This is a genomic window from Tenacibaculum amylolyticum (assembly GCF_964511145.1).
GTDB lineage: Bacteria > Bacteroidota > Bacteroidia > Flavobacteriales > Flavobacteriaceae > Polaribacter > Polaribacter amylolyticum.
This window is the reverse complement of the sequence record NZ_CAZEFZ010000077.1, coordinates 1-57,671: the sequence shown is the minus strand read 5'-3', so window position 1 is coordinate 57,671 and position 57,671 is coordinate 1. Positions and strand designations below refer to the sequence as shown.

Genomic DNA, 57,671 nt, shown 5'->3' with positions numbered 1-57,671 from the left:
ATTCTTCTTTTATGTTCAAAAAACATAAGTCCTACCACTCCTGCAAAAGCAGCAAGTATTAATGTTTGTGGTAACGGAATAATCATATCTAACAACATAATTTGCCACACACCGATACTTCCTATTAGGGAAATGACCATTAAATTTCCTGCATAATGAATAATAGAATTGATATCTTTTCGAATAATAAATAATGTTTGAAATACAATTTGCCCTACAGCTACTAACAATTCTTTTCCGAAGTTTGAAGGTTGTAATCCAATAATATTATTGGAAAAGCTGAATAATGTAATTCCTGTAATGCTAGCAGCTATAAGAATGAACAGAAAACGATACGTCAAATTAAAATCAGGAATGCAAGTAAGTGCTTCTTTTTCTTCTAATTTAGAAGCTATGATTACTTTCCTATTATACGATATAAAAGCATATAGTTTTCTTAAACCTGTATTTATAAAACGTTTATTTCCTATTTTTTCAATTAGTGGATATGAATAACCTATAATTTTTAATAGACTATCTATTCCATACAATACTTTTTCATTTGTTCTATCTACCAATGCTATTTCATTAGTAGCTCTATCCATATCTATAAATTCTCTTTCATGCTCTGTAATCTGTCCAAAAGGTTTTCTTCCTTCTTCATCTAGCATTTTAGTTTTAATAAAACCTTTTGTGTAGGCTTCACAAAGCGGACAATCTTTATCGTATAACAATGTATGATTACTTAATGTTTCCATAGCTTTTCTTTATAATTTCTAATACATACGTGAAATAAACAGCAATTGATATTGGTATTATAATCCAAAATAATATGCCCCAAAAACCATTCATTGAGAAGTTCCCTATGATAGAAAGTATTCCATAAACAAGTGTAATTCCCCAATAAATTATTAACATATTCTTTTCTTTCTTGCCATAATTTTTCCAAAGAAAAATCAATAAAAGAGCAGCTAATACCTGATATCCTCCTAATAATACTTGCGCATACAATCCAAAAATAATAGTAGCATAGAGACTAATCGTTGCTATTAGCAGTAACCTATTTGACAAACTTAAAATTCTTATCATTTTCATAGTTTCAGAAATTATTGAAAGTTTATATTTAAATTTTTTTATTTCTTAATCAATTTTGTAAAATTCGATAACAACCAGTGTTCATCTGCTTTCACTGCTTTTTCTAAAATCTTATTCACCGTAGTTGTTACTGAAGATAAATCATCCATTAATTTTTTAAACTGCTCTGCTTCTTCTGAATTGTCTTCTTTAACCTCTTCTTTTAATTCATCTAATACTTTTAGTACAGGTTCTATTTCTCTCTTTTTCCTTTCTCTAGTAATTTGTTTAAATAATTCCCAAATATCTTTATCTGCAACAAAAAACTCTTTTCGCTCTCCAACAATAATTTCTTTTCTAACGATTCCCCAGTCTATTAATGCACGTACATTCATATTTACATTACCTCTAGAGATTTTTAATGTTTTCATAATATCGTCTGCAGACAGTGGTTCATTAGACACTAATAATAAAGCATGTACTTGCGCCATAGTTTTGTTTACGCCCCAAGTTGTGGCTAAACTTCCCCATGTGTGTATATATTTTATTTTAGCGAATTCTAATTCCATGTGACAAATATATAAATATTTTTAAAACTTTCAATAATTTTTGAAAATTCTATATTTTATTTTTTTTCAAATGCTTGTAATATTTTAAATTCTCGATTTACTAATTAGATAAACTATCAATTTTGAGTAACGATTTTTACACGACATCAATTTTACCTCATGCTGGTATTATTATCAAAATCTGTAGAGCTTATACAGACACTCAGGAAGATTTTGAAGATTTCTATCAAGAGGCTTGTTTGCAAATTTGGAAAAGTAAAGATGCATTTCAAGAGCGCTCGAAATGGTCTACTTGGATTTACCGAATTACTTTAAACGTTTGTTTAACGCTAGCTAAAAAAAACAACCGTAAGGATGTTACAACATATCAAGTAATAGAAATTTCTGAAGACAATACAGCTTTTCAAAATGAAAATTTACAGATTTTATATAGTGCAATTAAACAATTATCTGATCTAGACAGAGCTATTATTTTAATGTATTTAGAAGAAAATCCAAATAAAGAAATTGCAGAAGTTATTGGTACTTCTCCAAACAACATTGCTGTTCGTGTAAATAGAATTAAAAAACAATTAAAAACAATATTAGATGGAAAAATCAATTGAAAAAATATGGAATGAGTCTTTTATTAATGAACAATCTTTGATCGCTCCAAAAATAAATGACTTGTATAATAAAAAATCGAAATCGATTATTAACAGAATTAAACGTACTTACGAAATTGACAACAAAGGATTACTTCCAATGGGAATTGTAGTTTTAGTAGGAATGGCTATTTTTTCTGAATTCATTATCGGTTTATACGGTGCTTTTCTAATTTTTAGCTTGTATTTTTTTAACCGAAACTTATTAAGCAGGTTTAAATCTATCGATATAAAATCTGATAATTTAACTTATTTAAAGAATTATCGCAGTATTATAAGCTCTATAATGATTTCTACTCGTAAGCTTTTTATGTTTGGTTTACCTATAGCTGTAATGTCTATTTTTGCACTTGCTTACACCATTAAAGAAAAGAGTTTTTTAGCTGGATTCATTCCTGATGAAGCTTCTTTTTTACAAGTTTTAGGTGTTGGTTTACTTATGGCAATTACCATTTCTATGATTTGCACAGTAGTCTACGTTATTTCAACTAAAATTTTATACGGCACATTAATTTCAAAACTAGATGATATTATAACTGAAATGGAAGCCTTGAAAAAATCATAAAACAACAAACCACAAAAATCTAATTTATAGATCTTTGTGGTTGCTTTTTTTGTTGTTATAGTAAAAAGCTATAATATCGTTTTTACTGTAACACTTCGCTTAACTTTTCTCTTAATGCGTCTCCTCTTAAATTTCGCCCAATAATCTTTCCATTTTCATCAATTAAAAAATTATCAGGAACACTATTTATTCCATAAATTAGAGAAGCTTCATTTTCTTGTCCTTTTAAATCACTTACATGTTCCCAAGCTAAACCATCAGCATCTATAGTTTCTAACCAAACTTCTTTATTCATATCTAGAGAAACTGCAAAAATTTCGAAACCTTTTGGATGAAACTCACTGTAAGTTTTTACAAGATTAGGATTTTCTTCTCGGCAAGGTTGGCACCAAGAAGCCCAAAATTCAAGAAGTGTTACTTTTCCTTTATTAGCTGAAAGTTTTATTAATTCTCCATTTTTATTCATCATTTCAAAATCGACAAACTGCTCTCCAACTTTAGGATTTTTATTTAATTCTAAGTACTTATTTATCTTTTGTCCATATTGAGTTTGCTTATTTTCTTCTGAAAAAGGGTCAAATAACTCTTTCGTTTTATCTCTACCAAAAGTAGTTGCATATACTGAAAGAATATTTGCACTAAGAATACTATTTGGATGTTCTTTAACGAATTTAGTTTCCTTTTTTAACATCTGCTCTCTTGTAAGCGAATCTGTTCCTTTATATAACTCTTGACTTAGTAATTCTACTTCAGATCCTGTGATAATTGCATTTCTAAAATCACTATTAGTAGCATCGAAAGTCATTTTATTATTTGCCGCCCAAAACGCTCTATAGTTTGAAAAATCTTTATCATGAAGCCAAAGATGCATTGGCGTTATTGGCAATTTTGTGTTAAACTTAAAAGTATTGTTTTCAACTTTTGTAGAGTCTAATGTTTTATTTTCATAATCTATGTATACGTAAGAACCATCTGGAATTCCTTTTGTTTTCCCTTCAAGGTAAAATCCTTTTTTTGGCTCTTTATTACACGAAATAATTGATAAAGTTATTAAGGCTAGTATTATCCTTTTCATATGTATTTGGTTTTGATTTATTATTTTAAACACTAAAGTTGCTAATATATTTTAAAGACAAAATACGCTCTGTTAAATGATTATTAATATTCTTTAAGTTTTCTATCGTTTCTTTTGTAAAATAGTTAATGCAACTCGAATTTGTTCATATGGAACTTTTTCTCCTAAAAATTCAAAATACGGTTTTAATGCAGTTTCATTATTCAATACTTTTTTAGCATTTGCTACCAATTTTATTGTTTCTGGTGTTGTAAATTCATCGAGATTAATGTCCTTACCTTCTAAATATAATTTAGATAAGTGTGAAAATATAGTTGGTGCTTTCAATCCTCTTGCTTCTGCTATTTCTTCTACTGTCAAACCTTGACTATACAACTTATAGGTTTCTACTACCGTATCTTTCTTTTTTCTTTTTTTCTCTTGTAAGAAGTTTTTTATCTCTTCCATAAACTCCCCTCCATACACTTCTAATTTACGCTGTCCTACTCCACTAATTGCTAAAAATTCTTCATCTGATTGTGGACGTTCTCTTTCTATTTCTTTTAAGGTTGCATCGTTAAACACTAAATAAGCTGCAATATCTTCTTCTGTAGCAATTCTATAACGCAAAGCTCTTAAACGCTCAAATAAACTGTCTTTAGCAGTACTTTTTGTCAACTTGGTAACAGTTCTCTTCTCTTCTTTTTTGACTGCTACTGGGGTTGTTAACTCTACTTTTTCTCCTTTAAATAATACTTTACTAGAAAAATCGGTTAACTGTAATGCATTATTTAAGTGAAAAGCTATTTGACAAAAACCTTGATTCACTAATTGTACCATATAATGTTGCCAATCTTTCCATGAAATTTCTTTTCCAACGCCATACGTTTTTAAAGTATTGTATTGTTTATCTAAAACTGTCGCATTTTGTGCTCCTCGCAAAACGTCAATTACCGTTCCCATAGCTTCTTTTCCTTGTAATCTATAAATAGCTGACAAGGCTTTTTGTGCTATAACAGTTCCGTCAAAAAATTGTGGAGGGTTTTTACATACATCGCAATTACCACAGTTTTCTTCTATCAATTCTCCAAAATAACTCAGTAAAATTTTTCTCCTACAAACCGTAGCTTCCGCAAATTGCTTCATCCGATCTAACTTTGCTTCTTGTACTTCTTTATTTGTAGTATTTTCTATAAACTGACGTAATTGAATGACATCTGCATAACTATGAAATAGCAATGCTTTTGCTGGCAATCCATCTCTACCTGAACGTCCTATTTCCTGATAATAACCTTCAATATTTTTAGGCATATTGTAATGAATTACCCAACGTACATTCGATTTATCGATTCCCATTCCAAAGGCAACCGTCGCACAAATAATCTGCACATCATCTCTGACAAAAGCTTCTTGTGTTTTCGATCGTTCTTCTACGGCTAAACCTGCATGATATGCTCGAGCATCGATTTGTTGCTGCTGTAACTTTCTAGTTAATTGCTCAGTAGCTTTTCTACTCAAACAATAAATAATTCCAGATTCGTTAGGGTGCTCTTTAATAAAAGATATAATTTGTTTTATACGTTCGTTTCCAGGACGAACTTCTAGGCTAATATTTTCTCTATTGAAAGAATTGATAAATCTTATAGCCGAAGGAATTGCTAATTGTTTTATTATATCTTCTTGAGTAGCTTTATCTGCCGTAGCTGTTAAGGCTACCACCGGAACTTCTGGCAATGTTTTCTTTAGAAATGCTAGCTGTTTGTAGGAAGGTCTAAAATCGTGTCCCCAAGATGAAATACAATGTGCTTCATCTATAGCTACACAACTTACATAGGTTTGATTTAAAATATTTTGTAAAAAGGGTAAGCTTTCTGGTGCTACATATAATAGTTTAATTGTTTTTTCTGCAATTGCATTAAATACTAAATCTTGTTCTTCTTTAGATTGAGTGCTATTATAAAACATTGCAGGTATTCCATTAGCTTTTAAACTATCTACTTGATCTTTCATCAAGGCGATTAACGGTGAAATGACCAATGTTATTCCTTCAAAAAATAATGCAGGTAATTGATAGCAAATAGACTTTCCTCCTCCAGTTGGCATAATTACCAACGTGTCTTTCTTTTCTAAAATATTAGTTATGATTTCTTGTTGATTTAATCGAAAACTATCATAACCAAAATTTACTTTTAATTTTTCTAACAATTCTAATTCCGTAACCTTCATCTCACAAAAATAAGCATAAAAAAAGCGAAGGTTTTTACAACTTCGCTTTTTTAAATAATATTTTCCTTTTGCTTTTATTTAAGTTCGTCTAGTAATACATCAACTGCTTTTTTAAGTTGTGCATCTTCTCCTCTATCTTTCCATCCTGGTGCATTTTTTACAAGATAATCTGGAACTGCTGGTGCTTCATTTTCCATGTTTTTTCCAGATTCTTTTACATACCATGCTCTAAAAGGCATGCGAATAAATCCATTTTGTAATCCTGCTCCTCCTGTGGAAATTACGGCTCCAAAAGTTGGCTGACCAACTAGCTTTCCTAATCCTAAGTTTTTAAATGCATGTGAAAAAATTTCTGCATTAGAATAACTATTTTCATTACATAAAGCTACTACTGGTTTTGTATTAACCGATAAAATAGCACGCTCATTGAATGGATAATTCTTTCCGAATTTTTTATGATCTTTTAATGACTTTGCTGCTCCTCTTGGAACTGTGTATGCATGTTGCTTTACATTTAATACTGCCATTAATCTATCTGTAGTCCATCCACCTCCATTATAACGTACATCTATTACAATACCTTTCTTTCCGTATCCGCTTGCTTTTAATTCTCTTTCGAAACGCTCAAAACTTGGCTGGTTCATTCCTTGAATATGGATATACCCTAATTCTCCATTAGAATATTTATCTACTAATTCTTTTCTAGAACGTACCCATTCTTCGTATTGTTTTCTTCTTAAATTAGTTTCTGGTCTTAATACAACTTCTTTACCTGATTTTAATGTTAATAATGTTTCAGTATTTGCTGTATTTCTTAGTAAACTGTAAAAGTTTTTGTCTTTACCAACTTCAATACCATTAACATGTGTAATAACATCTCCTTGGTTTAATTTGCTTTTTGATTTATCTGAAACTGAATTTGGTAATATATAGTCTACTTTCGCTCCATCTTTTGTGTCTGCTACTTCTAATCCAAGTAATCCAACTTTGTCTGACGGATTTGGAGGTAAGAAATTTCTATATCCCATATGACTCGCATTCAACTGTCCTAATAACAAATTGAACATGTACGAATAATCTTGATCTGTAGTTGCAGATAATACCCAAGGTCTATATGTTTTCACCAATCCTTTCCAATCATATCCGTGGAAATCTGGATCGTAAAAACCAGCAGTTAATACACGAATTCCTTCATCAAAAACTTGCTCGTATTCTTTTTTCTTATTTTTAGTATACGTTGCTGAGTGTGGTAATGCAGTAACTTTATCTGATTTTGTATTTAGTTCTTTTAAAGTTCCTCCAGCCACAAAATAAAGTTTTCCGTTTTGTAGTGAAAATCTTCCTGCTCTTCCTGTTCCTTTTACAGCTTTAGGCTTAGAACCATCCCATTTTATTTTATATAAGTTTCTACGTTTTGTTGATGGGTCTGTAGCAGAATAGTAAATAAAATCGCTATCGTTACTAAATGCTAAGCTAAATTCATCGTCTGATAATGAAGTTACCTGTACTAATCTATCAAAAATTCTGTCTTCATCTATCTTTACTACTACAGCTTTCTTCTTAGGCTTTTTTCCTTTTGCTTTGTCTTTCTTCTTATCGCCTTTATCGTCTTTCTTTTTTTCATCTTCTTTGTAGTAATCTCCCTCTTCGTGGTCTAGTTTCGATTTTTCCCAATCTTCTTTTTGTAACCAAACCATCCAAACATCATAATTAATATCATTTCTGTTTGATAAGAAAGCTAGTTTTTTACCATCTGGACTCCAAACAGGGTTCATATCACTTCTAGGGTGCATACTTACATTCATTTTCTTGCTTTTATCAGCTATTGGTTGAATGAATATTTCAGTATCGAAATTTAAATCAGACTGTGAGTATGCAATATATTTGCTATCTGGACTCCAAGTAACTCCTTGTGCTGGTGCCCAACTATCTACAAAAACTTCTTTGTTTTTTAGTTTTCCATCTTTAATATCGGCAATAATTAATTTACCTCTTCCTACTTGGTAAGCGATCTTTTTCTGATCTGGCGAAATCTTAAAATTCTGAATATCTTCTTTTTCGCTCGTTAACTTTTCAGATTTAATTTTTAACGATCTTTCAATTCCAACTCTATCATCTGCAGATGTAGCCTTGTATAATTGAAACATTCCATCTCTATCTGATAAGAATACTACAGTTTTGTCATCTAACCAACCTGTATTTTTATCGCTAAATGCATCTTTACTTACATTATTAGCTCTCTTTTTTTCTTTATTATTTGGCTTCACAAAAACCTCCCCATCAATAGCTAATGCTGCTAATTTTCCATTTGGTGAAATAGAAAAACTTCCTACGCTTCTTGTTGTTGTTTTTGTTTCTTCTACGCTTGTTCTATTATCTGAAATAATATTCAATACTATTTTTTCAGCTTTTCCATTTTCAAGTTTATAAATATCTACTCCAGAAGTATACACAATTGTACCATTGTTGCTAACAGAAAAAGTGCGAACACCATTTTTATTTAAGTTCGTTAATTTTTCACTGTTTCCTTCAGCTACTCCATTACTGTTAATTTTTTGTTTATAGATATTGTATCTACCACTGGCTGCACCTACATAATATAAATTTCCAGTTGCATCCCACACAGGTGAATGATCGTTTTTATTACTTGTAGTAACTTGGTGATATTGATCTGTTTCTTTGTTATAAATCCACACATCTCTTTGTGCAGACCCTGAATAGTCTTCACGTGCAGTTCTACAAGCTCCTTTTACAAATGCTACTAATTTTCCATTTGGAGAAACTGAGGCCATTGCTCCATAAGCATTTATCAAACGTTTTGGAGTTCCACCTTTTTCATTAACTGTATAAATTTGTGAATCCCATTCTGGTCCAGAATATACACGGCGCGTTGTAAAAACAACATCTCCGTTTCCTGTCCAAGAAGTTGGAGTATTTGTAGTTGGATAATAAGTTAATTGTTTAGGAACTCCTCCTTGAGCAGAAGTAATAAATACATTTGTATTCCCTTTTCTATCAGAAGAAAAAGCTAATTCTCTTCCGTCTTTATTCCAAACAGGATCGCTTTCGTACCCTTTATGAATAGTTAATCTTTTAGATTGTTTTGTATTGAAATTGTATACCCAGATATCTCCATAATAACTAAATGCCATTTCATTAGCATTTGGACTTATTGCAGGTTTACGAATTAGTTGTGCTTGTACTACCGTATTACCTAGAAAAACGAGTAATACTAGTGATAGTAATTTTTTCAGATTCATTGTTTTAGATTTCATAACAACGAATTTAAAGTTTTGATTAAAGAATCGTATTTTTTTAAGACTCTTTAACACTATCCTTTTAATTCTTAAACAAGAAGTTAACAACTCACCTCCTAGTTTACTATAATGAAACTCTAAAATTTATAATCTCAGCTATAAATCAATTTTAATGCTTTTCTACTTCCTTTTTCAAAAACTAATATTATTCTAATAATAGATCATCAATTTTTTTCCTGAACTTTTTGCTATTCCAGTCTGCAGATCCTGATTTATCTAATCGGATATATCCTTCTTTATCTAAGATAAATGTTCTAGGAATAGAAGTAACAGGCGGTAGTTCGTTTAAGTAATTTTGATTTGATTGATATACTGGTAATTCATAATTATGTTTTTTGAAGAATTCATTTACAGCAGGCCAATCTTCATTTGTTATAAAAACAAATTCAACTTTATCTTCATAATCATTATAAAATTCCTGTATGTACGGTAATTCTGCAATACAAGGAGGACACCAAGTTGCCCAAAAATTTAAAAAAATAACCTTTCCTTTAAATTCTGAGAAGTTAATATTATCTGTATTTAATCCTGTTAAATTCCAATTGTAATTAAAAACTCGTGGGCTTCCTTCTACTTTATCTATAGAAGGAGAAAAAGACATTTGGCGTATAAACCATACTCTACTTGGTTTATACAGAAATAGAAATATAACTATGGCAAATAATATGTTCGATTTTGTAATGTATTTTTTCAATTCTTGTTAGATTTTTAATGTACCCCCATACATAATTATATACATCCTCTTTGTCTGTTTATTTTTTCAAAACTAACAATAGAGTTATTAAACTTATCATAATTTCATTAAAAAATACGATAATATATTCGTTGATTTTGTGTTATCTCTTCTTATTAATCAACTAAAAAACATAATATGAACCATTAAAACTTAATGTAAGTAATTTCTAGTTATTACTACTAATAATAGGTTTCTGGGCTTTTGATTTTTCTAATGTAGATTATTGAGAGTTCTTTAATTAATTTTATGACTTATGAAAGATAAATTAAAAATAGATATTGTGTCTGATGTTGTTTGTCCATGGTGTACTGTTGGATATAAACATTTACAAAAGGCAATTGATGATTTGAATCTTGAAGATCAAATAGAAATTGAATGGCAGCCTTTTGAATTGAATCCGCAAATGGGTGAAGATGGCCAGGGTTTAGTTGAGCATATAACGCAGAAATATGGTTCTACTAAAGAACAGCAAGAAGTAAACAGACAGCGCTTGATTGATGCAGGAAAAAATGTTGGTTTTACTTTTGATTATTACGATGGTATGCGTGTAGTTAATACATTTGATGCACATGTTTTATTAGAATATGCTAGAGAATTTGGTAAGCAAACAGCATTAAAAATGCGATTGACTACTGCTTTTTTTAGCGAACGAAAAGATGTTTCTAAAAGAGAGGTATTAGAACAAGCTCTTTTAGATGTTGGTTTAAATGCAGATGAGGCTTTGGCTAGACTTTCAGACGATGAAGCTCGTTTTGCTGTAAAAAGTAATGAACAACATTGGCAAAATTTGGGTGTTCGTTCTGTTCCAACAATTGTTTTTAACAGACAAGAAGCTGTTACAGGTGCACAACCAATAAGTGTATTTAAAAGTATTTTAAAACAGTTTACCGAAACTTCTTAGATTATAAGAAGAAAGACATATGATAAACCTCACAAATTTTGAAGACTTGTGAGGTTTTTATTTTGTAAAAAGATTTTACAATTACTCCATATCTCTTACCCATTTTATATCTTTCATTAATCTGTAATCTTCTAACCCTTTTCTTTCTGTATATAATTTTAATGTATCTCCTTCTACGATACCTTCAAAAACAAAAGTGTTTCTTTTCTCTTTTTTATATTTTAAGAGATTTGGAATTGCTGTTGTATCTCCATCTCTGTATAATTTTAGCTCTTTTTTTATTGTATCTGCTTTAAATGAAAATAGATTATCACTTTCATCTCCTTTTTTTAAGCTTAAATACCCTATTCTCCAAGAAGAGCCGTTTAACGAAAAGTTTTTCCATTTTTTATAATTAGGAGTTGTAAGAGAATCTCCATTTATTTTTTGTTGATTTACCGTAAACACACCAGTTAATGAAGGCACTTCGTTATTCTTATAATACCCTAATGATTCTTCTACAAAAAAGTAACTAGAAATTGCAAATAGTAGTAACAATATAGTTTTAAGATATCCTGCTATTTTTTTATACTTCGATCTTGAAAGCAATGATATTTCTACTTCTGGAACAGCAATTTTATTATACACGAAAACATTTAACAATCTGTTTTTATAATATAATAAAAGTACAATAACCATTGCTAGTAAATGAATTGCAAAATATTTAACAGAAACATCAAACCCAATATCTATGATAACTACATTTACCATAGCTATAAATAATATAAAAGCACCTAAAAAAGTAGTTCTTCTAAACAACAACAATGCACCTCCAATTACCTCTACCCATCCTGTAGTCATTGTATAAAATTTTGAATAACTCATAAAAGTCCATAGAAAACTCATTCCTGAATGATCTCCTATTGTACCTTCTAATCGATTGATATCCATTTGACCAAATTGCGTCATAAAAACCTTAGCTAATCCATATAAAACTAGTGTAAAACCAACATGATATCTTAAGACAACTTTGAGTATTTCTTTTAATTTATCATCGTATTTAAACTTGATTTTACTATTAATGAATGTCCATAATACAGATAATAATATTGCCAGAGTTGCTATGAGTAGAAATCTGCTAATGTCATATTTTGAATCGAATCCTTTGTTTAATGAGTTTTGGTATAAATCCCAACCAATAAAAGTTTTTCCAAACCAAATTGTGATTTTTTCCCAAACAGAAATGGTATCTGTTTTTAATCCGTAGATATATTCAAATCCATATGGATAGATATAGAGGATGAAATAGGTTAATGTAAACTTTACCAGAAACCTTTCAATACGAGAAGATTGTTCTTTTTCTATAGTTTTTTTCATAGTAGTTAAATTTGGTGGTTAGACTAACCACCAAATTTAACAGACTTTACGAAATTTCCAACTCCATTAATACCACTTTTATCTAATGCTTTTATAAATGCCGAACCTATAATGGCTCCGTTTCCATATTCGCAAGCTTTGGTAAATGTTTCGTTATCTGAAATTCCGAATCCTATAATTAATTTACTTTTCAAGTTCATTGATTTGATTCTTTCAAAGTAGTCTATTTGTTGCGAAGATATTTCTCCTTTTGCTCCTGTAATTGATGAAGATGCAACCATGTAAATAAATCCTTCAGTTAAATCATCAATCTTACGAATTCGTTCTTCTGGAGTTTTTGGTGTAATTAAAAATACATTGGTAATTCCGTACTTTTTAAATAAATCTCTATAATGATTTTCATATTCCACCATTGGTAAATCTGGGATAATAACTGTATCGATGCCACTATCAACTACTTTTTGACAAAAAGCATCTTCTCCAAATTTAATGATCTGATTTACATATCCCATTAACACCAATGGAGTCGTATTGGTTTCTTTAATCGCCTCTAACTGCTCAAAAACCACATCTAGATTCATTCCATTTTTAAGCGCTACAGAGCTACTATGTTGAATAGTTGGCCCATCTGCTAAAGGATCTGAATATGGTAATCCCACTTCAATAAAATCGACACCATTAGCTCCTAATTCAGAGATGATTTGCGCAGTTCCATTTAATTCAGGAAATCCTGCTGTAAAAAATATAGATAGTAAGTTTTTATCTTTGGTTTGAAATAATTGCTGTATTGAATTCATAATTTTCTAATATTAAATAGTAGAAGTCAGATGGTAAATAGATAAACGTTTTCTAATACGTATCATCTTCTGTAAAACAGTCTATTAACAAATAGATTATTCGCTACCCTTCGACTTTACTCAGGGATCGCTCAAAATGACATTACTCCTCTAAATGTTTTATATACGTTTGTAAATCTTTATCTCCTCTACCCGATAAATTAATAACCACTACTTGTTCTGGTTTTAAATCTAACTTTGGTAATACTGCAAATGCATGTGCCGATTCTAATGCAGGAATAATTCCTTCTAATCTCGTTAATTCAAAAGCAGCTTGTAAAGCTTCTTTATCGGTTGCATTCATAAATTTTGCACGTTTAGAATCGAATAAAAATGCATGTAATGGTCCTACTCCAGGGTAATCTAATCCTGCTGAGATAGAATAAGGTTCAACAATTTGTCCGTATTCGTCTTGCATTAAAATTGTTTTACTTCCATGAATTACACCTACTTCTCCTAGCTGAGAAGTGGCAGCACTTTCTCCTGAATCTACTCCTAAACCTGCCGCTTCTACAGCAATTAACTCTACTTTTTCATCTTCTAAATAATGGTAAAACGCTCCTGCAGCATTACTCCCTCCACCAACACAAGCAATAATGGTGTCTGGATTTTCTTTTCCTGTTTTCTCTTTTAATTGCCATTTCATTTCTTCAGAAATAACAGCTTGTAAACGCGCTACCATATCTGGATGTGGATGCGGCCCTACTACAGAACCTATTAAATAAAACGTTTCTGGGTTTTGAATCCAATAACGAATCGCTTCGTTTGTAGCGTCTTTTAACGTTTTACTACCACTTGTTGCTGGAATTATTTTCGCACCAAGCATTTTCATTCTAGCAACATTAGGAGCTTGACGTTCAATATCTTTTTCTCCCATGAAAACAATACATTCAACATCCATTAATGCACATACTGTAGCAGTTGCAACTCCATGCTGACCTGCACCTGTTTCGGCAATAATTTGCGTTTTCCCTAATCGTTTTGCTATTAGAATTTGCCCGATAGTATTATTTACTTTATGTGCTCCTGTGTGATTTAAATCTTCTCGCTTTAAATAAATATGTGCTCCATATTTGTCTGACAGACGATTTGCATAGTACAATGGACTCGGACGTCCTACATAATCTTTTAATAAAGCTTTGTATTCTTTTTGAAAAGATTCTGATTCAATAATTTGAATATAGTTCTCTTCTAATTCTTTTACGTTTGGATATAATAGTTCTGGAATAAATGCTCCTCCAAACTCTCCGTAATAACCGTTTTTATCTGGATTATATTTCATATTGTTTAGCTTTAGGTGTTGTGTTATTAAGCCTTTGCTATTTTATTTTTTGTCATTCTAAGGAATCGATAGATTCTTCACGTTGCCTTCAAGTTACCTCAGGCGCCGTTCAGAATGACAAAGACTAACTTTTTTCTATTTGTTTTTGAAACTTCTTTAATTTTTCTACCGATTTTAACCCTGGTTTTGTTTCAAACTTGCTATTTACATCTATAGCATATACTGGTAAATCTGTTCTCAGAATTTCTTTCACTGCTTTTACCTCATCTAATCCTATTCCTCCACTTAAAAAAAATGGTTTTGTTGAATTATATGCTTCTAACACTTTCCAATTGAATGTTACTCCATTTCCTCCTCTTTCTTTTCCTTTGGTATCAAATAAAAAATAGTCTACTATTTCTTCATAAGGAGTTAATACGGAGAAATCAAATGTGTCTTTAATTCCAAAGACTTTAATGATTTCGACCTTTGGTAAGTGTTCTTTTACTTGCTTTATATAGTCTACAGATTCATCTCCGTGTAACTGGAGTGCTTCTAGTTTATATTCTTCTGTTAGTGAAACTAAAATTTCTAAATATTCATTTACAAATACTCCTGTCTTCTTAATTCCTTTTGGAATTTCTGGAATTATTCCTTCAAAATTCCTTTTTGATCTTTCATAGAAAATAAATCCTAAGTAGTCTGGTTGTAACTCCCCTACTTGTTTAATATTTTCTACATATTTCATTCCGCAAACTTTTAGTTTCATGCTTCTAAAATTGTTTTCCAATTAGTTAGTTTTTCTGAAAATGTATAGGTAGCATTTGCTGGACTCGTTGATAATAATGTATGGTAATTGATATCTTCTCTTTTTGAGAAATATCGTTTATATAACTGTTCAGCTTTTTGCCCATTGAATCCAACTACACGAATACTTGGATGCCTTTCTAACAACGAAATAATTGCATTTGGTTCTTCGTTTTTAATATCTACATCTAGGCTTGATTTTCTATTTGCCGCCATACAAACATCCCAAAGCGCAATCTTATTTCGTTTTAAAAATGCTACTTTTTCTTCATAATCATTATGCTCTTCTTCTTTAAACAACGAAAATAAAATCTTCCAAAATGCATTTCTAGGATGTCCATAATACTGTTGTAGTCGCAGTGATTCTTTACCTGGTAAAGTTCCTAGAATTAATATTTTTGGATTGTTGCCAATAATAGGAGCAAATGATTTTTCCATTTAAGTGTTTTATCGAATTTGATTGATGAATTCTTGACACGCTTCTCCTGGATTTTCTTCCTTCATAAAGTTTTCTCCAATTAAAAACCCTTGGAATCCATATTCTTTTAAACCTGTAACAATTCTTGGACTGCTAATACCACTTTCCGATACTTTTACAGCACTATTTGGAATTTGATTTGCTAACTGAATCGAATGCTCTAAGTCTACTTTGAATGTTTTTAAATCTCGATTATTAATTCCTATAATTTTATTATCTAAATCAGAGATTTTATCTAAATCTTCCTGGTTATGAACTTCGTATAATACATCTAACCCTAGATCATTTGCTAATTGCCCATAATTCTTTAATTGTTCTGCTGTTAAACAAGCTGCAATTAATAAAATCACATCCGCTCCAATAGCTTTTGCTTCTACAATTTGAAATCCATCTACCACAAAATCTTTACGAAGAATTGGACGGATTTCGTTTACATTTCTCGCCTCCATTAAATCTGCCATGGTTCCTCCAAAAAACGAAGTGTCTGTTAATATAGATTGCGCAGCTACATTTGCATCTAAATATCCATTGGTTACTTCAGTTACAGATACTTTATCGTTGATAATTCCTTTGGATGGTGATTGTCGTTTAAATTCAGCAATAATTCCTGTAGAATTTGCATCGGTTAATGCTGCTTTTAAAGAAAGTGGTGTACGCTTAAAGTTTGGACTTTCCACTAATTTTTTAACAGGTACTTCCGATTTTATTTTGGCTATTTCCTGTTTTTTAAAGTTTATTATTTTTTCTAAAATTGTCATTTCTTCTTTTGTTAGTTCGAGTAAAATTAAAAGTTATGCTTCTCATAAATTATACTCGACGTGACATTTATTCGATATATTATTATTTGTCATTGCGAATGAAGAGTAACGAAATGAAGCAATCTGTTTTTTAATAAGATCACTTCGTCGTGCCGTTCCACATGACTCAGGCAACTCCTCGTAATGACGCTATTTAATTTACTAGTTTTTCCAAACACTCTTTTGCTTTCCCTCCAAATAAAGAAGTTTTTGCTTCTTCAAAAGCTGTGGCAAAGTCTTTATTTAAGTCTACAATTGTTAAGGCAAATGCAGCATTGGTAAGTACTACATTGTTTTGCGCTTTTGTTCCTTCTCCGTTTAAGATGGTTTTAAAAATCTTTGCTGCTTCAGCTACAGAATTTCCTCCATAAATATCGGATTGTTGTACACGCTGTATTCCAAAGTCTTCTGGAGTAATTAATTGCTCTCCTTGTTTCGTAAATAACTTGAATCCTCCAGTTAATGAAATTTCATCATATCCATCTAAAGCATGTACAATTCCATAGTTTGTTCCTTCTACTTGTAGGATATAATTATACAATCGTGCCACCTCTAAATTAAATGTTCCTAACAATTGGTTTTGCGCAAAACTTGGATTTACCAAAGGTCCTAACATATTAAAGAATGTTTTGAGCTTTAACGCTTTCCTAGTAGGTCCAACTGCCTTCATTGCTGGATGAAACTTAGGCGCATGTAAAAAACAAATATTTGCTTTTTCTAACTGAGATTTTAACACAGTTTCATCGTTTGTAAATTCATACCCAAAGCTTTCTAACATATCTGAAGAACCTGACTTTGAAGAAACAGAATAGTTTCCATGTTTAGCTACTTTTTGTCCTGTTCCTGCCACAATAAAAGACGTTAATGTAGAAATATTAAACGTGTCTTTTCCATCTCCTCCTGTTCCTACAATATCTATCGTATTAAACTCTGAAAGATCAACTTTTATCGCTAATTCTAATAACGCTTCTCGGAAACCTGCTAGCTCATCAACCGTAATAGGACGCATCATAAATACTGTTAAGAAAGAAGCCAAATGTGCATCGTTATATACTTCCTTTGCAATGTTTATTAAAATTTCTTTTGCTTCCGATTTAGAAAGCCTTTTGTGCTGATATAAATTATTTAATATATCCTTCATCTTTATGACTTTACACTATTAATAAAATTACGTACCAATTGCTCTCCTACTTCTGTTAAAATGCTTTCTGGGTGAAATTGTACTGCGCTAATTTGATGTTCGGTATGACGAATCGCCATAATACCACCTTCTTCATCTATTGCAGTAACTTGTAATTCTACTGGCAAATCTTCTTTAGATGCTATCCAAGAATGGTAACGAGCTGCTGGAAATGTTTCTGGTACACCTTCAAAAATAACAGCTTCTGGTTGCGTTACTTTCATATCTGTTGCTACACCATGGAAAACTTCATTCATATTGATAATTTTCCCTCCAAAAACTTCTGTAATTGCTTGTAATCCTAAACAAACTCCGAAAATTGGTTTCTTACCTGCGTATGTTTTAATTACTTCTTTTAAAATTCCCGCTTCCTCAGGTATTCCTGGTCCAGGAGACAACATAATTAAATCGTACGTTCCTACTTCTTCAATAGCTATTTCATCATTTCTATATACATCTGGATACGTTCCTGTAATTTTTTCCACCATATGTACTAAATTATAGGTAAACGAATCGTAATTATCTAATATTAATATTTTCATTTTTAAAATGCTTTTGGCTATAAGTTTATAAGCAACTAGCTCTTTTAACTTATTGTATTTTTTAAATATTCTCCGCTAGGATCAATGCTTTTTTTAATGCTGCTAGTTTATTATTTACTTCTTGCAATTCACTTTCTTCATTCGAATGAATTACAATTCCCGCTCCTGCTTGGTAGTACAACACGTTGTTCTTACTCACAAACGATCGAATTCCAATGGCTAAATTTACATCTCCATTTAGTCCCATAATTCCCACTGCTCCACCATAAAAACCTCTTGATTGATTTTCATATTTATCAATTAATTCCATTGCTTTGTATTTTGGCGCTCCACTTAACGTTCCTGCTGGAAATGTATCTCCAACAATCTTTATTGGATCACCTTTTAGTTGCCCTTGTACTGTAGAAACTAAATGAATTACATGACTAAAATATTGTACTTCTTTAAAGACTTCTACAGTTACATCTTCTGCATGTTTGCTTAAGTCGTTTCTTGCTAAGTCAACTAACATTACATGTTCTGCAGTTTCCTTTTTATCGTCAGAAAGTTTTTTTCCTAACTTAATATCTTCTGCCATATCTCCCGTTCTTCTGAAAGTCCCAGCAATTGGATTGATAATAGCTTTTCCGTTATTAATTTTGATTTGTGCTTCTGGTGAGGATCCCATTAATTTAAAACTTCCGTAATCGAAATAGAATAAATAGGGCGATGGATTTATAGAACGTAAGGCTCTATACACATTGAATTCATCTCCTTTATATTGTTGTTGAAATTGTCGCGATAATACTAATTGAAATACATCTCCTCTTTTACAGTGTGCTTTGGCTTTCTTTACATTCTCTATAAACTCTTCACTCGTAACATTTGAAGTCTCTTCTCCTTCAATTTCAAACTTTTGTGTATTGAATGTTTGTGCTTCAATAATCGTTTCTATTTCTGCTAATCTAGAATCCGCCCCGGCTTCAAGGTTTTCTATCAATTGCATTTCATCATTAAAATGATTGATTGCAATGATGAATCGGTAAAAGCTATACTGCATCATTGGAATTGCAGAAGGAGCATCAGGATTTGTTAGTTTAATGGTTTCAAAATATTGAACACTATCAAATGTTGTATATCCATATAGGCCATTAAAAGACTTTAAAGATTCTTCACAATCTAAATCAATTAGTTTTGTAAAATCATTGAACAACTCATTAAAATTTCTACCTATTTTATGAGTTGCTACTTCTTTATTTTTCAAATAAATTGAAAAATCATCTTTATCTGCTTTAAATGACACCATAGGCTCTATACAAATAAAAGAGAAACTTTCTTCCTTGCTATGGTAATCTGAACTTTCTAATAATAATGTATTCGAATATTTATCTCTTAAACGTAAGTATAAACCTACGGGAGTTACTGTGTCTGAAATCTTTTTCTTACAAAGTGTTTTAAATTGTAATGGTTTCATTTGTTTTTGGTCAATAAAAAAAGGCTTATCATGAGATAAGCCTTTTAGTTAATATTTATATATAACAAGATGGTCTCACTAACGTAAGTTAAGAGATTTCCACCACCAGTTATTTAATTGTATCATTTTCATTTGCAACAAATTTATAAAGTCATTTTATTCTAAACAAGAATTATTTGAAATTTATTTTGTTTGATAATATTGTAATGCATTAATAACGTACACCATAGGAGCATTCCAATTAATCGTAACTTCATTTGACGCATACGAACACCAAGTATCTGAATATGATTTTGCAGGCATTTTACTTATGTATTTACATTTATCTTGTTGTCCAGGTTGTGGTCCGCCTACTACCATCCCTGGAACTGGCTCTTTCACATTATCTGCTTCTGAAGTTCTATGATGTGGATTTTGTGCCGATTGTTCTCCTTGTCCTGTTATGTAAGAAACCCCTACTCCATTTCTTCCTAACAAATAATCTACTCCAATAAAAACAGCTTTTAAAAAAGAATCTTCTTTCGTAATTTCATAAGCCTTCATTAGATACATGAGTTGATTCCCTGCTACTCCATTACTTCCCCAAACATAATCTGAAGTATTCATTGCAATTTGCATAGGAGATTTTTCAATTCTATCTTTTAACTCGTTTGCTTTTTCTAAAAAAATCTTTTTTGCTTCAGTTATATTTATGAACCCTGAAAGTTGTTTTTGATGTCTTAAAATACTATACAAAGCCAAAGCGCTTGTATCTTGCCACCAAGGAATTTTATTAGAAATTTCAGAAATCTTAATCGCTTTTTTATATGTTTCTTTTTTAGTAGTGATAAATAACTCTACAGCTGCCCATTGAAATTCTCCTTTTAAATCTGAATCTTCATACTGACCTGTTCGCACTCCTTTTGGATTCAAAAAATAATCTTTAGGATGCTTCTTTGCCCAACTATATGCTTTTTCCGAAGCTATTAATAATTGTTTCGCATATGCTTGCTTTCCACCTATACCTGAAAATATTCTTGCTGCTAAAGCTGTTACTCCAGCAAAATTTAATGCTGCTGATGTACTTTTTTGAACTACATATCTATCAAAAGTGTATTTATTAGGCATAATTACCCCAGAAAATTGTAGCCCTGTTAATTTATGATACACACCTCCATCGTTGGGATCTTGCATTGCTAACATCCAATCCAAATTCCATTTTACCTCATCTAAAATATCAGGCAATTCATTCTCCGATTCTGGAATGTTGAATTTTTGCCTATTGTAATAGTTTGTATAATTTTCATACGCGCTTAATAAAGTGTATGTACTGATACCACTATTCGTTATGTATTTATTATAATCTCCAGCATCAAACCAACCTTTCGTTGCATTTATAATAGTTCCTTCTGGTCTTTTCTTTGTTGCGGCTGAAGCATGTATTTTTACTTTTCTATCTAATAATCCTACTCCTCGTTTCCACTTACCTCCATATTTTTCAGTTATAGATGTAGAAGCTCTATTAAAATAGTAATACTTAAAAACATCTTCCGCTAACTTTTTGTAGGGATTATAAACTACTTTAAAGTGTTTCTTTACTCCATCAACAGTAATAGTATAAACTCCTCCAATATTTATGTTTGTAACATCTACAATAGCAACATACTCATTTGCATCTTTCCATAAAACACTTTCTAAAGTTTGACCTTTTTCTACAACTTCTCCTTTATTATTACTTATAAAGTATTTCAAATTGCTAAAAGAAGTATTAGAAACCACCGCTATTAATTTGGGCTGATTAATCGCGTAACCTACCTGATTGACCCTAATGGCAAAACCACCCTCACTTAACTCTTTTAAAAAGAACTGATTTTCAACACTATGAACTACTCGTGAAGTTATTTGCAAATAGAAAAACAGTAATATATATTTTAAAAAAGCATTCATTTTATTGCAGTTTTACAGATTTATTTAGAATATTCTTACAATTTACTAGAATTATTCCATCAAAAAATATCAAACTTTAATTCAATTCGAACAAAAAACAATTTAAAGTAACATTTAAACAATAAAAAGCAGCTTAAAGTTTCATTTTAAAACTATTTTAAAAATATTAGTTTTTAATAAAAACTAAATTAAAGTAATTTGAACCATAATTAAAACTTAAAATTATCATTGATTATGTGCGGAATTGTATGTGCGTTTGACTTAAAAGAAAAATCTGATGCGTTAAGACCTCAGATATTAGAGATGTCTAAAAAGATTCGTCACAGAGGACCAGATTGGAGCGGAATTTACAGTGATGATAAAACGATAATGGCTCATGAAAGATTAGCTATTGTAGACCCTACCTCTGGACAACAACCTTTATTTAGTAGCGATAGAAGATTTGTATTAGCTGCTAATGGAGAAATATATAATCATCAAGAGCTAAGAGCTCAATTTAAAGATAAGTTTGAATTCCAAACAAAATCTGATTGTGAAGTAATTATTGCTTTATACCAAGAGAAAGGTGTTGAGTTTTTAGATGACTTAAATGGAATTTTTGGGTTTGCTGTATACGATGCTAAAACTGATGAATATTTAGTCGCTAGAGATCATATGGGAATCATTCCTTTATATATGGGATGGGATAAAAAAGGTACTTTTTATGTTGCTTCAGAATTGAAAGCACTAGAAGGTTTTTGTAACAAAATAGAAGTTTTTCCTCCAGGGCACTACTATACTAGAGAGGATGGTTTACAGCGTTGGTATTCTAGAGATTGGATGGAACACGAAGCAGTGAGAGAAAACCAAACTAGTATTGATGAATTGAGAGATGCTTTAGAAGCCGCTGTACATCGTCAATTAATGAGTGATGTTCCTTATGGAGTATTATTATCTGGCGGATTAGACTCTTCTATCACTTCAGCCATTGCAAAGAAATATGCTTCTAAGAGAATTGAAAGTGGAGATGAAGAAGAAGCTTGGTACCCACAGCTACACTCTTTTTCTATTGGATTAAAAGGTTCTCCTGATTTGGCTGCTGCAAAAAAAGTATCTGATCATATTGGAACTATACATCACGAAATCACTTTCACTATCCAAGAAGGTTTAGATGCTATTCGTGACGTTATTTACAACTTAGAAACCTATGATATTACTACTATTAGAGCTTCTACTCCTATGTACTTAATGGCTCGAGTGATAAAATCTATGGGAATTAAAATGGTGTTATCTGGAGAAGGTGCTGACGAAATTTTTGGTGGATATTTATATTTCCATAAAGCTCCAGATGCAGAAGAATTCCATAAAGAAACGGTTAGAAAATTAGATAAACTTTATCAATACGATTGTTTAAGAGCCAACAAAAGTTTAATGGCTTGGGGAATTGAAGGACGCGTTCCTTTCTTAGATAAAGAATTTATGGATATTGCCATGCGTATTAACCCAGAAGATAAAATGATTAATGGTGAACGTATGGAGAAATGGGTCTTACGTAAAGCTTTTGAAAGCTATTTACCTGAAAGTGTTGCTTGGAGACAAAAAGAACAATTTTCTGACGGGGTTGGCTACAATTGGATTGACACTCTAAAAGATTTAGTAGAACAAGAAGTTACTGATGAAATGATGCTTAATGCACATCATAGATTCCCAGTTCAAACACCTAGAGCTAAAGAAGAATATTATTATCGCTCAATATTTGAAGAACATTTCCCAAGTGAAACTGCAGCTTTAACGGTTCCATCTGTACCATCTATTGCATGTAGTACACCAACTGCTTTAGCTTGGGACGAAAGTTTTAGAAACCAAAATGAACCTAGTGGAAGGGCTATTAAAATGGTTCACGAAGATGCATATTAATGTATCTATAATTTTAAATTTTAGTTGTGTTAAGATCCTGTAATTACAGGATCTTTTTTATGTTTTATTGGGTTATTCATAGAAAGCATTATTCTAAATAACAGATTCTTCGTTTTACTCAGAATGACATTATCTTTAATTCTACATTATAGAATCTCATAAAAAAACCTCGTTAAAAACGAGGTTTTCCAATTTAAACTAAATATCCATTAGTTGGAAGCTACAAAGAAAGGCGCTAAATTTACTTTTGCATTTCCTCTTGCTCCCATATGGTTTGTATAACTCTTATTTTTTTCAATAGTATAAAAAGAGTCTACATAATCATCATTATTTGTATACCATTGGTCTGGCATTGCTTGAATAATAGCCCCAGCAACTTGCCCTAATACATTAACCCAAGGTTGCGTAGATACTGTACCAATAATTTGAAAAACTCCACCTATAATTGTAGATACTAAATTCTTGTAATTTACATTATCATCTTTTTCAAACAATTGAATATTTGCAGCTTGATACTGATAATCATCCCAGAATAATAAAATCTGATTTGGATAATAATCTGTTCCGTCATAATCTAAATAATACATTGGAATTACCTTAATCTCAGGTGAATTATCTGCATCTTTTATACCCGAAGTTATTGCATAAACTTCAGCAGCTCCACTAATCCAAGGCTCTTCATCATTATTTAATCTAATCTTATTTAATTTAGTAGTTTCTAATCCATTTGCTTTTGAAGCAGTATTAAAATCATTCTTCATGTTCTTTAATCTTGAATTCTGAACTCCTGCTTGTCTTAAGTATTCATTCATAAATTCTACTTCTTTTTTCAATGTTTCAAAACCATCAGTCTCTATTACAATAACTGGTTGTTTTGGTGCTTTTTTTGCATCTAAATACACCAATTCTTTGTTAATTGTATACGCTTCAATAACAGACCAGTTTTTTTCATTTCCTTCTGGAGCAAACGAAAACAAAACATTAGACATGTCTGTGAACTGATCTGGACGATGCATCCACACTTCTAAAATTTCGATTTTTTCAGGCTGTGCACCTTTAGCAAAGGTCTCTAGTTTGTTTGTTTCCGCCAATAAATCCTGATACGGTTTTTCTTGCTCTACGAACGAAGATGTTTCATTCAAGATTTTAGAGAGCGGTACACTTGGTTGTTGTTTTTTCAATAAACCTAAAGTTGTACTTCTGAAATCTTTATTGTTCATTAAATCAATAAATTCCATTGTTACATTCTTTTTGTTTACAGATGTACTTGTTTCTGGCACAATGCTTTGCGGCTCTAAATTTAAATCTTCTGAATTATTACACGAAGTAATTAATGTTGTAGCAACGATTGTGCTTAATAAAATTCGAGGGAATCTCATTTTTGTTTGGGTTTTTAATTTGTTAATACTCAGTTAAAAATATAAAATTTTATCAAAAATTAAACAAAAACACAAAAAACAATAAAAAAACACACTTTTTTAAGGTTTTTGTAATTTTATCAATATTTACTTAACATCAAATTAACAATTAAAAAACCTATCTTTTTAACACCTATTTAAAAGCCGTTAAACCTAAAAACATCATTTTTCAATTCTGCATTATCAATACAAAAACTAAAAACTCTTTTTAACATCATTTTTAGACGATTTAAGACACTTTTTGTTTTTAAACAATTGTTGATAATTTCCGTATAAAAACGCTTAAAAATTACATTTCATACATAAAAATATGTAACTTTGTATGCTATCAATTCGCTATTACAGCGATTTTTTTATGGGAACAAATCAGCATTACTTAGCCGCCTCTCCCTAAAGTAATGTTTTAAATAAAAGTATTAAAACTCAAATATATGAGCGAAGAAAAAAAGCACAATTATTCTGCCGATAGTATTCAGGCGTTAGAAGGAATGGAGCACGTACGTATGCGACCATCCATGTATATCGGTGATGTTGGTGTTCGTGGTTTACACCACTTAGTTTATGAAGTAGTAGATAACTCTATTGATGAAGCATTAGCTGGCCATTGTGATGTAATCTCTGTAGATATTAACGAAGATAATTCTATTACTGTTAGAGATAACGGTCGTGGTATCCCTGTTGGTTTACACAAAAAAGAAGGTGTATCTGCACTTGAAGTTGTAATGACTAAAATTGGTGCTGGTGGTAAATTCGACAAAGATTCTTATAAAGTATCTGGTGGATTACACGGTGTAGGTGTTTCCTGTGTAAATGCCTTATCTGACCACTTGAAAGCAACAGTACATAGAGATGGAAAAATTTGGCAACAAGAATACGAAAGAGGTAAAACTTTATATCCAGTAAAAACTACTGGAGAAACAGATATAACTGGTACTGAAGTAACCTTCTTACCTGATCGATCAATTTTCCAACAAACGGTAGAATATAATTACGATACGCTTGCAACACGTATGCGTGAATTAGCCTACCTTAATAAAGGAATTACAATTACGCTTACAGACAAACGTAATAAAGATGATGAAGGAAATGACATTTCTGAAACATTTCACAGTACAGAAGGTTTATCTGAATTTGTTAAATATTTAGATAGCACTCGTACTTCAGTAATTCAGCACGTGATTTCTATGGAAGGTGAGAAAAACGGTATCCCTGTTGAAGTTGCCATGATATACAACGATTCTTATGCTGAGAATTTACATTCATATGTAAATAACATTAACACTCACGAAGGAGGAACACATTTATCTGGTTTCCGCCGTGGTTTAACACATACGTTAAAAAAGTATGCTGATGAATCTGGACTTCTAAAAAATGTAAAGTTTGAAATATCCGGAGATGACTTCCGCGAAGGTTTAACTGCTATAGTTTCTGTAAAAGTTGCTGAACCTCAATTCGAAGGACAGACGAAAACCAAATTAGGAAACAGAGAGGTTACTTCTGCGGTATCTCAAGCTGTATCTGAAATGTTAACAGATTATCTTGAAGAGAACCCTAACGATGCGAAAACGATTGTACAAAAAGTAATCTTAGCAGCTCAAGCGCGTCATGCAGCTAGAAAAGCTAGAGAAATGGTACAACGTAAAACCGTAATGAGTATTGGAGGCTTACCTGGTAAACTATCTGATTGTTCTGAAACAGATCCTGCACAATGTGAGATCTTCTTAGTCGAGGGAGATTCGGCAGGTGGTACTGCTAAACAAGGGCGTGATCGTAACTTCCAAGCTATTTTACCATTACGTGGTAAAATATTAAATGTTGAAAAAGCAATGCAACATAAAGTTTTTGAAAATGAAGAAATCAAAAACATGTTTACGGCTTTAGGTATTACTATTGGAACCGAAGAAGATCCGCGTGCTTTAAACTTATCAAAATTACGTTATCATAAAGTTGTAATTATGTGTGATGCCGATGTTGATGGTTCTCACATTGCTACATTAATTCTTACATTCTTCTTCCGTTATATGCGTGAAATGGTAGAGCAAGGATATATTTATATTGCTACTCCTCCATTATACTTAGTTAAAAAAGGACAGAAAAGAGAATACGCTTGGGATGATAACCAACGTGATTTAATTAACCAAAAAATGGGTGGTGGAGCATCCATTCAGCGCTATAAAGGTCTTGGAGAGATGAATGCTGAGCAATTATGGGATACAACTATGAATCCTGAATTCAGAACTTTACGTCAAGTAACAATTGAAAACATGACTGAAGCAGACAGAATTTTCTCTATGCTAATGGGTGATGAAGTACCTCCACGTAGAGATTTTATTGAAAAGAATGCTAAATATGCTAATATAGACGCATAATCAATTATTTAAATAAAGTTCATAAAAGCCTCTGCTTAAGCAGGGGCTTTTTAGTTAAAAACCTTTCTAATTCAGTAACTTCTACTTAAAATTTTTATACTTTTATCCCAATCATAAATAGTACGAAACATGAAACGATTAACCCTAATTTTATTACTTACTTTTAGTATAAACTCGACTTCACAAGAGTTAGAAACTATATTATTAGCGGGAGAAGATGCCCAAAAATTGATGAGTGCTTACTTAGCTCCTGGACCAAAAGGACTGATTTACAGCATGAATAATGGCTGGTACCACACAGCCAAAGTTCATAAAAAACTTGGATTTGATATCACAATTGGTCTAAATGCTTCTTTTATTCCTGAATCAGATGAGACATTTAATATTCAAAATGTTGGATTATCTAGCGCTACTTTTAACCAAAACACAACACCTACCTTTGCTGGTAGCGAAAATATAACTCCAGCAACAATTACATATCAAACTACAATTAACGGACTACCTGTTACTGCAAATTTCCAAATGCCTACTGGCGTTAAAGAAGACTTCCCTATAAGGTCTATTCCCGCTCCTGTGATTCAAACTGGTTTAGGATTACCTTATAAATTTGAAGTGATGGTTCGTTTTCTTCCGACTATAAATATTGACGATACAAAAGCCGGTTTATATGGTTTTGGGTTAAAGAAAGAAATCACTGATTGGTTCGGGATTGTAGATAAAACTCCTTTACACGTTTCGTTATTAGCAGCCTACACCAATATGAATGTAACACATGAAATTGGTAATGTAACTGGTGATGTTGCAACACAAAATGCTTCTGCAGAGTACAATGTTAACGCCTACACCTTCCAAGCCATTGCCTCATTTAATTTACCAATAATTAACTTTTTTGGAGGTGTTGGTTACAATACAGGAAATTCTAGCCTAGCTTTATTAGGAGATTACTCACTTAACTATCAAGTAGACAGCTCTTCTGCAATAATTCAAGAAACTGTTAGCGATCCTTTTTCTATAGACAATAATGCTGGTAGTTTTAATGCAACTGTAGGCGCAAGATTAAGCTTAGGTTTCTTTAAAATTTTCGGTAGCTACACTGCACAAGAATACAGCTCTGTAAACGCCGGAATTGCCTTTAGTTTTAGATAAAGTCTAAATACACAAAGTCTAACATAAAGCACTGGGAAATTTCCAGTGCTTTCCTTTTTTATACTGTTACAAATAGCTATTTTTGTGCATCTTATTTAATAATTTCAATCAAAATATATATAAAATGAAAGTAACAGTTGTAGGAGCAGGTGCTGTAGGTGCAAGTTGTGCTGAATACATCGCTATTAAAAATTTCGCTTCAGAAGTTGTATTAGTAGATATTAAAGAAGGTTTCGCAGAAGGTAAAGCAATGGATTTAATGCAAACAGCTTCTTTAAATGGTTTCGATACTAAAATTGTTGGAACTACCGGAGATTACAGCAAAACTGCAGGATCTGATATTTGTGTTATTACTTCTGGTATTGCTCGTAAACCTGGAATGTCTCGTGACGAGTTATTAGGAATTAATGCAGGTATTGTAAAAACTGTATCTGCTAGCTTAATTGAGCAATCTCCAAACACTATTATTATCGTAGTATCTAACCCAATGGATACGATGACTTATTTAGTACACAAAACAACTGGTTTACCAAAGAATAGAATTATTGGTATGGGTGGAGCTTTAGATTCTGCTCGTTTTAAATATAGATTAGCTGAGGCTTTAGAAGCTCCTATCTCTGATGTAGATGGAATGGTTATTGGGGGGCACTCTGATAAAGGAATGGTTCCTTTAACTCGTTTAGCTACTCGTAATTCTGTTCCTGTTTCTGAGTTCTTATCTGAAGAAAGATTAGAGCAAGTAAAACAAGATACTAAAGTTGGTGGGGCTACATTAACTGGTTTATTAGGTACTTCTGCTTGGTATGCTCCAGGTGCTGCTGTTTCTGGATTAGTTCAAGCTATTGCTTGTGACCAAAAGAAAATCTACCCATGCTCTGCTTTATTAGACGGAGAATACGGATTATCTGACTTATGTATTGGTGTTCCTGTAGTATTAGGAAAAAATGGAATTGAAAACATTGTAGAAATTAACTTAAGCGATGCTGAAAAAGAGCATTTAGCTGCTTCTGCTGAAGCTGTTAAAAACAACAATGCTAACTTAGAGTTTTAATAAAAAACTCTTTTTAACATATTTTAAAAGCAATCTCATTTAGAGGTTGCTTTTTTGTTTATATCTTAGTTTTATAAAACATACATTGTGAGCATTATTTATAAAAAAGTACAGCAAAAAGACAATCCTTTTTTGGCTAAAGTAATTCGAGGTGTTATTGAAGAATTTGATGCTCCTCGTACAGGAACCGTATATTCAGATAGTTCTACAGACACCCTTTTTGAATTATTTCAAGAGTCTAATTCTATCTTATGGGTTGCAGAGTTTAATGGAAAAGCTGTTGGTTGTTGTGGTATCTTTCCCACAGAAGGACTTGAAAATGGATACTGTGAATTAGTAAAGTTTTATATTTCCAGTGATGTTCGTGGAAAAGGAATTGGTAAGGAATTAATGCTAAAAAGTATTGTTTCCGCTAAAGAATTAGGCTATACTCATATTTATTTAGAGAGTTTACCTCATTTTTCTAAAGCCATTGCGATGTATAAGAAAAGTGGATTCAAACTTATTGAAAAACCATTAGGCAATTCTGGTCATTCTAGTTGTGATGTATGGATGCTAAAAGAATTATAAATACAAAATAAAAAAAGCCTGAGAAAATTCTCAGGCTTTTTTATTGATTTGATTATTTGATATTTAGTTTTTCTAAATGTAAAGTAGAGCTTTTCGCTTTTTTATCATACTCTAATAGTAATACATATCCTACTTTGGCTGGTAAAACTCTATAATTTTTAGATTTTTTCGAAATCTCAATAACATCTTCACTCAACTCTCCTCCATCTTGAATAATCGTTTTAAAAACAAACCTGCTTTTCTTTTTCTTCTTTCCTTTTTCTTTTTTACTTCTTTCATAATCTATAAAGTTTGCATAGAAACGATCTCTTTTCACATCTACTTGTGAGTAAATATAGTCGAAACCTCCTATTGCTGCTACTTGATACGCATTGAATTGTGGACTTCCAAAATCTACTAGGTTTTGTACTCTAGACTTCCCTTTTTCAAAAGTCTTTACAGCAAGCAGATTAAATTCTTTATCAAACTTAAATATATACACATCTTTAATTGTCAATTGTGTATAACCTCCAGTTTGTGCTCCTCTATTAAGAATCCCCATAGCTACTCCTAGCGCACTTACTGTTTTCTTAAATTGTTCTCCTATTGCATAGTATTCACCAGACTGCGTTTTAATAATGTCATGAAAGAAAATATATCCAATATCTTTTAATTTATTGTTATCTTTAACTGGTAAAAACTTACTTACATCTCCTTTCCAAGCTATCTTTTTAGAGAACTCTACAGTTCCTTTCTCGCTATATTCATTTACAAATAACCCCAAACTTTGTGCTTTTGCCAATTTTGCTTTTGGTTCGTAATATTGCCCCATTACAGAAATTTTCCCATCATCTGAGATAAATGCATTACTAATTAACTTAGGATCATTTTCATCGTACGCCTTAGTAAAGAACACCTCTCCTGTTTTTGAATTCAATACGATTGTTTTAAACTCTTTTTTAGTTGACATATTTTTCGTTTTCACATCTACTAACACGATAAATTTATCATTTAAAGCAATTGGAGTTACGCTATGATGTCCTCTCTTTTTAGTAGGAACAAATTTATACTCCCATGGTTTACCTGATTCATTTGATGGGTAAAAATTTATAGTATACCCAGTTCCTTTTCCTTCATAATTAGAAGTAATCAATATAAAACCTTCATTTCTAACAGGGTGTAACATTGTACTTAAACCACCTGCTTTTATAGCCATATCTATAATCCTAGCTTGTTTTTTCTCAATTGCTACAGTTATATCTTCTCTAGGGTTCGCTTTCTTATCAAAGCTTTTTAAAGTAAGCGCTCGGTCTTTCTTATTAAAAAAAGCAAACATAATTGCCTCGTTATTAAAAGCCTTAGCTACTAAAGAAGTCTTTTTGGATGCTACGATCTTTTTTAAAGCTATATCATTTAAATTTTTATCTAGAATATTAATTGCATACTCTCTCATTCCTTTCTTTAGCTTATCTACTTGGTAGAAGAAATAGTAACCATCTACATCGTTTGCTTCATCTAAAAAAGCTCCTGAATTTTGCACGCCAAATTTTACCATATTTTCTATGGTTTTTACTTGTGCCGAAATTGTATAGACTCCTATAAGGAATACAAATACACTGAGTAATTTTCTCATCATTATTATTTATTTAGGTTGTTGAAAAATTCTTTAATCACAGCAAATTCCTTGCTCTTGTTTTGTGTTTCGTACTGTTTACAAAAATGATAACCCATTCTCCGAACATCTCTAATCTCCAAATTATGTAAGAATGTACGAATTGAGTTAAGGTTATCTTCTCTTGAAAAAGGACTAGCTTGAGGTATTTTTTTTCCGAATGTATGATTGCTTTTTAAAACATAACTTTTTTGAAACGCTTCAGCTAATTTTAGAATAACAAACTCTGTTTGCTCACCTTCTTGTAGCTTCTTCATCAGCAAATAAAATACCAAGTCTAATTGATTGAAATGCAGCAATGAATTAATTTGATCTTTCATTGCATGAGTTTTCATTTCAGTTAATGAAAATTGTTTTGTTGTTTTAGACTTTGAACCGATTTCATCCAAAACCTTTTTCATTCTATTTTCTATATCAGGATGTGTCTTTAAAGAATCTTTATTCAACTCATAATCATCTGCTCTCTCTTCAATATCGAACATTGTTTCCTCTTCTTCTAGCCAATATTTTTTAAACTTAAATTCAGAAAAATTTAAAAGGCTATCTATTTTTATCTTACTTGCAAAAACTCCATCGTCAAACTTTTTCAATTTCTCTAAAGCATCGTAAGCTGACTTTAAATTATATTTTGTGTTACTAAAAAATACTAAACCTAAAGAATCTGCTTCATACTCTCTTTTTCTAGACTTCTTTAAAAAACCATAATTCAGTTCCTTTAAAAGATTCCTAGCTGCTTTACCTCTTCCGTAAATAGTTAATCTAGTATCTCTAATTTTTCTTTTATATTCCTTAGAATTAACTGTTTCTATTCTTTTTCTAATTCCTTTGTTTACATGATCCAAATATTGATGTGCCATTTCATGACAAACAATAAACGCAAACTCATCTTCATTTTCTAATAGTTGAAATAGCCCTAGATTAAACATGAATGAATGATTCCCAAAACAAGCTGCATTAGGTTCTAAATGTCGATTAATAAAAATCGTTTCTTTATATTTTTTAATTGATGGGTTTTTCTTTCTTATTTCTTCAACAATATTAGATACAAATGTTTTGTATGTATCATCAAAAATAAAAGTACTGTCTAGTAATGTTGATTTTATAAAAGCTTTCCTTTTTTTATACTCTTTTTTAATTTTTGATTTGTATTTTCCGTCTAGTAAAGATACTTGTGTATCGTACGCAACATCAATACTTTTTAGAATTTCTTCTTTATTTGATGGAATAAAAACTTGTGAGTATATTTTTTTTGAACAGAAAAAAATAGCAATCAATGCAATTTTAAAATATAATTTCCTTCTCATAGACCACAAAAATATAATTTCTCCTAAAAATGACAAGAAAATGTTAAATTATTCATAACAAGTGTAAGTCTTTTGGAAATTGCTCGTCTTTAGATAAAGAGACGTATTTAAAGTTTCTTTTTCATAGTTTTTCATAGCAATTTCCCGCTTCATCTTAGAAGCGGGTTTCTTTTTAAAAATAGCCTTCTAAAAAAATACTTTGTTAGCCCTAGTAAATAAAAGAATATCTTTAATTTATTATTAGTTAAAGAACTTTTAATAGTAATTTCTTCTTTATACAATTTCCAATTATATTGTTTAGAAACACCATCATCCCCACAAATTGCAATTAGCTTATTCAGCTTTCTATATGGGGCTTTATTTTTATACAAATAGAGATTTAAATCATAATCTGCTAAAACCTTATATCCAGAATTATAAACTCTTTGATCAAAAATTGATTTTTTGTAGAATACTGATTGATGATGTATTGTATTTTTCAACCACAGTAAACATGAAAAGTTAGAATTGAAAACTTTTTCCTTATTCGTATATTTAATGTTACCTAGTAATACTTCTTCCTCTAGAAACGGTTCAGAAAAAACTTCTTTCAGTAAATTTTCATCAGCAAAACAATCGTCTGCTCCCATAAAATACAACCAATCGCCTTTAGATAGCCTAATCCCTTTATTCATGGCATCATAAATTCCTTTATCTATTTCTGAAACAAAAGAAAAAGGATTTGTTAATGTTTTTAAAAAAGGAATTGTTCCATCTTTAGAACCACCATCCATAACTAAAACTTCATAATTAGTATATGTTTGTTTTACTATGCTTTCTATACAATCTTTTAATGATTTAAGATTATTGTAAGAAGGAATTATTATGGATACTTTTGGTTTTATAACTCTTTTAATTTATAAAGTATTCGTTTAGTTTTTCTTGTTCTTTTTCCCAACATAAAATCTGCTTTGCTTTTTGTTGGTTCCTCTTTATTCTTTTTCTTAGCTCTTTATCTTCTAATAATTTTTGAACAGCTTTTGCTATATCCTCTGGTTCATAACTATCTACTACCACTCCAACTTCATACTCTTCTACAATCTTTGTTATTTCAGGAAGTCTACCAGATACAATAGGTAGTTCTGCATGGATATAATCAAACAGTTTATTTGGGAGAGAGAACTCAAAACTTTTTCCTAATGGTTCTTCTAAAACCATTCCTATATCTGCTTTTCTGGTATAGTTTGGTAACACTTCATGTGCTACTCTTCCTAAAAAATGAACTCTACCTTCCATTTTTTCAGATATAACAAATGCTTTTAGCTCACTCTCAACCTTTCCATATCCAATAATTACTAAATCTACATTTTCTAAATACTGTAATGCTTGTATCATTGGTTTTATACCTCTTCCTGGATTTAAAACTCCTTGGTATAAAACTACTTTATTTTCTGTAGGAAAATGAACTTCCTTTTTAACAATAGTTCTGTTTAACAATGGTAAATTTCTAATAAGCCCCATATTGTTATTATGCCTTTCATGATAAAAGTTTACAATGGATTGACTTACTGTATATGCTTTTCGAATTCTAGGCAAGAATAATTTCTCTAAAGTCCTCCAAAAATTTTGCACAAAACGCCTGCCTTGTAACTCAGGGCCTTCAGAAAATAATTCGTGGCTATCGTACACTAATTTTGTTTTTGTTTTTAATTTACTAGCAACAAAACATCCCGAGAGTGTATCTAAATCATTTGAAAGTATGTAATTATATTTTTTGAATAATAAGAATAAGAAAAGGCGTATGTTATATTCCGCATAGAACAAAAAGTTATTATTAAACCAATGCTTCTTTCTGTAAATTGTATAAGGTCTATTTACATCAATAGTATTGGGTAATATTCTTCCATAAACAAATACATCAAAGTTTTCTTTTAATAAAAACATACAAACTTTATGTACTCTTTGATCTGTAGAAATATCGTTTGTTACTGCAACAAAAACGCTCTTCTTATGTATCAAATCTTACGTTTTTTGATTGGCTTGTGGCTGCTGTTGTACTACTTCAAACAACTTACCTCCTTCACATTTTACCGTTTTCTGTTTAAATTTTACAATTAATTGGTAATCATGAGTAGCCATGAAAATTGTTTTTCCACTTTTATGGATTTCATTTAACAATTCCATTACTTCTAAAGAAGTTCTAGGATCTAAATTTCCTGTTGGCTCGTCAGCTAGAATTAATTCTGGATCATTTAATAAAGCTCTAGCAATGGCAACACGTTGTTGCTCTCCTCCAGATAATTCAAATGTCTTTTTATAATATTTCTCCTTCATTCCAACCTTATCCAACACTTCGTAAATTTTATCTTTACGCTCATTTTTATCTTTCCAACCTGTAGCCTTTAATACAAACTCAAGATTATCAAAAACATTCCTGTCGTTAAGCAATTTAAAGTCTTGAAAAACGATCCCTATTTTTCTTCGTAAAAAAGGAATATCTTTTTCTTTCATTTTCTTTAAATCAAACCCAACAATGCTCCCTAAACCTCTTTGCAGTCTTAAGTCGCCATATAATGTCTTTAACAAGCTGCTTTTTCCACTACCTGTTTTCCCTATTAAATAGTAAAACTCTCCTTTTTGTAGTGTGAAGTTTATTTTTGATAAGACTAAAACATCTCTCTGATAAATATCTGCATTTTCTAAGTGCAGTATAGGCTCTTCCATAAAAAGTACATTTTTACAAATCTATTATTTATTATCCATTTTAACCACTTTATTTTATTTTTGACGTTTAAAGAAAAAACAAAACAAAAAAAATAACGTTATTTCACTTGGGGAACAACAAATAAAGGTAATTTTAAGTATGAAATATATACTCATAACATTTTGTTGCTTTATAGGAATACTATCTTCTTCAGCTCAAAAAACTGAATTTCAAACGAATATTGATGCACAGTTTCATAGAGCGATAACATTGTATAACAATAAAGCATACTCTGGAGCACAAAGACTGTTTAAAGAAGTTTCAAAAAATACTTCTAAATACAACATAAAAACAGACGCAGATTTTTATGATGCTATGTGTGCAATTAAGCTAAATCAGACAGGTGCAGATGAAAAAGTGCTCACTTTTGTTAAAAATCACCCGTATAGTAGTAAAAAAGAAAAAGCTTTTTTAAATGTTGGTAATTATTATTTCGCCAATAGAAAAGCGTCTCATTCTTTAAAGTGGTATAGTAAGGTAGACGAAAAATTATTAAACCAAGAAGAGAAAAAAGAGTTGAATTATAAAATGGGATATGCACTCTTAGTTTCTAATTATTTAAAAGATGCTAAGGAACGTTTTGCTCCTTTATTGGGAGATCCTCGTTACGGTACAGATGCTCGTTATTTTTATGGTTATATTTCATACAAACAACAAAATTTTGGTGAAGCTGAAGACAATTTGAGTCAGTTAGCAGACAATGAAACCTATAAATCTAAAGCCAACTATTATCTTTTAGATATGGCCTTTAAGAGTGGTAAGTTTGAAAAAGCTGTACAAATAGGAGAAAAGGTTTTACCTACTGCTGAGAAAAAACAGAAATCTGATATTAATAAAATTATCGGAGAAAGTTACTTCAACTTAGAACAATATGAAAAAGCTATTCCATACCTAACAGAGTATCAAGGAAAAAAAGGTAAATGGACCAATACTGATTATTATTACTTAGGGTTTTCTTACTATAAATTAGAAGATTACGAAAGCGCAATTAGTCAGTTTAATAAAATTATTAACGGCCAAAATAGCATTGCACAAAATGCTTACTATCATTTAGGAGTTTGTTATTTAAAAGTAGGCAAAAAAACAGAAGCCTTAAATGCTTTTAGAAATGCAAGTGAAATGGATTTTGATCCAATAATTACTGTAGATGCAGATTTAAATTATGCAAAATTAAGTTACGAAAGTGGAAATCCTTACCAAAGTGTTCCTGAGGTATTAACTGCTTTTTTAACTAAGTATCCAGAATCTCCTCATCGTGCAGAAATAGAAAGTTTATTAGTTACTTCTTACTTGCATCAACAAGACTACCAAGGTGCTATTAATTATTTAAATGCAAATAAAACACCTGAAAACACAAAACTGGCGAATGAAGTTTCTTTATATAGAGGTATTCAGTTATTTAATGAGCAAAAACTAAAAAAGGCGCTTCCTAATTTCATTACAGCTACTGGGGCTGAAAATGATACTATTCAAAATAAAGCACGTTATTGGACTGGGGAAACTAGTTACTTGTTAGGCAACTATGAAAATGCAATCACAGCATTTACAACTATCGATAATACTAGTTTTGATGAAGCAGCAGCACTTAATTACAATATTGGCTATGCTTATTTTAAATTGAAAGATTATCCAAAAGCGGCTAAATATTTTGAAGCTTTTTTAAATCAAAATGGCAGTGATAATGATTTAAATGACGATGCTTCTAATCGTTTAGGAGACGCTTTTTATGCTTCTAAAAACTATCCTGAAGCCATAAAAGCATATGAAAAAGTAATTAATGAAGGAGGCACTGGTTCAGATTATGCACAATACCAAAAAGCTATGAGTAGTGGTCTTGCTGGTGATAATGATCAAAAAATAAAAGATTTGAATTTAGTCATTCAAAATTATGGTGATTCAAACTTAAAAGACGATGCTTTATTTCAATTGGCAACTATTTATACTTCTAAAGGAAATGCAAAAAAAGCAAATACTACTTATAATCAATTATTAAACGAACATCCAAGAAGCAGCTATGCTCCTAGTGTTTTATTACGTCAAGGACTATTATTCTATAATCAAGGAAACAACAAAGAAGCTCTTCAAAAATTTAAAGAAGTAGTTGCAAAATATCCAAATGCGAGCGAAGCAAGACAAGCTGTAGGAAATGCACGTAATGTATATGTAGACCAAGGAAATGTAAACGCTTATGCAAACTGGGTGAAAAATATCGATTTTGTAACGGTAACAAATAGTGATATAGACGATACTACTTATGAAGCTGCAGAGAATAAGTTTTTAGAAAATGATACCGATAAAGCTATTGAAGGTTTTAAAACTTATTTACAAGATTTTCCTAGAGGAATTCATGCTTTAAAAGCAAATTTCTATTTAGCTCAATTATTATTCAATAACGATCAACAAGAAGAAGCCATACCTTATTATGAATTTGTTGTTCAACAAGAAAAGAATGAATTTTCTGAAGAAGCATTAGCTAAACTAAGTCAATTGTACTTAGAGAAAGAAGATTGGGATCGTGGTATCGCTTTATTAGAACGTTTAGAAAAAGAAGCTAATATCGATCAGAATATCATCTTCGCTCAAAGTAACTTAATGAAAGGTTATTACAACAAAAAAGAATTTGCGAAAGCTATTGAATATGCTGAAAAAGTATTGAGTAATACTAAAGTTGACCAAATTGTAGCTGAAGATGCGCAAATTATTATTGCACGTGCTGCCATTGAATCAAAAGATTACCGAACTGCTGAAGAATATTATACAGTTTTAGATGAAACTGCTTCAGGAGAATTAAAAGCGGAAACATTATATTATAAAGCGCTGTTTTTACATGAAGCAGAAGCCTATGAAGATTCTAATCAAGAAATTCAAAACTTAATTGCAAATTATTCAACCTATAAATATTGGGGAGTTAAAAGTTATATCATTATGGCTAAAAACTACTATGCATTAAAAGATGCATATCAGGCGACGTATATCTTAGATAACATCGTTAAAAACTTTACGCAATTCAAAGACTTAGTAGAAGAAGCTAAGAATGAATTGAGCACTATTAAAAGTAAAGAAGCCAAAACAAATGAATCTATTAATTCTCAAAATTAATAATTGATGAAAAGGTACATAATCATGATATTTTTAGTGTTTGTAGGTAATGCAATTTTTGCTCAAGACAAACCTAAAACCGAAAAAAAGAAAGACACTATTATAAAAACAGAAGTAATTGAAGTAATTACTTCATATGCTCCAAAAGTTACCGATGCTTTTAAATTGAAAAGAAAACCAGTAATTACACTTTCAAAAAAAGTACAACGTAAACCTTTAGACTATAAAATTCAATCGGTTCCTGTAGCATCAACCTTTAAGCCTAAAAGTGGTGTATTAAGAGGTATAGATCTTGGAGATCGAGAGCGTTTATTCAACAATTATTTATCGCTTGGTTTTGGTAATAATACAACACCATTTATAGAAGGGTATTTCCATAACAATTCTGCTTTCGAATCTGAATATGGAGGAAAAATAAAATTTATTTCTTCTACAGATCCTGTAGCTAATACACCTTTAAATAGTAGTTATTATAATGCTAGTATTGATCTATTTTTAAAGCAAGAAATGCGTTTCTTCGATTGGAAAGCTGGATTTAATGCTTACCGAAACAAATACAATTGGTTTGGTTTGCCTGCCAATATTAACTTTACAGAACCTACTATTAATCGTATTGAACCAGGACAAACTTATAAACTGTATAATGTTTTTGGGTCTGTGTATTTACAAGACCAAGACTTAAAAGAAGTTAATGGGTCTATCGTCTATTTTTCAGACGTATTAGAGTCTAGTGAATTGCATGCAGATGTAGACGCAAAATTCTCTTTTCCATTAGGAAGATTTGGTCTTAATTCTGAAGATTTACAATTAGGAACTTCTATTAACTTTTTATCTGGAAGTTTTGCTAGAACCTATACAGATCCTCTTTTAGAAACAAGTTATAGTTTTATTACTGGAGGTGTACATCCTAGTTATAAATTCTTCTACAAAAACTTCGATGTAAAAGTCGGGGCTAAAGCTTACTATTCGTTCAATACTGAAAGTAGTGAAGGAAGCTTTTTTGTTTATCCAGATGTAGAGGTTAATTATCCTATTATAAAACGATATGCTAATATTTATGCTGGAGCTACTGGAGATTTAGAAGTAAATTCATTTAAAGGATTTACAGAACAGAATCCGTATGTTTCTCCAACATTAACTTTAACACAATCGAGTGAAGCCTTTAATGCTTACAGTGGTTTACGTGGAATTTTAGCTGGTAATCTTAATTATAATGTAAGAGCAAGTTTTAAGAAAGAAGAAAACAAAGCACTTTTTATAGCCAATGAATCTAATTCTAATGGAATTACAACTGCTTTCACTGGAGGAGTTCTTTTTAAAGGTTACGATTATGGAAATTCATTTAATGTAGTATACGATAACGTAAATACCGTTTCTTTTGCAGGAGAAATTAACTACGATTACTCTAAACGATTAAATCTAGGATTAAATCTTGAGTTTAATACATATAGCCTAGATACACAAGCAGAGGCTTGGAATTTACCAAAACTTAAAACCGATATATTTGCTAAATATAAAGTAGCAAAATGGTATGCTGGTGCAAACTTATATTTCGTAGGTGCGCGTAAAGGGATTACCTATATCAGCGGTGTTCCAACAACTGTAGATTTAGATGGTTATATTGATTTGAATTTAGATGGTGGATATCATTTTAACGATTTATTTTCTGTATTCTTAAGAGCAAATAATATTACCAATAGTAATTACCAAAGATTTACCAACTTTAATGCACAAGGATTCCAAGTATTAGCTGGAATTGTATGGAAGTTTGACACCTTATTCTAAAAAAACGTATCTTGGAAGATATGTTTTTTCAAGTTAGTAATTACATTACAGCTATTGTCTGCTTGGTAACAGCATTTGTTATTCAGCGAGTATATATTAAAGAAAAATTACGCGACTATAATACATCTGTAAAAGGAATTAAATGGTTTGCTTTAGCTATTTTTTCATGGGGCTTAGGAGCATTTCTGAATTTAATACTGGTAACTATTCTAAATATTCCTCAAGATCATACACTTATTATTAGTTTAGGCGTTTTCTTTTCTTTAGCTAACTCGTTATTTATTCTTATGTCTATTCCTTCCATAGAACATAATCAGCAAAGGAATTTAGTTATTCGAATTATAGAACGGTTTAGTAATAAAGAAGTATTCATCATTTTTGGTGGTATCCTTATGATGATTGCTTCTGTATTTCTAATTTCTTTTTACAGTAATTCCACTAATAATACGAGTAATAATGTTATTTGGTTAATCGATATTCCTATTTCATTAGTGGTAGCTTTTGCGTTGCTACAAGAACTCAATAAAGCGTTCTCTAATAGAGGTATGAAATTTATGTACCTACCTACTTTTGTGCTTTTTGTTCTTATTGTAATTGCTGTTACACATCGAATTATTCCTTCAGAAGAAGTTCAAAAATTTTTCTCTATAGCTGCATGGAATACATTAGGAATTATCACTTCTTTATCTTTTAAGGTCTTATTCATCTTACTCTTTACTATTTTACTATATAGCTGGAAATTACTTGCTGAACATGAAGAACAACAATCTGAATTTATAAAATTAAAAAAGCACAAAACCTCTTTAGAAGAAACCCGTGAAACATTAGAAATTGCTAATGAAAGCCACCTAAGTACTATTAAAAGCTTAAGAAAAGAACTACAACAGCAAAAGAAAAAATATACTGCTCTAGAACAAGCTTCAAAAATTGAATTATCTGATCGCCAAAAGGAAGTTCTAGCGAATTTAGGGATCTGCGGCACACACAAATCGTACACCGAAATTGCCGAGGCTATGAATATTAGCGTCGATGGATTTCAAACACATATTTATCAGATAAAAAAAGTACTTAATATTTCTGGAGCAGACGGAAAAGAACAACTTATTCTATACGCAACGCAAAACAACCTGCTTGAATTTGCTACCATTTCATGTGATTAAGCATATGCCTAACCATAGTTACATTTAAAATTCATTACTAAGTAACCTTTCTTTCAGTTAGAATAGTTCACAATTTTACCCAACTAATTCTAAAGGATTTAAAATGGACTTATTTATTGCACTACAAGCACAAACATTAGATGAACGAATCAACCAATCATTTCATAATGCTACAAGTTGGTTTACTGATGCTATTCTTTGGCAAATACCAATTTCTGAAAACATTCAACTTCCATGGGTATTGATCATTCTTATTGGCGGAGCTCTTTATTTTTCATTCTATTTTAAAGGCATAAACTTTACAGGTTTTATGAATGCAATTCATGTAGTAAAAGGAACTTATGATAGTTTTGAAAAACAATCTCCACAAAAAGACATACAACAAACCATAAAAATAGAGGACCAAGGAGAAGTCTCTCACTTCCAAGCACTCACTGCTGCTTTATCTGCTACTGTAGGATTAGGAAATATCGCAGGAGTTGCTATTGCATTATCTATTGGTGGACCGGGAGCAACTTTTTGGATGATTATTGCTGGAATTTTAGGGATGGCTTCAAAATTTGTAGAATGCACATTAGGTGTAAAATATAGAGAAGTTGCTGCTAACGGAACAGTATATGGAGGACCAATGTATTATTTACAAAAAGGTCTAAAAGAAAATGGCTTTCAAAAAATAGGAAAAATGTTAGCAATACTATTTGCCATTATGTGCGTAGGAGGTTCTTTTGGTGGCGGTAATATGTTTCAAGTAAACCAAGCTTTTAAGTTATTTGAATATGTTACTGGAGCAGAACAAAGTTTTATGTATGAAAAAGGGTGGCTTTTTGGACTTATAATGGCCATTTTTGCTGGAATTGTGATTATTGGAGGAATTAAAAAAATTGCCAATGTTACAGATAAAATAGTTCCTATAATGGTTGTAGTTTATATAACTGCAGTACTTATTATTTTAGGTATTAATTATACTGAAATTCCTAACGCTTTTCATCAAATTATTTCTGGAGCTTTTAGTCCAACTGGAGTTGCTGGAGGAATGGTTGGTGTTTTAATTCAAGGATTTCGTAGAGGAGCATTTTCTAATGAAGCAGGAATTGGTTCTTCTTCCATAGCCCATGCAGCCGTAAAAACAGAATATGCAGCTAGTGAAGGATTAGTTGCTTTATTAGAACCTTTTATAGATACGGTTTTAGTTTGTACCATGACAGCTTTAGTACTTATTATTACAGGACAATTAACAACAGGAAATGCGGTTTCTTTTGAACAAGGTGCCATTCTTACTTCTAAAGCTTTAGAAAGCGGTATTTCTTGGTTTCCTTATGTATTAACCGTTGCTGTAATTTTATTTGCCTTTTCTTCTATGATCTCTTGGTCGTATTATGGATATCAAGCATGGACTTATCTTTTTGGTCGTAAAAAAAGTACAGGAAACATCTACAAAATCATTTTCTGTTTATTTACCATAGTAGGAGCTTCTGCAACTTTAAATGCTGTAACCGATTTTTCTGATGCTATGGTTTTTTCTATGATGGTTCCTAATATGATTGGACTTGTTGTTTTGGCTCCGAAGGTATTAGAAGAATTCAAACTTTATAAATCTGTTATAAAACAAAACAAACAACAACACTAATCTTGTTCAAATCTCCAAAATGAAAGCATGGACCAATAAAAAAGTTGTAATTTTAACTCAACTAATTCATCCAAATAATGAACAAACTAACAATATTCTTAGCAGGATCTGTCTTGTTATTTTCTTGCGGTAAGCAAAAAGATAAAGCGACTTCAGTTATCACGAAAACACAATCTGAAACATTTGCAAAAGACAGTGCTAATATTAAACATATTTTCAACACTGCACTAACAGAAGGCAAATCATACGAATGGCTGCGCGATCTTACTCAAAATATTGGTGGTAGACTTTCTGGTTCTCCAGAAGCTGCAAAAGCAGTATTGTGGGGAGAACAACAAATGAAAAGTATTGGATTAGATTCTGTTTGGTTACAACCAGTACTAGTTCCGCATTGGGTACGTGGCGAAAAAGAAGAAGCCTATTATACTGTAAATAATGAAAAGAAAAACGTTCCTATTTGCGCTTTAGGATTCTCTATTCCAACTCCTACAAATGGTATTACCGGAGAAGTAATAGAAGTTAAAAGTTTAAAAGAAGCTGAGGAACTAGGTGACAAATTAAAAGGTAAAATTGTATTCTTTAATGGTGCTTTTGATGATACATTAATCAATACTTTTAGAGCTTATGGAGGTTGTGTTGGACAACGTTTTTCTGGCGCAAGAGTTTGTGGTGAATTAGGCGCTAAAGGAGTTATTGTACGTTCTATGGGAAATCGTATTGATGATTACCCTCATACTGGTTCTATGGGATATGGCGACATTCCAAAAGAACAATATATTCCAGCTGCTGCTATTAGCACAAGAGCTGCAGAAAATTTAAGTAAGGATTTAAAAGAGAATCCAAACTTACAATTCTATTTCAAACAGAGCTGTGAAACCTTACCAGATGCTCCTTCTCATAATGTTATTGGAGAAATTAAAGGAACCGAAAACCCAGATAAAATTATTGTTGTTGGTGGTCATTTAGATTCTTGGGATTTAGGTGAAGGTGCTCATGATGATGGAACAGGAATTGTACAATCTTTAGAAGTTGCTTATTTGTTGAAAAAAAATAATATCAAGCCTAAAAACACGATTAGAATCGTATTCTTTATGAATGAAGAAAACGGAACTCGTGGTGCCAAAAAATATGCGGAAGAAGCAAAACTTAAGAATGAAAATCATATTGGTGGTTTAGAAAGTGATGCTGGTGGTCATACTCCTAGAGGTTTTTCTATTGATGCGAATAAAAACAACACAAAATTAGTTCAAAGTTGGAAAAAATTATTAGCTCCTTACGGCTTGCACGATTTAACTGTAGGTGGTAGTGGCGCGGATATTTCTCCTTTAAAAAACGACCAAATAACACTTGTTGGTTATAGACCAGACAGTCAACGTTATTTCGATTACCACCACACAGCTATAGATACTTTTGACAAGGTAAATAAACGCGAATTAGAATTAGGAAGTGCTTCTATGGCGAGTTTAATTTACTTAATGGATAAATATTTATATACAGATGATCAAGTAAAACCATAATTAAACCTTATGAAACATGTGCATCTAGCTTTAAAAGTTTTAATGGCCGTTCTATTAATTTATGGTGGATTCAATCATTTTTATAAACCTGAGTTCTACAATGGCTTTATCCCTGACTTCTTACCAAAATTAATTGTAAATTATATTTCTGGAGCAATTGAACTCCTACTTGGATTTGGATTATTTATAAAAGGATTTCAGAAAAAATCTGCTTATGGTATTTTTCTTTTAATGCTTGCTTTTTTACCAATCCATATATGGGATATGTTAAAAGAACTTCCTGCAATTGGTAGTAAAAATGCTGCATATATTAGAGTTGTAGTGCAATTTATTTTTATCGCTTGGGCATGGTTTCTATATAAAAAACAATCAAATTAAAAACAATGAAAAAAATTATCGCTCTACTAGCTCTTAGTAGTATTATTTCTTGTAAAAAAAGTAAAGAGCAAGTAGATTTAATTGTTACTAATGCAACAATATACACTGTAAACAATAACTTTTCTAAGGCTGAAAGTTTTGCAGTTTCAAATGGTAAGTTTGTTGCTGTAGGAAACTCAGAAGACATTCTAAAAAAATATAGTTCAGACAACACTATTGACGCAAAAAATAGTCCAATTTACCCTGGGTTGATAGATGGTCATTGTCATTTTTACGGGTTAGGTTTACAACAACAAAAAGTAGACTTAGTTGGTACAAAAAGCTATGACGCAGTATTAAAAAAACTAGTAAAATTCCAAAAAGAAAAAAATAGTGAATTTATTACTGGTCGCGGTTGGGATCAAAATGATTGGGAAGTAAAGAAATTTCCTACCAAAGCAAAATTAGACAGCCTCTTCCCTACTACTCCAGTTGCTATTAGACGTGTAGATGGTCATGCCATGTTAGTCAATCAAAAAGCTTTAGATATCTCAGGAATTACTATAGACTCTAAAGTTGAAGGAGGCGAATTTATCAAAGAAAATGGAGCCTTAACAGGTGTACTTATCGATAATGCTATGGATTTAGTTAAAGTTCCTGAACCTTCTAAAAGAGAACAAATTCAAGCTTTAAAAGATGCTGAAAAGATTAATTTTTCTTATGGATTAACCACTGTATCTGATGCAGGACTTGACAAACCCGTAATTGAATTAATTGATAGTTTACAAACAGCTGGAGCATTAAAAATGAGAATTTATGCAATGGTTTCTGCAACACAGCAAAACTTAGACTATTATACTCAAAAAGGAATTATTAAAACAAATCGTTTAAATGTACGTTCTTTTAAAGTGTACGGAGACGGTGCTTTAGGTTCTCGCGGTGCTGCTTTGAAAAAACCTTATAGTGATAGAGACAATCATTACGGTGCTTTAATTTATCCACCAGAACGTTATAGAGAAATTGCAAAACAAATTGCTGCTTCAGATTATCAAATGAATACACATGCTATTGGTGATTCTGCTAATTATTTAATGTTAAGAACCTATCATGATGTTTTAAAAGATCAGACCGATAGACGTTGGCGAATTGAGCATGCACAGATTGTAGATCAAAAAGATTTTGATTTATTCGATAAAGTAATTCCTTCTATTCAGCCAACTCATGCTACTTCAGATATGTATTGGGCAGGAGAAAGAGTTGGGGAAGAACGTATTAAAGGAGGTTACGCTTTTAAAAAATTATTGAATGTTTACGGGAAAGTAGCTTTAGGAACAGATTATCCTGTAGAAAGAGTAAGTCCATTTTTAACTTTTTATGCTGCTGTTGCCAGAAAAGATTTAGAGAACTATCCTAAAGATGGATTCCAAATGGAAAACGCACTTTCTAGAGAAGAAACCTTAAAAGGAATGACGATCTGGAATGCTTATGCAAATTTTGAGGAAAATGAAAAAGGAAGTATTGAAGTAGGTAAAGTTGCTGACTTTGTTATTTTAAATCAAGATATAATGACTGTAGCTATTGACAAAGTTCCACATACTCGAGTTGTTGACACTTACTTAAATGGTCAAAAAGTAAATTAATATGCTACTAAAAGCGCTACACATACAACATATAAAAAAGGGGATTTTCATCTCCTTTTTTCTGATTTCAGCTCTTATTTCTGCTCAAGAAGAAAAAGAAGCACTGCAAAAGTTATCTTTTATGATTGGTAATTGGCAAGGCACTTCTACTTCTTTTAGTAACAATACTCAAAAAAGCGTATCTGTATCAGAAAATGTACGCTATATTTTAAATGGTAATTTAATTACCTTAGATGTAAAATCTCCTTGGATTGAATTGCATACTATTATCAGCTTTAACAAAAAAGAACAATCGTATTACTACCATCCATTTTCTAAAACAGGAGTAAAAGCTGGATATAAAGGCACTTATAAAGATGGTGTTTTTAGAGTCTATTTTAACCCTGGAAGAAGACTTACTTTTACACAAACAACTAAAGGTGAATTTCATGAATATGGTGAGCAATTAAAAAATGGAGTATGGGAAAAATACTTTGAAGACATATTACAATCTTCTAAATAACAACCAGATATATACTATCTTAAAATATTTTTAAATAAAAACACATTTTTATGCGTCTTTTCAATCACTTTAAAGTCTATTAACTGAACGTTAAATATAATTGAAATGGAATATAAAAATCAATGTACTTGTTCTTGCGAAGGTTGCAAAACAGGTGATTGCTCAAATTGCACTTGTGATAACTGTATGTGTACAAATTGTAATTGTTAACTAAACAAAAAGTCATTCTAAAGTTTAACATCTTTTAGAATGACTTTTTTTGTAAATTTAAAGTATGACAACTCAGGAGATTTGGACTATATATCATGATGATTTAAAAAGGTTTATTGTAAGTAAAACAAAAGACGCTATCATTGCTGATGATATTTTACAAGATACTTTTATTAGAATTCATAATAAGTTACATACACTAAAAGATGAAACTAAATTAAAATCATGGATTTTCACTATTACTCGCAATGCTATTTACGATCATTTTAGTTCAATTGGTAAAACTATAACTATAGAAAATACCGAATTAGAGCTTGAGTTAGAAGAGCATGAACATACTGAAAAAGATTGCTTACGCGGTATTATTAAAAACTTACCTAAAAAATACCGTATACCTTTATTCCTTTCCGATATAAAAGGAATGAAACAACAAGAGGTTGCAGATTATTTAAACCAAAACCTTACAACTACCAAATCACAAATTCAACGCGCTAGAAAAATGATTGCAGAAGGTTTTATAGACTGTTGTGGATTCGTAATCAATGAAAAAGGTAAATTAGTTGGAGAAGTTCAAGAAAAAGAAGATTGTAAAGTGTGTCAATAACAGATTAGCTTAATATTATAATTACTTTTTTATAGTATTGTTTCACTTCTTTTAAATTGGGTATTTCGAATTTATACGATAAAAATATATGCAATATGTATATTTGGGTATTGTGTAATATTAAAATAATATGTGTAAAAGAAATTTTAATTTACAATTCTGTACTTGCTTAGATAAAGAACTTTCTAATCCTGAAAATTCAAATAATAAAGTTGAAGAGTTTTACAATTTAAAAGCTAAAGAAGCTAAAAACCTTTTAGATACTGGCTCTAAAAATGTTTCTAAAGACGAATTTGAAAAATCAAAAAAAGCCATTAAAGAAGGTAAATATTACGATACAGAGTTATGGTGGAAGCTCAAAAGATTTAAAGCAGACAGAAAAGACTTTGTTATTGGACGAGTTATCTATCCTTTAAATAAACTGAAAGAAGATATTCAATTTGAATATATTTTAGATAGACTAAATGCTGGAAATATATTTGATTTTAATTACTCTCCTCAAGAAAAGGACCTTATTGAAATATGGGAATACTATAAATATAAAGAAATTAATGGGTACCCGAGAGAGTATTTTGAAAACCATATGGTTTTTAAGTATGAAAATAACAAATGGAATTTTGGAAAATTCCCGTTTGGTTATGTCTTTGATGAATTGAATAGAGGAAAACTAAAAGTATTTCACAATAACGTATGATTACAATTAAGACGAATTCAATTACATTCACATTCACTTGGTAAATACTTATATTAGTTTTCAAGCAAAAAATTAAATTCATAACTTCAATTATACAAACACATTGTATAACATTTACAAGAACATCAGATTAAAAATTAATTATGAAACAGTCAATAATTTTTCTCTTTTTATTTTTTTCCTTTTTAACCTTTCATCTTAATGGGCAAACTAAACAGGATTCTTTGGATATTAAACAAGTTGCATTAGATTATATAGAGTCTCAACATAATGTAAAACCTGACCAATTTGCACGCGCTGCTCATCCTAGAATGGTAAAAAGAACTTTTTGGAAGAATAAAAAAACTGGAAAGGAATATTTGAGAGAAACTTTTACTGATGCTATGATTTTACTTGCCGAAACCTATAATCTTAAGAAAGACAAATTTCCTAAAGACGCAAAAAAAGAGGTAATCATCCTTGATGCCTATGACAAAGTTGCTTCAGTAAAATTAATTGCAGATGATTGGATCGACTATATGCATATTGTAAAATTAAATGGAAAATGGCAACTCGTAAATGTTTTGTGGCAGTTTAACAATTCCAAGAAACATTAACTCAATATTAAATTAAAATAGAAAAAGCCTATATAAAAATTTAATCTTATTAGTTACTTTTGGTAGTAATAAAAAATAATCAAGACTTTTTCTTCAAACAACCATACACAAAACATTATAAATAAATTGTACTATGAAAACAAAAATTGTAAGCTGCATAATACTATTCGTATTTTTTGCATGTAGCAGTAATCAAGAAACTATAGATAACAATATAGAAGAAGAAACTCAATACAACTTAGAAGGTAAATTACTTGAAGGAGTAATAGATGAAAATTTAAATTCTTTCGAGTTTTTTATCTATAATGAAAGTAATTTACCAAAAGCTAGAATACTTAGTTTTAAAAATACAAATTATCCAACTGAGTATAATGATTTAAAAAACAAGCCTATTAAATCTGGAATAATTCATTATTATATTTATGGTAATCAAAGCAATAAAATTATCGAAACAAGAATTTTCGATAATTCTTTAGCCTCTTTCTATTATAAAGATGGTAAAGTTTATGATGATAATGATTTAGATATTACAAATGTTAGAAATATGTATGAAAAAGTAATGCATATTTATACAAATGGGATTTTATCTAAATTAATAATAAAAGATATAAATGAAGAGGATTATGTTTTTCAAAACTTCCATTTTGACGCTAACAAAAATATTATTGGAATTGATTATGATTACACTCAATCAAATAATAATGATTTCAAAGTAGATTATTCATATGTTGGAGATAAAGTTTATCTTTTAGATGAAAATGGAGATTTGAAAGAAAATTATTACTCTATTTCTCCATCTTTAAATCCTTATTTTAAACTTTTCGAATCATTTGGTTTAGCTACACCTTTATACGCTTCTTCCGGAAGGGCATATCCTCCTTTTAATAAGTTCTTTAAAAAATATCCTGAGAATTTTTTGTTTGTTTCATCATCTACCAATTCTTATTTTGTAAATAAAAATAGAGTACTAGAAGTAAATAAATTTAATTATCCTATTAAAACATTACACGAAGGTCCACCTTCTTCAAATTTAATTCCTAGAACTGAATTAATTTATACTTACTTAAAAGAATAAAATTACTAGTATATCTAAAGTTACGACACAATTCACTACTCGCTCACTTAGCTTCATAGCTTTAGTGCGAAATTTAAAAACTCTTTTTAAGATAAAGTTTCATAAGTTGATATAAAAAACTAATACCTAACCTTCCACATACATAATCAATCTCTTATAAATTTATTCATCAAGACAATTCTTATCAAAATCAAAGTTTTAACTTAACTTTGCAATGAAAAATTGCAAGTAACTATAAACAAATAAATTGTCCTACTTATAAAAACATAAATAAATCGAAATCATTAATTCTTTTCCTCTTCTCAATTTTCCTAATTGGATGCAAAAAGCGATAAGATTAAGGTTAGTCAAGTTTAAGAATGGAAGGTTTACAGAAATTAAGTTTAGCCACCCAAATGAATAATAAACATTGTATAAAAATTAAAAATTTATATTATTATGAAAGCAAAGATTAAAATTGCTCTAATTGCTATAATAGGAATGAGCTTAGGTATTAAAAGTCAAGAATGGAATACTGTTGATGTTGGCAATGCTCCAGAGCTAACTCTTTTCAAACATACAGGTAGCTCAACTCCAGTTCCTTTTAATCTTCAAAAGTTTGGATATTCTGGTTCTAATATCAATTATGGTTTACTACACTTAGATATGGGACACAACATTATTGGAGGTGGATCTAACCTTCATTTTAGGTTAAAGAACTCAAGTAATAGTTTTAAAGAATATGGAGGCTTTGGTTCTTTCATCATAAATAATGCTTCTGGTAATGAAGATGGAGGGCTTACTTTCTATACAACTAATAATGGAAAAACAAGAATAAGAAGAATGACTATTTTAAATAATGGATTTGTAGGTATGGGAACCAATACTCCTCAACGTTCTTTACATGTAGTAAGTAGCTCATGGGATAACACCTATGGTGCCGGAGCTATTTTTGAAAATGATAATTCTGTTGGTTCTGGGATAACTTTAAAACCTACGGGATCTCAAGTATCAAATGGAACTCTAGGTTGGTCTATCTATGCAGGCGGTCCTGGTTCGGCTATTAAAGATGGTAATCTTGGTTTTTGGGCACACGGAACCAATGCAGCCTTAATGTCTATCAAAAGATCTGGTGAAGTTGGTGTAGGAACAAATACTCCTTCCGAAAAACTTGATGTTAGTGGTAACGTTAAAATTACTGGCGACTTAAAAATGTCTGGACCTGATAGTTACATCTGGACAAATGGTACTGGAACAGGTTACACCGGAATATATGATCCAAAAAATAACCGTGTACTTTTATACACATCTGAAAGTACAGGAAATGTTGGTATAGGTACAACAGATACTAAAGGTTTTAAATTAGGTGTTAATGGAAAAGTTGCCGCAACAGAAGTTAAAGTTGCTACTTATTCTAATTGGGCAGACTTTGTATTTAAAAAAAACTATGAATTGCCTACTCTAACAGAAGTTGAAAATCATATCAAAGAAAATGGACATTTAAAAGATATTCCTAGCGCTGATGAAGTTGCTGAAAATGGTTTCTTCCTAGGAGAAATGGATGCTAAACTATTACAAAAGATTGAGGAGTTAACATTATATACTATTGAACAAGAGAAAAAAATTAAGTCGTTAGAAAAACAATTAACCGAGATTGAAGAGTTAAAAAAGCAAAACTCTGAGATCAAAAATTTAGTTCAAAAATTATTAAAAGAGAAAAATTAATAATTATAACTAACAAAACATATGTATCCCCTCATTTAAAACAGAGGGTATACATATGCTCATAACTAAAAACAAATAGTATTTAACTATTATTAAAAAATGATAGAATGCTTTTAGAAGTATAAACATAGAAACTATCCTCACATGGGATTTAAAAATCAATTGATACCTTTATCACATAATAATTCATAATCCCAAAACATGAAGAAACTAACAATAGTCACCCTTAGTATAACTATATTATCTTTTATAGCATTCACAAAGCCTTTTAAAGACAATTATACTATAACACATGGGCAAGCTGGGCCGTTTACAATAAATAGTGCCTTTCCTGGAGAAGGAGAGTATTTAGGTTATGATTTAGTAAAAAAACAAACAATTCATTATGCTGAAGACGGAATAGATACTTTAACTATATTCCATGCACAAAAAGAAGGAATTACTCATATTATTATCCACCCTAAATATGATAACGAAGCTTTGATTGGTGAATTAGAAGTAATTAGTCCTTTATACGAAACTAAGGCTGGTATTGGGGTAGGGAGTTCTATTAATGACTTCTATTCTTATTACAATGATGCTGAAGCATTATATACTTTTATTAGTGATAACTTCTGGTTAGAAACTAAAGCTGTTAATGGCGCACAGTTTCAATTTCAAAGAAAATTATATAAAGGTTCTCCTGACACTTTTGAAGACTTAACTATTTTAGAAAGAAACAAAATAGATACGAAAGGACGAATCTCTAAAATTCGTTTGTTTTAAGAATTATCAGATTAAAATTTGTCTATAACCTGATTTTAATAATGTATAGTTTGAAAAATGAAAAAATACAGAAAAATTCAAAGGCCTCAAAAATCAGAATACCCTGGTTATTCACAACCATATTTTGATCTAATTAAAACGAATGAAGACATACTTGAAGAGTTATACGATAATTTCATTAAGTTAAAAGAACTAATTTATTCTTTACCTTCTGAGAAGTTAAATTATAGATATGCTGAGAACAAGTGGACTATTAAAGAAATATTAGTTCATAATATAGATGATGAAAGGATTTTCACTTATAGAGCACTTTGTTATGCGAGAAATGATAAGACTCCATTACCAGGTTTTGAAGAAAAAGATTATGCAAAGTATTCCTTAGCTAATGAAAGAAGCCTTGATAGTATCTTTGATGAATATTGGAGTGTAAGATGTTCTACATTAAAACTTTTCCAATACTTACCAGGGGAAGCTTTTATGCGAAAAGGAACTATGATTGGAGATGATGGTAAAGTAACAAATGAAAGAACTGTTAGAGCTCTATTATATCATATAGCTGGACATGAATTAAGCCATATTAAAGTTATTAAAGAAAAATACTTAGGAATAGCAGTTAATAAATATCCTATTTGAAAATAAAATTACATATTACAACAAAGTATATTATTAAATTTGGTCTTATCCAATTTATATGTGCTATTTTAACTTACTATGGAAGTAACTCCTTTAATTAACTATATTAATCGTATTGTTACATTAACTCCTGAGGAAGAAATTATTCTTTCTGAATATGTTGTTTATAGACAATATTTAAAAGATCAATATATTTTACAACAAGGTGATGTATGTAAACACGCTAATTTTATAGTAAAAGGTTGTGCTAAAACCTTTCATGCAGACAATAATGGACAAGAACATATCATTATGTTTTCTGTTGAAGATTGGTGGGCATCAGATATGGGAAGTTTCATAACACAAACTCCTGCTGACTATAATGTTCAATGCATAGAAAATACAGAACTTATTCAATTTAATCACGAAACAATAGAAGAATTATACGCTAAAATTCCTAAGCTTGAGCGTTGTTTTAGACAAATAACAGAACGAGCTTTGGTTTCTTCTTTAAAAAGAATTGTTCGTAATTTTAGTAAAACAGCCAAAGAAAGATATATTATTTTTAAAGAAAATTATCCAGAAATCGAACAAAGAATTCCACAATATATGCTTGCTTCTTATTTGGGTATTTCTAAGGAATTTTTGAGTAAAATTAAAAGTCAGTTAGCTAAAGAGACCAAAAGTTAAACTAGTTTAACTTCATTTCATAATCTAGTTCATTTTTTATCTTTTTATTGGTTTCTAAATTTGCCTCATAATTATATAAATTTCATAATATGAAGACAATACTGAAACAAATAACTGGTGTATTTACAATTGCTTTACTTACATTCTCATTCACAACTTTAAAAGAAGTAAAAAAAACAATTAACACGACAAAGAGTACTCTTGAATGGAAAGGTTATAAAGTAACTGGTTCTCACAATGGTACAATTACTATAAAGTCTGGTTTTTTAACTTTTGATAATGACAAGTTAACAGGTGGTTCTGTAACTATAGACATGGCTTCTATTAATACTACAGATTTATCTGGGGATTACAAGAATAATTTAGATGGCCACTTAAAGTCAGATGATTTTTTTGGAGTAAAAAAATTCCCTACAGCCACATTAGTTTTCAAAAAGGTAAAAACTTCTGGGAAAAATGCATACGATGTAAAAGCAGATCTTACTATTAAAGGAATTACAAAACCTGTAAAGTTTAAAATTTCAGTATATGGGAAAAAAGCTACTGCTTCTTTAAAAGTAGATAGAACACAGTTTAATGTACGTTATGGTTCTGCTAGCTTTTTTGATAATTTAAAAGACAAAGCTATTTATGATGAATTTGATTTAGTTGCTGATTTAGAGTTAAACTAGTCACTACATTATTTTAAATAAAAAAAGGCTTTCTAAAATTAGAAAGCCTTTTTTATAAGTGTAAATTATCTACGTCTTTTCTTTTTGAATCCTTTGTTTTTTCTTCTAGATTCTTTTACTGTTGTAACCGTATCGTTAAATGTATTTTTTGCTTTTCCTGGCTTGTTCTTTCTCCATGAATTATCTTCAGGCAATAATTTCTTAACCAAATCTGTACGTCCTACTTTGCTCAACGTATCTTTAATCCATTTTCTGTTTTCTTTCTTATACCAAAAGAAAAATTTATGTTGATCTAGTTTTTCCTGACGTGTTTTGGCAGTTTTTACAGGTTTTAAGGTATATGGATGATAACCACTATAATATATAACAGTAGCTACCGTCATAGGGGTTGGTGTAAATCCTTGTACTTGTTCCAACTGAAATCCCATATCTTTTGTCTCTGCTGCTAAATTTGCCATATCTTCTGGCTCACAAGCTGGGTGACTTGAAATAAAATAAGGGATTAATTGTAGTTTTAACTTGTTCTTTTTATTTAAGCGATCAAAACGATCTTTGAACTTATGGAAATAAGTAAAAGAAGGCTTTCTCATTAATTTCAATACAGGATCTGATGTATGCTCTGGTGCTACTTTTAAACGCCCAGAAACATGGTTTTTCATTACCTCTTCAGTATAATCATCTAATTCCTTTGGATCTGCATTTTTATTGAATTCAGGCACTAACATATCGTGTCTAATTCCACTACCAATAAACGATTTCTTTACCTTAGGATGTGCATCTACTGCTTTATATAATTCTGTTAATGGTTTATGTGAAGTATCTAAGTTGCTACAAATTACTGGAGAAATGCACGAAGGTGCTACGCATCTATCGCAAATTGATTGCACTTTCCCTTTCATTTTATACATATTCGCAGAAGGTCCTCCAATATCTGATAAATAACCTTTAAAGTCATCCATTTGGGCTACTTTATCTACTTCTTTTAGTACTGATTCTTGACTACGACTTGCTATAAACTTTCCTTGATGTGCAGAAATGGTACAAAAACTACAACCTCCAAAACAACCTCTATGAATATTAATAGAAAATTTAATCATTTCAAACGCAGGGATAGGACCTCGTTTGTTGTATTTGGGATGTGGTAATCTTGTATAAGGTAAATCAAATGACGCGTCAATTTCATTCTCAGTCATTGTAGGATATGGTGGATTAATAACCAACAATTGTTCTCCTATTTTTTGAAAAATACGTCGTGCTTGTAATTTATTTGACTCCTGTTCTATCGTTTTAAAATTAGCCGCAAACGTTTTTTTATCTTCTAAACAAGCTTCATGAGATGCAATTTCTACATCTTCCCAATTTTTATTTTTTGGAGTTTTTTCACCTTCTTGGACTAAAAACGCGGTTTGTTTTATAGTTCTTAAACTCTGAAATGGAACTCCTTTTTGTAATAATTCTACTATTTCACGTAAAGGTTGTTCTCCCATTCCATACACTAACATATCTGCTTTAGAAGTCTCTAAAATAGAGGGTAATAATTTATCTGACCAATAATCATAATGTGTTACCCTACGTAAAGAAGCCTCAATTCCTCCAATTAAAACAGGAACATCTGGGAATTTTTCTTTTAATATTTTGGTATATACTGAAGTTGCATAATCTGGACGAAAACCAATATCTCCATTAGGTGTATATGCATCTTTATCTCTCTTCTTCTTATTTGCTGTATAATTACTCACCATTGGATCCATACAACCACCGGTAACAGCAAAAAACAAACGAGGAGTTCCTAGTTTTGTAAAGTCTTGTAAATTATCGTGTACACTTGGTTGTGGCACAATAGCAACTTTTAACCCGTAACTTTCTAAGATACGACCAATTACTGCAGGACCAAAAGATGGATGGTCTACATAGGCATCTCCACTAAACAAAATCACATCTAATTCATCCCAACCTCTTAATTTCACTTCTTTGTTAGTCGTTGGTAACCAGTCAGTAAGTCGTCTTATCCTCATATTTTGCAAAAGTACACTAAATATTAACGAATTCCATATAATTGAAATGATTAACTAATAATTTAGATATAATCTAGCTTGTAAAATTGTTGTAAAATAAAAAAGAATACTATTATTTTTAGTTAATAGTATTCTTTATGGTAGTATTCTCAACTTACAAAATTAGTTTTTGAATACCGTTATTATAATTAATAAAGTCTTTTATAATTCTTTATCGAGATTAAACTTATGTCGAACCTCTAGACTTGCTTTATGTATTTCAGCTAATGAAATACTAGCTTCTTTTTCATTTAACTCTTTATTTAGAGTAAATATTAAATCTAACGTTGGTACATCTAAATTTAAACCTAATACTCTTAACGAAGAGGCTAATAACTCTAATTGTTGTATTTCCATATATGTTTTATCTTACTCATTTTAACGTTTAATAAATTCATCACCAAGTCCGCCTCCGCCAGGTCCACCTCCACCAGGTCCTCCCCCTCCGGGTCCATCAAAC

Annotated in this window: 50 protein-coding genes (1 of these 50 running past the window's edge); 25 read left to right on the top strand and 25 right to left on the bottom strand. The window is 30.9% G+C overall.

Annotated features, from left to right (window positions below; translation table 11 throughout):
* The 3 genes in view from ACKTTC_RS19765 to ACKTTC_RS19755 are tightly spaced (at most 44 nt apart) and all read right to left on the bottom strand, a layout consistent with a single transcriptional unit that may run on beyond the window.
* A protein-coding gene (locus ACKTTC_RS19765; protein WP_408041597.1) for a thiol-disulfide oxidoreductase DCC family protein crosses the window boundary here: on the bottom strand, window positions 1-737 show its 5' portion. Its footprint begins 85 nt before the window's first position; only the first 737 of its 822 coding nucleotides appear in the window; the start codon lies at window positions 735-737; its stop codon lies off the left edge, out of view.
* Window positions 721-1,068 carry a hypothetical protein gene (locus ACKTTC_RS19760; protein ID WP_408041596.1) on the bottom strand — a complete coding sequence of 116 codons (348 nt, stop codon included), beginning with the start codon at window positions 1,066-1,068 and terminating at the stop codon, window positions 721-723. The genes ACKTTC_RS19765 and ACKTTC_RS19760 overlap by 17 nt, the downstream gene beginning before the upstream one ends.
* A gap of 44 nt (window positions 1,069-1,112) precedes the next feature.
* A complete protein-coding gene (locus tag ACKTTC_RS19755) occupies window positions 1,113-1,622 on the bottom strand; it encodes a GbsR/MarR family transcriptional regulator (protein WP_408041595.1) in 510 nt (169 codons plus the stop codon).
* A 122-nt stretch (window positions 1,623-1,744) separates the two neighbouring features.
* Here ACKTTC_RS19755 and ACKTTC_RS19750 point away from each other — a divergent pair, with 122 nt between their 5' ends.
* Both ACKTTC_RS19750 and ACKTTC_RS19745 read left to right on the top strand, forming a co-directional pair.
* Window positions 1,745-2,227 (top strand): RNA polymerase sigma factor, encoded by a 483-nt coding sequence (locus tag ACKTTC_RS19750; protein WP_408041594.1) that lies wholly within the window; start codon window positions 1,745-1,747, stop codon window positions 2,225-2,227.
* Window positions 2,211-2,831 (top strand): hypothetical protein, encoded by a 621-nt coding sequence (locus ACKTTC_RS19745; RefSeq protein ID WP_408041593.1) that lies wholly within the window; start codon window positions 2,211-2,213, stop codon window positions 2,829-2,831. The genes ACKTTC_RS19750 and ACKTTC_RS19745 overlap by 17 nt, the downstream gene beginning before the upstream one ends.
* Before the next feature lie 82 nt (window positions 2,832-2,913).
* Here ACKTTC_RS19745 and ACKTTC_RS19740 read toward each other — a convergent pair whose 3' ends face one another.
* The 4 genes from ACKTTC_RS19740 to ACKTTC_RS19725 all read right to left on the bottom strand — a co-directional run bounded on the left by ACKTTC_RS19740 (window position 2,914) and on the right by ACKTTC_RS19725 (window position 10,122).
* Window positions 2,914-3,906 carry a redoxin domain-containing protein gene (locus tag ACKTTC_RS19740; protein WP_408041592.1) on the bottom strand — a complete coding sequence of 331 codons (993 nt, stop codon included), beginning with the start codon at window positions 3,904-3,906 and terminating at the stop codon, window positions 2,914-2,916.
* Window positions 3,907-4,008: 102 nt separating this feature from the next.
* Window positions 4,009-6,111: a DNA helicase RecQ gene (gene recQ / locus ACKTTC_RS19735; protein ID WP_408041591.1), complete on the bottom strand. Its 2,103-nt coding sequence runs from the start codon at window positions 6,109-6,111 to the stop codon at window positions 4,009-4,011.
* Window positions 6,112-6,185: 74 nt separating this feature from the next.
* On the bottom strand, window positions 6,186-9,386 hold the full coding sequence (locus ACKTTC_RS19730; protein WP_408041590.1) for a S41 family peptidase: 3,201 nt from the start codon (window positions 9,384-9,386) through the stop codon (window positions 6,186-6,188).
* A 187-nt stretch (window positions 9,387-9,573) separates the two neighbouring features.
* Window positions 9,574-10,122 (bottom strand): TlpA family protein disulfide reductase, encoded by a 549-nt coding sequence (locus ACKTTC_RS19725; protein WP_408041589.1) that lies wholly within the window; start codon window positions 10,120-10,122, stop codon window positions 9,574-9,576.
* Window positions 10,123-10,417: 295 nt separating this feature from the next.
* On the opposite strand from ACKTTC_RS19725, the gene ACKTTC_RS19720 reads away from it, so the two are divergent.
* Window positions 10,418-11,065 carry a DsbA family oxidoreductase gene (locus ACKTTC_RS19720; RefSeq protein WP_408041588.1) on the top strand — a complete coding sequence of 216 codons (648 nt, stop codon included), beginning with the start codon at window positions 10,418-10,420 and terminating at the stop codon, window positions 11,063-11,065.
* A gap of 81 nt (window positions 11,066-11,146) precedes the next feature.
* Here ACKTTC_RS19720 and ACKTTC_RS19715 read toward each other — a convergent pair whose 3' ends face one another.
* The 10 genes from ACKTTC_RS19715 to ACKTTC_RS19670 all read right to left on the bottom strand — a co-directional run bounded on the left by ACKTTC_RS19715 (window position 11,147) and on the right by ACKTTC_RS19670 (window position 21,701).
* The gene (locus tag ACKTTC_RS19715; RefSeq protein WP_408041587.1) at window positions 11,147-12,421 is read right to left on the bottom strand and encodes a DoxX family protein; all 1,275 of its coding nucleotides are present in this window, start codon (window positions 12,419-12,421) and stop codon (window positions 11,147-11,149) included.
* A 23-nt stretch (window positions 12,422-12,444) separates the two neighbouring features.
* Complete coding sequence (trpA, locus tag ACKTTC_RS19710; RefSeq protein WP_408041586.1) at window positions 12,445-13,218, bottom strand: tryptophan synthase subunit alpha; 774 nt, start codon at window positions 13,216-13,218, stop codon at window positions 12,445-12,447.
* 142 nt (window positions 13,219-13,360) lie between these two features.
* A complete protein-coding gene (gene trpB, locus ACKTTC_RS19705) occupies window positions 13,361-14,539 on the bottom strand; it encodes a tryptophan synthase subunit beta (RefSeq protein ID WP_408041585.1) in 1,179 nt (392 codons plus the stop codon).
* Window positions 14,540-14,663: 124 nt separating this feature from the next.
* The gene (locus tag ACKTTC_RS19700) at window positions 14,664-15,287 is read right to left on the bottom strand and encodes a phosphoribosylanthranilate isomerase (RefSeq protein ID WP_456243516.1); all 624 of its coding nucleotides are present in this window, start codon (window positions 15,285-15,287) and stop codon (window positions 14,664-14,666) included.
* On the bottom strand, window positions 15,284-15,763 hold the full coding sequence (locus ACKTTC_RS19695; protein ID WP_408041583.1) for a DNA-deoxyinosine glycosylase: 480 nt from the start codon (window positions 15,761-15,763) through the stop codon (window positions 15,284-15,286). Before ACKTTC_RS19695 ends, ACKTTC_RS19700 begins: the two co-directional genes overlap by 4 nt.
* 9 nt (window positions 15,764-15,772) lie before the next feature.
* Complete coding sequence (gene trpC, locus ACKTTC_RS19690; RefSeq protein WP_408041582.1) at window positions 15,773-16,561, bottom strand: indole-3-glycerol phosphate synthase TrpC; 789 nt, start codon at window positions 16,559-16,561, stop codon at window positions 15,773-15,775.
* A gap of 193 nt (window positions 16,562-16,754) precedes the next feature.
* Complete coding sequence (gene trpD, locus ACKTTC_RS19685) at window positions 16,755-17,741, bottom strand: anthranilate phosphoribosyltransferase (RefSeq protein ID WP_408041581.1); 987 nt, start codon at window positions 17,739-17,741, stop codon at window positions 16,755-16,757.
* Window positions 17,742-17,743: 2 nt separating this feature from the next.
* The gene (locus tag ACKTTC_RS19680; RefSeq protein WP_408041580.1) at window positions 17,744-18,322 is read right to left on the bottom strand and encodes an anthranilate synthase component II; all 579 of its coding nucleotides are present in this window, start codon (window positions 18,320-18,322) and stop codon (window positions 17,744-17,746) included.
* Between the two features lie 61 nt (window positions 18,323-18,383).
* Window positions 18,384-19,775, bottom strand: coding sequence for an anthranilate synthase component I family protein (locus tag ACKTTC_RS19675; protein WP_408041579.1), 1,392 nt, complete (start codon window positions 19,773-19,775; stop codon window positions 18,384-18,386).
* Between the two features lie 183 nt (window positions 19,776-19,958).
* Window positions 19,959-21,701: a glycoside hydrolase family 9 protein gene (locus ACKTTC_RS19670; protein ID WP_408041578.1), complete on the bottom strand. Its 1,743-nt coding sequence runs from the start codon at window positions 21,699-21,701 to the stop codon at window positions 19,959-19,961.
* Between the two features lie 234 nt (window positions 21,702-21,935).
* Here ACKTTC_RS19670 and asnB point away from each other — a divergent pair, with 234 nt between their 5' ends.
* Window positions 21,936-23,597, top strand: a complete 1,662-nt coding sequence (asnB, locus tag ACKTTC_RS19665) for an asparagine synthase B (protein WP_408041577.1) — start codon at window positions 21,936-21,938, stop codon at window positions 23,595-23,597.
* Between the two features lie 209 nt (window positions 23,598-23,806).
* On the opposite strand, the gene ACKTTC_RS19660 is transcribed toward asnB, so the two are convergent.
* Complete coding sequence (locus ACKTTC_RS19660; protein ID WP_408041576.1) at window positions 23,807-24,976, bottom strand: DUF3103 family protein; 1,170 nt, start codon at window positions 24,974-24,976, stop codon at window positions 23,807-23,809.
* A 470-nt stretch (window positions 24,977-25,446) separates the two neighbouring features.
* Here ACKTTC_RS19660 and gyrB point away from each other — a divergent pair, with 470 nt between their 5' ends.
* From gyrB to ACKTTC_RS19640, 4 genes are all read left to right on the top strand, one after another.
* On the top strand, window positions 25,447-27,384 hold the full coding sequence (gene gyrB, locus ACKTTC_RS19655) for a DNA topoisomerase (ATP-hydrolyzing) subunit B (protein ID WP_408041575.1): 1,938 nt from the start codon (window positions 25,447-25,449) through the stop codon (window positions 27,382-27,384).
* A 129-nt stretch (window positions 27,385-27,513) separates the two neighbouring features.
* On the top strand, window positions 27,514-28,530 hold the full coding sequence (locus ACKTTC_RS19650) for a DUF6588 family protein (RefSeq protein WP_408041574.1): 1,017 nt from the start codon (window positions 27,514-27,516) through the stop codon (window positions 28,528-28,530).
* A 124-nt stretch (window positions 28,531-28,654) separates the two neighbouring features.
* Window positions 28,655-29,581, top strand: coding sequence for a malate dehydrogenase (gene mdh, locus ACKTTC_RS19645; protein WP_408041573.1), 927 nt, complete (start codon window positions 28,655-28,657; stop codon window positions 29,579-29,581).
* 87 nt (window positions 29,582-29,668) lie between these two features.
* Window positions 29,669-30,151, top strand: a complete 483-nt coding sequence (locus ACKTTC_RS19640; RefSeq protein WP_408041572.1) for a GNAT family N-acetyltransferase — start codon at window positions 29,669-29,671, stop codon at window positions 30,149-30,151.
* A 52-nt stretch (window positions 30,152-30,203) separates the two neighbouring features.
* Here the strand turns inward: ACKTTC_RS19640 and ACKTTC_RS19635 are convergent, their stop codons facing one another.
* The 5 genes from ACKTTC_RS19635 to ACKTTC_RS19615 form a co-directional block, all read right to left on the bottom strand.
* Window positions 30,204-31,766, bottom strand: coding sequence for a DUF6770 family protein (locus ACKTTC_RS19635; protein ID WP_408041571.1), 1,563 nt, complete (start codon window positions 31,764-31,766; stop codon window positions 30,204-30,206).
* Between the two features lie 2 nt (window positions 31,767-31,768).
* A complete protein-coding gene (locus ACKTTC_RS19630) occupies window positions 31,769-33,106 on the bottom strand; it encodes a M48 family metalloprotease (protein ID WP_408041570.1) in 1,338 nt (445 codons plus the stop codon).
* A gap of 149 nt (window positions 33,107-33,255) precedes the next feature.
* Window positions 33,256-33,972: a glycosyltransferase family 2 protein gene (locus ACKTTC_RS19625; protein ID WP_408041723.1), complete on the bottom strand. Its 717-nt coding sequence runs from the start codon at window positions 33,970-33,972 to the stop codon at window positions 33,256-33,258.
* Between the two features lie 25 nt (window positions 33,973-33,997).
* Window positions 33,998-35,104: a glycosyltransferase gene (locus tag ACKTTC_RS19620; RefSeq protein WP_408041569.1), complete on the bottom strand. Its 1,107-nt coding sequence runs from the start codon at window positions 35,102-35,104 to the stop codon at window positions 33,998-34,000.
* Between the two features lie 3 nt (window positions 35,105-35,107).
* Window positions 35,108-35,809: a cell division ATP-binding protein FtsE gene (locus tag ACKTTC_RS19615; protein ID WP_408041568.1), complete on the bottom strand. Its 702-nt coding sequence runs from the start codon at window positions 35,807-35,809 to the stop codon at window positions 35,108-35,110.
* A 139-nt stretch (window positions 35,810-35,948) separates the two neighbouring features.
* On the opposite strand from ACKTTC_RS19615, the gene ACKTTC_RS19610 reads away from it, so the two are divergent.
* From ACKTTC_RS19610 to ACKTTC_RS19530, 17 genes are all read left to right on the top strand, one after another.
* Complete coding sequence (locus ACKTTC_RS19610) at window positions 35,949-38,948, top strand: tetratricopeptide repeat protein (protein ID WP_408041567.1); 3,000 nt, start codon at window positions 35,949-35,951, stop codon at window positions 38,946-38,948.
* Window positions 38,949-38,954: 6 nt separating this feature from the next.
* Window positions 38,955-40,733, top strand: a complete 1,779-nt coding sequence (locus ACKTTC_RS19605; RefSeq protein WP_408041566.1) for a TonB-dependent receptor — start codon at window positions 38,955-38,957, stop codon at window positions 40,731-40,733.
* 20 nt (window positions 40,734-40,753) lie between these two features.
* Complete coding sequence (locus ACKTTC_RS19600; protein WP_408041722.1) at window positions 40,754-41,893, top strand: helix-turn-helix transcriptional regulator; 1,140 nt, start codon at window positions 40,754-40,756, stop codon at window positions 41,891-41,893.
* 103 nt (window positions 41,894-41,996) lie between these two features.
* Window positions 41,997-43,520, top strand: a complete 1,524-nt coding sequence (locus ACKTTC_RS19595) for an alanine/glycine:cation symporter family protein (RefSeq protein WP_408041565.1) — start codon at window positions 41,997-41,999, stop codon at window positions 43,518-43,520.
* A gap of 77 nt (window positions 43,521-43,597) precedes the next feature.
* On the top strand, window positions 43,598-45,037 hold the full coding sequence (locus ACKTTC_RS19590; RefSeq protein WP_408041564.1) for a M20/M25/M40 family metallo-hydrolase: 1,440 nt from the start codon (window positions 43,598-43,600) through the stop codon (window positions 45,035-45,037).
* A gap of 9 nt (window positions 45,038-45,046) precedes the next feature.
* On the top strand, window positions 45,047-45,415 hold the full coding sequence (locus ACKTTC_RS19585) for a DoxX family protein (protein WP_408041563.1): 369 nt from the start codon (window positions 45,047-45,049) through the stop codon (window positions 45,413-45,415).
* A gap of 5 nt (window positions 45,416-45,420) precedes the next feature.
* The gene (locus tag ACKTTC_RS19580) at window positions 45,421-47,034 is read left to right on the top strand and encodes an amidohydrolase (protein WP_408041562.1); all 1,614 of its coding nucleotides are present in this window, start codon (window positions 45,421-45,423) and stop codon (window positions 47,032-47,034) included.
* A 1-nt stretch (window position 47,035) separates the two neighbouring features.
* The gene (locus tag ACKTTC_RS19575) at window positions 47,036-47,536 is read left to right on the top strand and encodes a hypothetical protein (protein ID WP_408041561.1); all 501 of its coding nucleotides are present in this window, start codon (window positions 47,036-47,038) and stop codon (window positions 47,534-47,536) included.
* A 274-nt stretch (window positions 47,537-47,810) separates the two neighbouring features.
* Window positions 47,811-48,350 carry a sigma-70 family RNA polymerase sigma factor gene (locus tag ACKTTC_RS19570; RefSeq protein ID WP_408041560.1) on the top strand — a complete coding sequence of 180 codons (540 nt, stop codon included), beginning with the start codon at window positions 47,811-47,813 and terminating at the stop codon, window positions 48,348-48,350.
* A gap of 130 nt (window positions 48,351-48,480) precedes the next feature.
* The gene (locus tag ACKTTC_RS19565) at window positions 48,481-49,044 is read left to right on the top strand and encodes a hypothetical protein (RefSeq protein ID WP_408041559.1); all 564 of its coding nucleotides are present in this window, start codon (window positions 48,481-48,483) and stop codon (window positions 49,042-49,044) included.
* A gap of 143 nt (window positions 49,045-49,187) precedes the next feature.
* The gene (locus ACKTTC_RS19560) at window positions 49,188-49,640 is read left to right on the top strand and encodes a nuclear transport factor 2 family protein (protein ID WP_408041558.1); all 453 of its coding nucleotides are present in this window, start codon (window positions 49,188-49,190) and stop codon (window positions 49,638-49,640) included.
* Between the two features lie 133 nt (window positions 49,641-49,773).
* Complete coding sequence (locus ACKTTC_RS19555; RefSeq protein ID WP_408041557.1) at window positions 49,774-50,715, top strand: hypothetical protein; 942 nt, start codon at window positions 49,774-49,776, stop codon at window positions 50,713-50,715.
* A gap of 438 nt (window positions 50,716-51,153) precedes the next feature.
* Window positions 51,154-52,419, top strand: a complete 1,266-nt coding sequence (locus tag ACKTTC_RS19550) for a hypothetical protein (RefSeq protein ID WP_408041556.1) — start codon at window positions 51,154-51,156, stop codon at window positions 52,417-52,419.
* A gap of 201 nt (window positions 52,420-52,620) precedes the next feature.
* Window positions 52,621-53,184, top strand: a complete 564-nt coding sequence (locus ACKTTC_RS19545; protein ID WP_408041555.1) for a hypothetical protein — start codon at window positions 52,621-52,623, stop codon at window positions 53,182-53,184.
* A gap of 57 nt (window positions 53,185-53,241) precedes the next feature.
* Window positions 53,242-53,817, top strand: a complete 576-nt coding sequence (locus ACKTTC_RS19540) for a DinB family protein (RefSeq protein ID WP_408041554.1) — start codon at window positions 53,242-53,244, stop codon at window positions 53,815-53,817.
* A 78-nt stretch (window positions 53,818-53,895) separates the two neighbouring features.
* The gene (locus ACKTTC_RS19535) at window positions 53,896-54,486 is read left to right on the top strand and encodes a Crp/Fnr family transcriptional regulator (protein ID WP_408041553.1); all 591 of its coding nucleotides are present in this window, start codon (window positions 53,896-53,898) and stop codon (window positions 54,484-54,486) included.
* Window positions 54,487-54,575: 89 nt separating this feature from the next.
* A complete protein-coding gene (locus tag ACKTTC_RS19530; RefSeq protein WP_408041552.1) occupies window positions 54,576-55,157 on the top strand; it encodes a YceI family protein in 582 nt (193 codons plus the stop codon).
* A 65-nt stretch (window positions 55,158-55,222) separates the two neighbouring features.
* On the opposite strand, the gene ACKTTC_RS19525 is transcribed toward ACKTTC_RS19530, so the two are convergent.
* On the bottom strand, window positions 55,223-57,172 hold the full coding sequence (locus ACKTTC_RS19525) for a YgiQ family radical SAM protein (RefSeq protein ID WP_408041551.1): 1,950 nt from the start codon (window positions 57,170-57,172) through the stop codon (window positions 55,223-55,225).
* 201 nt (window positions 57,173-57,373) lie between these two features.
* Window positions 57,374-57,568, bottom strand: a complete 195-nt coding sequence (locus tag ACKTTC_RS19520; protein ID WP_408041550.1) for a hypothetical protein — start codon at window positions 57,566-57,568, stop codon at window positions 57,374-57,376.
* Window positions 57,569-57,671 lie beyond the last annotated feature (103 nt).

Coding starts and splice junctions, on each gene's coding strand:
- ACKTTC_RS19760 (WP_408041596.1), bottom strand. CDS start 1,068: ATGATAAGAATTTTAAGTTTGTCAAATAGGTTACTGCTAATAGCAACG.
- ACKTTC_RS19755 (WP_408041595.1), bottom strand. CDS start 1,622: ATGGAATTAGAATTCGCTAAAATAAAATATATACACACATGGGGAAGT.
- ACKTTC_RS19745 (WP_408041593.1), top strand. CDS start 2,211: ATGGAAAAATCAATTGAAAAAATATGGAATGAGTCTTTTATTAATGAA.
- ACKTTC_RS19740 (WP_408041592.1), bottom strand. CDS start 3,906: ATGAAAAGGATAATACTAGCCTTAATAACTTTATCAATTATTTCGTGT.
- recQ (WP_408041591.1), bottom strand. CDS start 6,111: ATGAAGGTTACGGAATTAGAATTGTTAGAAAAATTAAAAGTAAATTTT.
- ACKTTC_RS19730 (WP_408041590.1), bottom strand. CDS start 9,386: ATGAAATCTAAAACAATGAATCTGAAAAAATTACTATCACTAGTATTA.
- ACKTTC_RS19720 (WP_408041588.1), top strand. CDS start 10,418: ATGAAAGATAAATTAAAAATAGATATTGTGTCTGATGTTGTTTGTCCA.
- ACKTTC_RS19715 (WP_408041587.1), bottom strand. CDS start 12,421: ATGAAAAAAACTATAGAAAAAGAACAATCTTCTCGTATTGAAAGGTTT.
- trpA (WP_408041586.1), bottom strand. CDS start 13,218: ATGAATTCAATACAGCAATTATTTCAAACCAAAGATAAAAACTTACTA.
- trpB (WP_408041585.1), bottom strand. CDS start 14,539: ATGAAATATAATCCAGATAAAAACGGTTATTACGGAGAGTTTGGAGGA.
- ACKTTC_RS19700 (WP_456243516.1), bottom strand. CDS start 15,287: ATGAAACTAAAAGTTTGCGGAATGAAATATGTAGAAAATATTAAACAA.
- ACKTTC_RS19695 (WP_408041583.1), bottom strand. CDS start 15,763: ATGGAAAAATCATTTGCTCCTATTATTGGCAACAATCCAAAAATATTA.
- trpC (WP_408041582.1), bottom strand. CDS start 16,561: ATGACAATTTTAGAAAAAATAATAAACTTTAAAAAACAGGAAATAGCC.
- trpD (WP_408041581.1), bottom strand. CDS start 17,741: ATGAAGGATATATTAAATAATTTATATCAGCACAAAAGGCTTTCTAAA.
- ACKTTC_RS19680 (WP_408041580.1), bottom strand. CDS start 18,322: ATGAAAATATTAATATTAGATAATTACGATTCGTTTACCTATAATTTA.
- ACKTTC_RS19675 (WP_408041579.1), bottom strand. CDS start 19,775: ATGAAACCATTACAATTTAAAACACTTTGTAAGAAAAAGATTTCAGAC.
- ACKTTC_RS19670 (WP_408041578.1), bottom strand. CDS start 21,701: ATGAATGCTTTTTTAAAATATATATTACTGTTTTTCTATTTGCAAATA.
- asnB (WP_408041577.1), top strand. CDS start 21,936: ATGTGCGGAATTGTATGTGCGTTTGACTTAAAAGAAAAATCTGATGCG.
- ACKTTC_RS19660 (WP_408041576.1), bottom strand. CDS start 24,976: ATGAGATTCCCTCGAATTTTATTAAGCACAATCGTTGCTACAACATTA.
- gyrB (WP_408041575.1), top strand. CDS start 25,447: ATGAGCGAAGAAAAAAAGCACAATTATTCTGCCGATAGTATTCAGGCG.
- ACKTTC_RS19650 (WP_408041574.1), top strand. CDS start 27,514: ATGAAACGATTAACCCTAATTTTATTACTTACTTTTAGTATAAACTCG.
- mdh (WP_408041573.1), top strand. CDS start 28,655: ATGAAAGTAACAGTTGTAGGAGCAGGTGCTGTAGGTGCAAGTTGTGCT.
- ACKTTC_RS19635 (WP_408041571.1), bottom strand. CDS start 31,766: ATGATGAGAAAATTACTCAGTGTATTTGTATTCCTTATAGGAGTCTAT.
- ACKTTC_RS19630 (WP_408041570.1), bottom strand. CDS start 33,106: ATGAGAAGGAAATTATATTTTAAAATTGCATTGATTGCTATTTTTTTC.
- ACKTTC_RS19615 (WP_408041568.1), bottom strand. CDS start 35,809: ATGGAAGAGCCTATACTGCACTTAGAAAATGCAGATATTTATCAGAGA.
- ACKTTC_RS19610 (WP_408041567.1), top strand. CDS start 35,949: ATGAAATATATACTCATAACATTTTGTTGCTTTATAGGAATACTATCT.
- ACKTTC_RS19605 (WP_408041566.1), top strand. CDS start 38,955: ATGAAAAGGTACATAATCATGATATTTTTAGTGTTTGTAGGTAATGCA.
- ACKTTC_RS19600 (WP_408041722.1), top strand. CDS start 40,754: ATGTTTTTTCAAGTTAGTAATTACATTACAGCTATTGTCTGCTTGGTA.
- ACKTTC_RS19595 (WP_408041565.1), top strand. CDS start 41,997: ATGGACTTATTTATTGCACTACAAGCACAAACATTAGATGAACGAATC.
- ACKTTC_RS19590 (WP_408041564.1), top strand. CDS start 43,598: ATGAACAAACTAACAATATTCTTAGCAGGATCTGTCTTGTTATTTTCT.
- ACKTTC_RS19585 (WP_408041563.1), top strand. CDS start 45,047: ATGAAACATGTGCATCTAGCTTTAAAAGTTTTAATGGCCGTTCTATTA.
- ACKTTC_RS19580 (WP_408041562.1), top strand. CDS start 45,421: ATGAAAAAAATTATCGCTCTACTAGCTCTTAGTAGTATTATTTCTTGT.
- ACKTTC_RS19575 (WP_408041561.1), top strand. CDS start 47,036: ATGCTACTAAAAGCGCTACACATACAACATATAAAAAAGGGGATTTTC.
- ACKTTC_RS19570 (WP_408041560.1), top strand. CDS start 47,811: ATGACAACTCAGGAGATTTGGACTATATATCATGATGATTTAAAAAGG.
- ACKTTC_RS19565 (WP_408041559.1), top strand. CDS start 48,481: ATGTGTAAAAGAAATTTTAATTTACAATTCTGTACTTGCTTAGATAAA.
- ACKTTC_RS19560 (WP_408041558.1), top strand. CDS start 49,188: ATGAAACAGTCAATAATTTTTCTCTTTTTATTTTTTTCCTTTTTAACC.
- ACKTTC_RS19555 (WP_408041557.1), top strand. CDS start 49,774: ATGAAAACAAAAATTGTAAGCTGCATAATACTATTCGTATTTTTTGCA.
- ACKTTC_RS19550 (WP_408041556.1), top strand. CDS start 51,154: ATGAAAGCAAAGATTAAAATTGCTCTAATTGCTATAATAGGAATGAGC.
- ACKTTC_RS19545 (WP_408041555.1), top strand. CDS start 52,621: ATGAAGAAACTAACAATAGTCACCCTTAGTATAACTATATTATCTTTT.
- ACKTTC_RS19540 (WP_408041554.1), top strand. CDS start 53,242: ATGAAAAAATACAGAAAAATTCAAAGGCCTCAAAAATCAGAATACCCT.
- ACKTTC_RS19535 (WP_408041553.1), top strand. CDS start 53,896: ATGGAAGTAACTCCTTTAATTAACTATATTAATCGTATTGTTACATTA.
- ACKTTC_RS19530 (WP_408041552.1), top strand. CDS start 54,576: ATGAAGACAATACTGAAACAAATAACTGGTGTATTTACAATTGCTTTA.
- ACKTTC_RS19525 (WP_408041551.1), bottom strand. CDS start 57,172: ATGAGGATAAGACGACTTACTGACTGGTTACCAACGACTAACAAAGAA.
- ACKTTC_RS19520 (WP_408041550.1), bottom strand. CDS start 57,568: ATGGAAATACAACAATTAGAGTTATTAGCCTCTTCGTTAAGAGTATTA.